This is a genomic window from Eubacterium sp. AF19-12LB (assembly GCF_003479125.1).
Classification (GTDB): domain Bacteria; phylum Bacillota; class Clostridia; order Lachnospirales; family Lachnospiraceae; genus Eubacterium_U; species Eubacterium_U album.
The window spans coordinates 1-57,671 of sequence record NZ_QUGP01000002.1; the positions used below are offsets into that span (position 1 = coordinate 1).

Sequence of the window (57,671 nt, forward strand, 5' to 3'; positions counted from 1 at the left end):
ACACAAATAGAGAGGGTATAGAACTGGCGAATGTATAATCACTGAGAAGAAGCGAAGCGGATTCGAAGTGTTATACACGGCGAAGCCATGTGCATAACACAAATAGAGAGGGTATAGAACTGGCGAATGTATAATCACTGAGAAGAAGCGAAATTTTAAACCTGAGGTTCAAATATGGAAAAATGGATTGTATTTGCAAAAAAAGCAGATTTTAATCAAATTGCAAAAAAATATAATATTAGTCCAATGTTGGCAAGAATTATAAGAAATAAGGATATAATAGAAGACAAAGATATTAAAGAGTATTTATATGGCGATATAAATGAACTCAATTCTCCATGGCTGCTAAAAGATATGGAAAAGGCTGTTGAAATAATAAAAATTAAGATAAGCCAGCAAAATAAAATAAGAATAATATGCGATTATGACATTGATGGTATTTGCTCAGGATATATTTTGCTTGATTCATTAGAAAAACTGGGGGCAAATGTCGATATTGTTGTACCACATAGAATTGAAGACGGATATGGAATTAACAAAGATTTAATAAAAAAAGCGTATGATGATGGAGTAGATACAATTTTAACTTGTGATAATGGAATTGCAGCATATGAGCAGGTTGAATATGCAAAATCACTTGGAATGACCATAGTTATAACAGACCATCATGAAGTACCGTTTGAAGAGAAAGACGGCACTAAGGAATATATTGTTCCAAATGCAGACGCAGTTGTTAATCCAAAACAGGCAGATTGTGAATATCCATTTAAAGAAATTTGTGGAGCGACAGTGGCTTATAAGCTGATTACAGCAATTATAAATTCAATGGGCAGGGAAATGAGTTCAACAAATTATTTGCTTGAATATGTTGCAATAGCAACTATTGGAGATGTGGTGGAATTACAGAATGAAAATAGAATAATTGTAAAATATGGTCTGGATTTACTTAGAAAATCAAAAAATATAGGATTAAATGCACTTATAGATGCTTGCAAATTAAATAAAAATATAATTGATTCGTACCATATAGGATTTGTAATCGGACCGTGTTTAAATGCAAGTGGACGACTTGATACAGCACGAAAGGCAGTTGCTTTGTTAAGAGAAAAAAATCAGGATAAAGCAAAAGACATAGCCACAGAATTGGTTGAATTAAATGACGAAAGAAAAAATTTAACTGAAGAGGGAACAAAGAAAGCTATAGAACAGGCTGAAAATTATAAAGAAGATAAAGTACTTGTTATTTATTTGAAAGACTGTCATGAAAGTATAGCAGGAATAATAGCAGGAAGAATTAGGGAAAAATATAATAAGCCATGTTTCGTGCTTACTAAAACGGCGACTGAGGTTAAAGGCTCAGGTCGTTCGATAGAAGAATATGATATGTATAAGGAACTAAGTAGGATAAAGGAATTGTTTACGAAATTTGGTGGTCATAAATTGGCTGCCGGACTTTCTTTACCACTGGAAAATGTTGATATATTAAGAGAAAAGTTAAATCAACTTACAACTCTTACGGATGACGACTTGTGTTCAAAAGTATGGATTGATATGCAACTACCAATTCCTTATATAACTAAAGAATTTGTAAACGAATTAGAAAAGTTAAAGCCTTTTGGAAAAGGAAACGAAAAGCCGTGTTTTGCTGAAAAAAATCTTAAAGTGAAAAATTTGAAAATCTTAGGCAAAGAAGGGAATGTTATAAAACTAAGTTTAAGGGATGAAAATAATTATGAAATCCCGGGAATAATATTCTCAAGAACAAGTGAATTTATGGAATTTGTAACAAATAAATTTGGAAATGAAGAGGTTAAAAAGGCTTTGCGTGGAATGGATAATAATATAACAATAATGGCTGTATTTTATCCAAACATAAATGAATACAATGGAAATACACAATTACAACTTGTTATAAACAGATTTAGTTAAAAATATAAGTTTTTAATTGTTATAATTGAGAAAAATGTCAAAATAAGGCATAATATAGGGAATGAGAGTATTGAAAAAAATGAAAAATAGAAATAAAATTAGTTATCATAATATTGGAGGATAAATATGCGTAAAGTAGAAGATTACATAAGAAGTATACCGGATTTTCCTGAACCGGGAATTATTTTTAGAGATATTACTACAGTAATGCAGGATTCTGATGGATTTAAGCTTGCAATAGATTCAATGGAAGATACAATTAAGGATTTAGATTTTGATGTGATTGCGGGATTAGAGTCAAGAGGATTTATGTTTGGAACACCTATAGCATATAATATGGGAAAACCATTTGTGCCAATTAGAAAAAAGGGAAAACTTCCATGTGAAACAATTAGTGAAGAGTATAGTCTTGAATATGGAACAGCTGAAATAGAAATTCATACTGACGCAATTAAAAAAGGACAGAAGGTCGTTATTGTTGATGATCTTATTGCAACAGGAGGAACTGTAGAAGCTGCAATAAAGTTAATTGAAAGATTAGGTGGAGAAGTTGTAGCGTGTGTATTCCTTACAGAATTAGTGGATCTTAAAGGTAGAGACGTGTTAGAAGGATATAGAGTAGAATCTATAGTTAAATTTGATGGAAAATAAATAGATATTTACGAAAGATGATCAAGTTGTCACACAATTATGATTATTACATCCTTTGCTATAGTAAAATTTGTATGAAGAAAGGGAAAATATATGAGCGACGACATAAAGATGAATGAATTAAAAATTGAAAATCATGGTGTGATTCCCAAAGAAGAAGAACATACAACGCCTGAGGAACTTTACGAAAGACTAGTTGAAAAAATAAAAAAATATCATCCTTCAGCAGGTGATTTGAAAATAATTGAAAAAGCATATAATATGGCAAGAGAAGCTCATAAAGAGCAGAAAAGAAAATCAGGTGAACCTTATATTATTCACCCTCTTTGTACTGCAATTATATTAGCAGATTTAGAGCTTGATAAAGAATCAATAGTTGCAGGTTTGTTACACGATGTTATGGAAGATACAAGTGTTACAAAAGAGCAGATTACTAAGGAATTTAGTGAAGAAGTAGCAGATCTTGTTGATGGTGTTACAAAGATTACAAAATTAGACTATGATGTTGATAAGGTTGAAGAACAGGCAGAAAATTTACGTAAGATGTTTCTTGCTATGGCAAAAGATATCAGGGTAATTTTGATAAAATTAGCAGACAGACTTCATAATATGAGAACATTACAGTATATGAAGCCTGAAAAACAAAAAGAAAAATCAAGAGAAACTATGGATATTTATTCTCCAATAGCGGATAGACTTGGTATTTCTAAAATTAAAATTGAACTTGATGACCTGGCTTTAAGATATTTGGAACCGGAAAAATATCGTGAGATAGTTGATGGCGTACATGAAAGACTTGAGCATAGAGAAGATTTTATGAATGATTTGATTGCCCAGGTCAAAACATATATTGAAAAAGCAGGAATTAAGGCAACAATCGGTGGAAGGGTAAAGCATTATTTTAGTATTTATAAAAAGATGGTAAACCAGCAAAAAACACTTGATCAGATTTACGATGTATTTGCGGTACGAATTATTGTTGACACAGTAATGGAATGTTATGGTGCATTAGGTGTAATTCATGAAAAGTATACTCCTGTACCGGGAAGATTTAAGGATTATATTGCCATGCCAAAGCCGAATATGTATCAGTCATTACATACAACGCTTATCGGACCAAATGGACAGCCTTTTGAAATACAGATTCGTACTTATGACATGCATAGAACTGCTGAATATGGTATCGCAGCACACTGGAAATATAAAGAAAATATTACAGGTGAATATAATGAAGAACAGAAAATCAGCTGGTTAAGACAGATCCTTGAATGGCAGAGAGATTTGTCTGATAACAGAGAATTCTTAAGCCTCTTAAAAGATGATTTAAATATGTTTTCTGACAGCGTTTACTGTTTTACACCTAACGGCGATGTTAAAAATCTTCCGGCAGGCTCAACACCTATAGACTTTGCTTACAGCATTCATAGTGCAGTAGGTAATAAGATGGTAGGGGCAAGAGCAAATGGAAAAATGGTAAACATTGATTATAAGATTCAAAATGGTGACCGTGTAGAAATTGTTACATCTAATAACTCAACAGGCCCAAGTATGGATTGGTTGAAAATTGTAAAAAGTACACAGGCTAAGAACAAAATTAATCAATGGTTTAAGCAACAGAATAAAGAAGAAAATATTATTAAAGGTAAAGATTTAATAGATAAATACTGTAAAGCAAAAGCAATTGTTTTATCAGATATTATGAAACCTGAATTTACTGATAAGGTTCGTTTGAAATACGGATTTAAGGACTGGGATTCAGTAGTTGCATCTGTAGGTCATGGTGGATTAAAAGAAGGACAGATTGTAAATAAACTTCTTGATGAATATAACAAAGTTCATAAGACGATTGTAAGCGATAAAGATGTATTAGATTCAGTTGATGACAATAAGAACAATGGAATCAGAAAAACTACTTCAAAGAGTGGAGTTATTGTTGAAGGAATGAATGATGTGGCTGCAAGATTTTCTAAATGTTGTAGTCCGGTTCCGGGTGACGAAATTGTTGGATTTGTTACGAGAGGTCGAGGATTATCGATACATAGAACAGATTGTACGAACATCATTAATTTGCCTGATATAGAAAGAGGCAGATTGATTGAAGCAAGCTGGGCTGAAGATGAAACAAAACAGACAGGAAAATATAATTCTGAAATTACTATTTATGCTAATAACAGAATTGGTATTTTAGCAGATTTATCAAAAGTATTTACTGAAAGAAAAATTGATGTTTTAAGCATAAACAGTAGAACAAGCAAGTCAGGAGTTGCTACAATATCAATGACTTTCCAGATTCAGGGAACAGATGAATTAAGAGAACTTATTGCAAAAATAAGAACAATTGACAGCATCATTGATATTGAAAGAACTACAGGCTGATGTAATAAAAATGGGAGAAGTTAAATGGCAGAGTTAGAAATAAAATGTTTGACAGTTAGCAGTTGCTATACAAATTGTTATGTATGCTGCAACAAGGATACAAAAGAAGGATTCATTGTGGACCCGGGTGATGATTTTGTTAAAATAACAAATTATATTAATTCAATGGATATGAAAGTGGTTGCAATCATCCTTACACATGGTCATTTTGACCATATCGGAGCAGTAGACAAGCTTAAAGAAAGATATGATTTAACAGTATATGCTTCTGAGGCAGAAAAGGACACAATAACAGATACTACAAAAAATCTTACAAGTTATTTCGGAGAACCATTTACAGTTACTCCAGATGTTTATTTAAAAGATGGACAGGAAATTGAAATAGCAGGAATTTTGATGAATATGATATTAACACCCGGTCATACAGAGGGAAGCTGCTGTTATTATTTGCCAAATCATGGCTTGTTATTTAGCGGAGATACATTATTTCAGGCAAGCCGTGGAAGAACGGATTTTCCGGGTGGAAGTGATAGCCAGATTATTAATTCCATTAAAACAAAATTATTAGTACTTCCTGACGAAACTGTTGTTTTACCGGGACATATGGATAGTACAAAAATTGAATTTGAAAAAGGATTTTACAGATGATAGATATACAGATTATGCCTGAACAGTTTGCATATGATGTGCAGTCATTAGTTAAAGCCTTTTATTCAGAACATGATTTTAAAGTAAACCAGGTTGTAGATAATTCTTATAGGATTGTTAAGGTTTATTTTGAAAATGAAATAAGATTTGAACTATATGATAATGATAAAAAGCTTTTTGAAGGATATGAAAAATGCGACTTTTCAAATAGAAAAGAGACAAAGAATATTCTTAAAAAGCTTTTATATCGTGGAATGCAAATTGATACAGGAAAAGAATTGCCGTGGGGAGATTTGACGGGAATCAGACCTGCAAAAATACCGGCACTTCTTTATGAAGAAGGAAAAAAAGAAGAAGAAATCAGAAGATATATGAAAGAAACGTATATGATTTCTGATGAAAAATTAGATTTGGCAATGTATATTGCAAAAAGAGAACATGAAATTTTAAAGGATATAAATTATAAACAGGGTTATAGCCTTTATATTGGTATTCCATTTTGCCCAACAAGATGTCTTTATTGCTCGTTTACATCATATCCTGTTTCATTTTACAAAGATAAAACAGATACATATGTTGATGCATTGATAAAAGAAATAGAATATGTAGGAAGCAGATTAAAAGACAGGGAACTTAATAGTGTTTATATTGGTGGGGGAACACCAACAACACTAGAGCCTTATCAGCTTGATAAATTAGTTACAGCATTAAAAGATAATTTTGATTTTTCAACTGTTAAGGAGTTTACGGTTGAAGCGGGACGACCTGATAGTATTACATCAGATAAACTAGATATGTTAAAAAAACATAATGTATCAAGAATATCAATTAACCCACAAACAATGAATCAGGAAACTTTAGATATAATTGGAAGAAGACATACTGTAGAGCAGGTTATTAAAGCCTTTAATCTTGCAAGAGAAAAAGGCTTTGATAATATAAATATGGACTTTATAATAGGACTTCCTAATGAGACGGTAGATATGGTTAGACATTCAATGGAGGAGACGAAAAAACTTAATCCGGAAAGTCTTACAGTACATTCATTAGCAGTAAAAAGAGCAGCCAGACTTAATACTGAAAAAGAAAAATATCAGGATTATACTTATGAAAATAATTCTAAATTAATGAATATTACAATGGATTACTCAAAAGAAATGAATATGAAACCGTATTATTTATATAGACAAAAGAATATGGCTGGAAATCAGGAAAATGTCGGATATTCAGTTTATGGCAAAGAATGCCTGTATAATATTTTGATGATGGGAGACAGACAGGATGTTTTTGCACTTGGAGCGGGCGGCACAACGAAAATTATGTCAGAAGACAGATTAAGTGCAAAAAGAATAGATAATGTAAAGAATGTAGACCAATATATTGATAGAATTGATGAAATGATTGCTAGAAAAAAAGAATACTTTGACAAATTATAAATAAAAGGTTGAGTATTTCACAAAAAGAGTGTAAAATTTTATAGTTAAATCAGTGTTAAATAGAGGAGAAATAAGATGGCCTTAAGTAAAAAACCGGTTACCGGAATGAAAGAAATTCTTCCGGAGGAAATGAAGATAAGAAACTACGTAATGGACGTAATTAAAGAAACATATAGTGCTTTTGGATTTACTCAGATAGAAACACCTTGTGTTGAAAATATTGCTAACTTAAGTAACAAGCAGGGTGGAGAAAATGAAAAGCTGATTTTTAAGATTTTAAAAAGAGGAGAAAAATTAAATCTTGAAACAGCACAGACAGAAATGGATGTTGTTGATAATGGTTTGAGATATGATTTGACAGTACCTCTTGTTAGATTTTATTCAAATAATGCAAATAATCTTCCTTCACCATTTAAGGCACTCCAGATGGGCAATGTATGGAGAGCTGACAGACCACAGAGAGGAAGATATCGTCAGTTTATGCAGTGCGATATTGATATATTAGGTGAACCAAGTAATCTTGCAGAAATCGAACTTATTCTTGCAACAACAACAACGCTTGGCAAACTTGGATTCAAGAATTTCCAGATTCGTATTAACGAAAGAAGAATCTTAAAGGCAATGGCTGCATATAGTGGATTCCCGGAAGAAAGTTATGATAGTGTATTTATCATTCTTGATAAGATGGATAAGATTGGACTTGAAGGTGTAAAAGAAGAACTTATTAAGTATGATTTTGATGAAGAATCAGTAGAAAAATACACAAATTTATTCAAAGAAATTGAAAACAAAGAAAATCCGGTTACTTATTTAGCAGAAAAATTAGACGGATTTATGGACGATGACGTAAAGCAGTGGATGGAAGAAATTATTGATAGTGTAAGAGCTACTAAAGCTTCAGAATTTGAAATAGTATTTGATCCAACATTGGTTAGAGGAATGTCATATTATACAGGAACAATATTTGAAATTGCAATCCCTGAATTTGGCGGAAGCTGCGGTGGCGGTGGACGTTACGATAAGATGGTTGGTAATTTTACAGGAAGAGATGTTCCTGCGTGTGGATTTTCTATTGGATTTGAAAGAATCGTTTTATTGTTAATGGAACAGGGATTTAAAGTTCCAACAGAGAATAAGAAGGTAGCTTATTTAATAGAAAAAGGTGTTAATGGTGAAAGATTATGTGAAGTAATCGCTAAAGCACAGGAAGAAAGAAAAACAGGAAATCAGGTTCTTGTTGCAAGAATGAATAAGAACAAAAAATTCCAGAAGAGTCAGTTAGAAGAACAGGGATATAATGAATTTAAAGAATTTTATAAAAATCCTTTAGCATAAAGAAAAATAGGAGGAGAGTCATGGCAGAATCAATGCAGGGACTTCATAGAAGTCACAGATGTACAGAAGTATCAAACAAAAATATTGGTGAAACAGTTACAGTTATGGGCTGGGTTCAGAAGAAAAGAAATTTAGGAAGTCTTATTTTCGTAGATTTAAGAGACCGTTCAGGTCTTCTTCAGCTTGTATTTGATGATAATGACAAAGAAGTATTTGAAAAAGCAGGAAAATTAAGAAACGAATTCGTAATTGCTGCTGTAGGAACTGTAAATAAGAGAGCAGGTTCAGTTAATGAATCTATGGAAACAGGTGATATTGAAATAAATGTTACAAGTTTAAGAATTTTATCTGAATCAGAGACACCCCCAATTCCGGTAGATGATGATGCAAATACAAAAGATGAATTAAGACTTAAATATAGATATCTTGATTTAAGAAAACCTCATTTACAGAAAAATCTTAAGTTAAGATCAGATGTAACAACATTTGTTAGAAAGTTTATGGCAAATGAAGGATTTCTTGAAATTGAGACACCTATTCTTAACAGAAGTACACCAGAAGGTGCGAGAGATTACTTAGTGCCTAGCCGTGTTCATCCGGGAACATTTTATGCACTTCCTCAGTCACCACAGGTATTAAAACAGCTTCTTATGTGTTCAGGATGTGATAGATATTTTCAGGTAGCAAAATGCTTTAGAGATGAAGATTTAAGAGCAGACAGGCAGCCTGAATTTACACAGCTTGATATGGAATTATCATTTGTTGATGTAGATGATATTTTAGATGTTAATGAAAGAATGCTTCAGGCATTATGGAAAGAAGTATTAGGAGTAGATGTTACATTGCCACTTCCAAGAATGACATGGCAGGAAGCAATGGACAGATACGGTTCAGATAAGCCTGATACACGTTTTGGAATGGAACTTATCAATGTTACTGACGTTGTTAAGGATTGCGGATTTGGTGTATTTTCAGGAGCAGTAGCAAATGGTGGAACTGTTCGTGGTTTAAATGCTAAAGGACAGGGTGAAATGGCAAGAAAGAAAATTGATGCCCTTGTTGAATTTGTAAAGACTTATGGCGCAAAAGGTCTTGCCTATATTGCAATGCATGAAGATGGAACAATTAAATCTTCATTTGCTAAATTTATGACAGAAGAAGAAATGAATAATCTTATTGCCGCTATGGGTGGAGAACCTGGAGATTTATTGTTATTTGCTGCAGATAAGAATAAAGTTGTATGGGATTCTCTTGGAGCATTAAGACTTGAACTTGCAAAACAGATGGATATAATTCCTGAAGGAAAATGGAACTTCTTATGGATTACAGAATTTCCACAGTTTGAATGGTCAGATGAACAGGGAAGATTCCTTGCAATGCATCATCCATTTACAATGCCTATGGAAGAAGATATTCAGTATTTGATTTCTGATCCGGGACGTGTTCGTGCGAAAGCTTATGATATTGTATTAAATGGTACAGAATTAGGTGGCGGTAGTGTGAGAATTCATCAGGCAGATGTACAGGCTAAGATGTTTGAAGCACTTGGATTTACACCTGAACAGGCAAATGAAAAATTTGGTTTCTTATTGACTGCATTTAAATACGGTGTACCTCCACACGCAGGACTTGCTTATGGATTAGACAGACTTGTAATGCATATGGCAGGAGAAGATAATATTCGTGAAGTTATCGCTTTCCCTAAAGTAAAAGATGCATCATGTCTTATGACAGATGCACCAAATGTAGTTGATGATGTTCAGTTACAGGAACTTCAGATTAAATTAGATTTGAAAGAAAAAGAACAGTAAGAATTAATGTTATAGTGTTTAATTATACTGATGTCTTTTGAATATTAATTTGAATTTTTATAAGAAAGTATATTAGAATTCAATTATTCCTAAAATATACAGAATGATAATAACATTTATAATAAAACAAACAGGCACTCCAATAATGAATTTGGGGTGCTTTGTTTTATGCCTGAAAAACTGCATTCCAAGAAATGCACCCACCGAGCCACCAATAAATGCAGAAAAAATTAAAGTGTTTTCACTTATTCTAAATTTATGCTTTATAGCCTTCTGTTTATCAATTCCATAAAGAATAAATGCTGAAATATTTATTATCAATAAATACAAAATAAGTAATTCATATTTCATAGGTACCTCACTTTCTGTAAATAAAAATTAATAGTTGCAGCGAAGCTTTCTGACTTCGTCTTGGAGTTTTCCGGTATAATCAGCTAATTCATTGTATTGATTAGTGATGCTAGTCTGAATTTCTTTTAAATTTTCAATTTCTGAATTTTTATCATCTAATATTTGGTTGAAATAAGCCTGTAATTTTTCTAATTCCTTATCAGTGTGCTTTGTTAGATTAGATGATGAATCAGGATTAGAAGAATTATACTGTTTAGATAATAAATTTACAATAGAATAATCTGAATTTACACTGTATATATCAAAATCCTGTGAAGAATAGAATACAAATAAATATAATAAAGAATCGTATGAAAATACATTAAAACCGGAAATTATTTTGTCTGATTTTAACAACGTAAAATCTTTGGCAAATGTTGTGTATCTGCTAACCCTTATGGAAAAATGACTGTCTTTTAAATTATGACTGCAATAAAAAATGTTCAGGCAATTATAAAATTGAATAAATTTGAAATTTGTATTTTCAATATTAGAACTTGGAACATTTCCTTCAATGATATAATCTTCACGTATATTAAGGTTATCCATTGAAGAAATAACGGTCTGATGATTAAGGGATATGTAATGAATGAGTTTTAAATCAGAACAAATATCAAAATCAGACTCTACATCAGTAAAAATAATTCCGTGATTTCGGATTCTTCCTGAATTAATTGAGTACATAGTAACTTTTTCATTTTCTAAATAAAATATAACCGGTTGTCCGGATTCTAATTGTGTAATTTTATACATACAAATACTCCTTTTAATATCTTTTAAATCACTATTGTGGGAGATGAAATAACTATAAGAAAGAGCATTTGTCACCGCCGGTTCAAATTGACAGATATATTTTGCTTAGGACTAAAAGTCCTAATAGCAAAATATATTTGGAAATTTAGAACTGCTGCGAGTGACAAGCAGCGCGAGCGTTCTTTCGATAATTATTTCATCTCCCACAATTATGTAATAAAATATATTCTTGAAAATGAACATTATGAATATTTTGGCATAAAATAAAGTAAACAAAATATGGAGATACAATATGTCAGAGTACAAGGTGATGGATTGCGATGAGTGCTGTAACTGTTGTAAAAGAGAGTGTGATGTTTGCATCAGACCATCTTGCGGGGAGCCGGAAGAATTATCTGTGTTTGCTCCTGTAATATATGATGAAGTAGGAATTAACCTCTGTAGAACGATAACTATTCCGCAGAATATTTTGACTCAATATCCTACAACAAGTTATGTTCAATTATTAGTTGCAAATATAAAAATATACTCAGGAAAAGGATTTTTAACAGGAGAAGAAGAAAATGTTGAGTATACAGAAGAAGAACAGCAGGAGATGGGAAATCCACCTGTATTTTCAACTGTAACTACAATACCGGGAAGAGCAAATTGCTTAAGGGTAAAATTAACGGATTTAAGAGTTGTGTTTAATGTAAGATTATTTGACAGTTGCAAAAAATATCTTGCTACAGTACCACTAGAGGCTGTATATCTTCCAGCTGTAGGAACTACGAATTACGATCCTGATACAAATCCAAGGAGTGTAACAGTAGATATGTATGCACCGTATGGAGCATCCTCTGTTTATAATGAATATTTTATTAATTATGTAGGATTTAATATGTATTATAATACAGTGGAAAATGGAATTAATATGAATGCAGTTGCTAAAGTTATGGAGTTTGATCCGGCAACAGGTACAATGTCAGCAGGCATAACATTATATTTGAGAACTGTATACTATGAAGCATATAAATTTAATACAATTGGAAAAACTATACCACCTAAAATGAATACACATGAAGCTGAAAGTAATCCATGTCTAAAATTTGTAGAGGGTGATTTGCTACTTCAGAATGTTAAACCATTAGAATTAGAGCCACCTAAATGTGAAGGAAAAAAGAAGGCAGAATGTAAAGAAAGAAATGAAATAAATCAATGCATAAAAAAAATCCTAAATAATTGCTACAGCGAAAGCGAGGATGAAGAAGCAGGTCAGTAGCGTTCAATGGATTGTTTATTAAAATACCCATAGTTGAAAACTAATGGAACTGCTAAGACAAACCAAAATTTGATGTTAGTAATGAAACTGTGGGTATTTTTGTAATTAAAAATAAATAAACAGGAAAGATAACTATTAACATTAAACTTTACATTTGTTAGTTAAAAAATAACAAATTTTTAAAAATAGTTTTAAATTTGGCTTTAATGTGATAAAGTGTTAGTAGTTTGACAAATTTAGGAGGTAAGATTATGTTTACATTTGAAGAAGTACAGAAAGTTGATCCGGAAGTTGCAGCAGCTATTGCTCAGGAAAATGACAGACAGCAGAGCCATTTGGAGCTTATTGCATCTGAAAATATTGTTAGTAAAGCAGTTATGGCAGCAATGGGTAGTCAGCTTACAAATAAATACGCAGAAGGATACCCGGGAAAAAGATATTATGGTGGATGCGAGTATGTTGATATCGTAGAAACACTTGCAATTGAAAGAGCAAAGAAGTTATTTGGATGTACATATGCTAATGTTCAGCCACATTCAGGAGCACAGGCTAACTTTGCAGTATTCTTTGCACTTGTAAAACCGGGCGATACAGTAATGGGAATGAGTCTTGATGCAGGCGGACATTTAACACATGGAAGTAAGGTTAATGTATCAGGAACATATTTTAATATTGTTCCTTACGGTGTAAATGACGAAGGCTACATAGATTATGATGAAGTATTAAAGATTGCTAAGGAAGCAAAGCCAAAGCTTATTGTTGCAGGTGCAAGTGCTTACCCAAGAGCAATTGATTTTAAGAAATTTAGAGAAATTGCAGATGAAGTAGGTGCATATTTAATGGTAGATATGGCACACATCGCAGGTCTAGTTGCAGGTGGACAACATATGAGCCCAATTCCATATGCTCATGTAACAACAACTACAACTCATAAGACACTTCGTGGACCAAGAGGTGGATTAATTTTATCAAGTGAAGAATTTGCTACAGAACATAAATTAAATAAGGCAATTTTCCCAGGAATTCAGGGTGGCCCTTTAATGCATGTAATAGCAGGTAAGGCAGTATGTTTCAAGGAAGCATTAGACCCATCATTTAAAGAATATGCTAAGAACATTGTTGATAATGCATCAGCTTTAGCTAATGGTTTAACAAGCAGAGGATTTGACCTTGTTTCAGGTGGTACAGATAATCATTTAATGCTTGTTGATTTAAGAAGCAAGAATATTACAGGTAAGGAATTTGAAATCGCATTAGATGCTGCAAACATTACATGTAACAAGAATGCAATTCCAAATGACCCACAGAAACCTGGCATTACAAGTGGTGTACGTATTGGAACACCTGCAATTACAACAAGAGGCTTAGATACTTCAGATATGGATTTAGTTGCACAAGCTATGACATTAATTGCAGATGATGCTAATGCAAATCAGGAAAAAGCAAAAGAAATTGTTAAAGGACTTACAGATAAGTATCCTTTATATAAATAATTTTTGCTTATAAATATTTAAGATTTATTAATAAATGTATTTTTATAATAAGTCTATGGTAGAATGATGCCATAGACTTATTTTTTTAGGAAAATGTATGGAGGTAACAAAAAATGAGAGTGATTGATTTAATATCAAAGGCAAAAGAATATCTGGTTGCAGGGATTGTTATAGTTGCCATATTAGCAATTATTATAGCTGTTGGTTATTTTATAGTGTATAAGAAGATTTTAAATGGCAAAAAGCAAATAAATAAGAATAGTGTAATATGGTTAATTATATTTGGAGTTTATTTAGCTGTTGTGTTGATGGCAACTATGCTTGATAGAATTTCAACAATGGGATTCAGAAAAAATATAATTCCATTATTTTATTCTTATAAATCAGCATGGAATAATTTCTCGGCTATTGAATGGAGAAACATTATTCTAAACATTTGTATGTTTATTCCATTTGGTCTTTTGCTTCCGTTTGGAATTAAAAAGGCAAAATACTGGTGGGTTACATATGTCTGTGGGTTAATTTTTACAGTCTTAATTGAAAGTGTGCAGCTTATTACAGGAAGAGGCGTATTTGAATGTGACGATGTGTTCAACAATTTGTTAGGAGCAATGATTGGATATGGTTTTTATGTTTTAATAGCTTATATTTATGCATGCAATAAAGGAAATAAGAGTGGAATTAAAAAAGTAATATTTAGTTTTGCTCCTTTATTTGGCACGATTATAATGTTTGGTACAATATTTGGAATATATAATTCACAGGAATTTGGAAATTTGAACCTAAATTATATTACAAAAGCAAATGTAAAAAATGTATCGACAAATGAAAAGTTAAGCAATGAAAAAGCAACATATCCTGTTTATATGGTTGAAGGTACAAATAAAGAAAAATCGAAACAATTTGCCAAAGAATTTTTGGAAAATGTTGGAGACAAATTGGATGATTCTTTGACAGATTTGTATGACGAAACAGCTATTTATCATGGAGAAATAGGTAATGTATCTGTTGAATATATAGATGGTACATATACATATACGGATTTCAGTATATATTTTGATGATGAAGAAGAGGATGGAACGACAAAAACTGACTCGCAGGTAACGGAAGATAAACTTAGAGAAATGTTAAAAGATTATGGTGTTTATATTCCGGCAGGTTGTACATTTGAAAATAAAGGTGACGGAATATATTCTCTTAGTGCAGATAAAATTATTGAAGATGAAATTATGTATAATGGAACAATTGAAGCAACTTGCTATCAGGGAGATAAGATAGGAGATATAAATTATAATATAGTTAAATGTAAGAAGTTAAAAGATGTGAAATGTATTTCATTAAGGGATGCTTATGATATGATTAAAGAAGGAAAGTTTAATTATTATTCAAATGAAGAACTTGATGTTAAAGTAAAAAATGTGGGTGTAGATTATTTTACTGACACAAAAGGATATTATCAGCCGGTATATGTTTTTAATGTTGATATGAATGGTGAAGAAACCCAGATAGATATACCTGCACTTAAGAAGTAATGAATGTAATAAAACTTTATGAAGAGGTGACAAACATATGAAATCAAAATCAGAAAAGAGTATTGACCTATATTATATGTTGTTAAAGCGTGGATATCCGGAAGAATTTTGTGACCAAATCACAAAAAACTTAAACACTGATTGGACAGCACAGCGTATGATAGGTTATCTGTCGCATTATGATAAACTTCCGCTTGAGGAGATAGTAGATGAAATGTTGGCAATACTTAGCGATAGAAATAGAATTATGATGAAACATGATTTGGAAGAGTCTAATGCAAGATGGAATGATTACTTGAATAGATAGAGTCTTATTTGCTAATACTACAAACATGATGATCAGAAATTTTTTAAAGTGTGGAATAGCAGGTTGGTGTATGGAGGTCGTTTGGACGTCCATAATGGGAATAAAGAATCATGACAGAAAAATGATGGGAAAGACCTCAATATGGATGTTCCCAATATATGGACTAGGTGCAGTTATTAAACCGCTAAGTAGAAAAATTAGAAAATTTAATATGATATTTAGGGGATTTATTTATATGGCTGGAATTTACTTCGTGGAATTTATTTCGGGAACGATATTACAACGAAAGAACTGCTGCCCATGGAATTATAGCAAATGTAAATATAACATAAAGGGAGTTGTGCGCCTAGATTATGCACCTTTGTGGTTTATGGCAGGGCTTCTTTTAGAAAAAGTGGTAAATAAACAGGAAAAATAATAAAATCAAAAAATAAATGGGCAGATAGGATGAAACCTTGATGCCCATTTATTTACTAAAAAAATTAATATAAACAATTATTTCTTTTAATTTTATAAGACTTATTAAATAAAATTTATCAAAATAAATTTGTATAAAAAACTAATTTTTATATTATAAAAGATATTAAAATAATTTATTTCTTAAAGAAATCTATAATGTCATCCATTTTAGAAGTCATTGACATAAATAACATATCTACTAATGTAAGAGCTACCATTGATTCTACAACAACTACGGCTCTAGGAACAATTATTGGGTCGTGTCTTCCGTGAATGCTGATTTCTATTTCTTCGTTTGATTTATTAACTGTACTCTGAGTTTTAGCAATAGAAGGAGTAGGCTTGACTGCAGCTCTTAAAACAATATCTGAGCCATCGCTTATTCCACCAAGTATTCCTCCGGCATGATTTGTGGATTTGACAATTCTATCATTTTCTATTTTGAAGTTATCATTGTTTTCTGAACCGCAAGCAGAGGCAACGGCAAATCCATCTCCGATTTCAACACCTTTAACAGCTCCGATAGACATGACAGCCTTTGCTAAATTTGCATCAAGTTTTTCAAATACAGGTTCACCAACTCCGGCAGGCATATTTTTAACAACGCATTCAATAATGCCACCAACGGAATCAGTATCAGCAATTTTTTCTTTTAATAGTTCCTGAGCTTTAGCAGAAGCTTCTTTGTCAGGCATATATAAAGTGTCTTTTAAAATATTATCTTTATCAAGTTTGTTATAATCTATTTCTACATTACCAATTGATTTAGAGTAGGTAGTAATAGATATGCCAAGCTGGTTTAAAATTTTTGAAGCAATGGCACCTGCTGCAACTCGTCCGATAGTTTCGCGTCCTGAAGAGCGTCCGCCACCACGATAATCCCTAAAACCAAATTTTTCGTCAAATGTATAATCGGCATGTCCCGGACGATAATAATTTGCAATTTCGCTGTAATCTTTTGAACGTTGTTCTTTGTTACGCACAATCATTGAAATAGGTGTTCCTGTAGTTTTCCCTTCAAATACACCTGAAAGAATCTCTACAAGGTCGCCTTCATTTCGCTGAGTAGTGAAAGCAGACTGACCTGGTTTTCTTCTGTCTAAAAATATCTGAATATCTTCTTCGCATAAAGAAAGACCGGCAGGACAACCGTCAACTACAACACCTAAAGCTTTTCCGTGGGATTCTCCCCATGTGCTTATTTTTAATGTATTACCATATGTTGAACCAAACATAATGAGCCTCCTAATTGTAATCAGAAGTGTTTAACAAATAAATTTGTGTAAACTTTTGAGTAAAATTCATAATATATCTTCTGTAAATTTGCTTGTATTAGTATAACAAGATATTACAGATGAATCAAATATAAAGTTTGTTATTTTTGTTGACTGATTAAATATGCACATATATAATTAAAATGTAACAAAACAATATGTTGTATTATAATTATGGAGGAAATTATGAAAAAAATTTATAGTTTGATTTTAGGAATGCTATTTTTTATGGTATTTGGAAGTAATGTTGAGGCTTATGCAAATTGGGAAAGCTATTTTGGATGTAATAATGGATGGTATGAAGCAGCAAGTGGTTCTGAAATATATCAAAATGATGACAAATGGAAAGTGCATTTAGATGAAATAGGATATGGGGGATGTTGGGGAGCACAGATGATTAATAAAAATGTAAATGTTAAAAAGGGAAAAACGTATAAAATTAGATTTAATATAGAGTCGACTGATTGTGATAAGTTGATTTTTTTTAGAATCTCGAATTATGATAATATTGGGTATGGCGATTGGATTCAGTTAAAGAAAGGTAAAAAAGAAAAATATTGTTGTGTTTTTGAAGCAGCTTGTGATGCAAATTCCATCTGTTTTGGCTTAGGCGGAGATTTAGGTGATGGTAGATCTAAAAATATGATAGATGAAACAAATATAAATACAAAGTATGATGAATTAATATACGATGCTAATGCATTAAGTTCAACATCAATAGAATGTGAATCTTTTTTAATAGAAGAATATTTAACTAAATATGATGGAAGAACGTCTATTAATTCTATCAAAAAAAATAATAAAAATAAGATGACAGTAAAAATTAGAAAAATGGATGTTGCAATTAATTACGAAGTTCAAGTATCCGATAGTGCAAAATTTCCAAAGAAAAAAAGTAAAATATATAAAACGAAAAGTGAAAATTTAGAAGTAAAAGGTTTAAAAAAGAATAAAACTTATTATGTTAGAGCTAGAACAAATTGTAATATGGAATATAGTAAAGGGATAAAAACAATTTGGTCACCAATAATAAAACTTGATTCCAATAATAAAGAATTAAATAAAAAAGATATACTAGCACAAAATTATGAAAGAATAAAAAATTACATAAAAAAATATGGATATGTAAACAAAAATGGAAACAAAATTATAAAACGAGATTTAAAAATAAAAAATGGAAAGTGCTCATTGTATTTAGAAGATGTAGGGGATTGTGCAATTAGTTTTATTTTAATGGATAAAAGCAAACATAAAAAAATGGAGAATATTGTGCAATTAGATTTAAATTATAAAAAATTAGACAATGTTAAGGCAGTGGTTGTATATAAAGATTCAGAAGACTTAAATTATTTTACTGCAAGTTCAACTATTAATGCATATATGTATAAAAAGAAAAAAGTGTATTCAATTAAATTTAAAGATAGGTTTGGATTGCCTTATGGCGATGCTGAACAATTGGCAAGACAATGTATTGAAGCAGGAGTTGAAGGACTAGATTTATTAGCTTTATATACAGGAAAAAATAATTTATATGAGTTAGGATTTGAAAATTACCAAAATAATTTTAATTAAATAAATATTAAAATTCGGTTTACGTGAAATTATTAAAAAGTAGATAGTTATTATGCAACACAAATATTCGATGATGCTAAATATTATCTGCTTTTTTATTTCAATAATCTATATAGATTATAACCTCCTTGAATTAACTACCAAAATCCATTATTATATAAAGGATTGGACTAATGAAATTTGGTAATAATTTAGAGAGGTATAAATCGAATGAAACAGATAAAATTAGGAAAGACAAATATATCAGTACCGGCAATCGTTTTAGGTTGTATGAGATTAGGAGCACTTGATTTAAAAACAGCAGAAAAATTTATCAATACAGCTTTGGAACTTGGTATTAATCATATTGACCATGCAGATATTTATGGTGGCGGTAGTTGTGAAGAGTTATTCGGAAAGGCAGCAAAACTTAACATTTCAACAAATAGAGAAAAATTCTTTATTCAGTCCAAATGTGGTATTGTTCCGGGTGTTATGTATGATTTTTCAAAGGAACACATCATTAATTCAGTAGACGGAATACTTAAGAGACTTGGAACAGATTATTTGGATGCATTATTACTTCACAGACCGGATGCATTAATGGAACCTGAGGTTGTAGCTGATGCATTTGATACATTAGAAAAGAGTGGAAAGGTAAGAAATTTTGGCGTTTCAAATATGAATCCTATGCAGATTCAGTTGCTTCAAAAATATGTTAAGCAACCGATTTGTGCAAATCAGCTTCAATTAAGTATTACAAATTCAAATATGATTAGTCAGGGTCTTGAAGTAAACATGTCATCTGATGGGGCTGTAAATAGAGATGGAGCAGTTCTTGATTTTTGCAGATTAAACGATATAACAATTCAGACTTGGTCTCCGTTCCAGTATGGATTTTTTGAAGGTGTGTTTATTGGAAATGATAAATTCCCTGAACTTAACAAAGTTATTGATGAATTGGCACAAAAATATAATGTGACTCCTACAACAATTGTGACAGCGTGGATATTAAGACATCCGGCTAATATGCAGATGATTGCAGGAACAACAAATCTCGAAAGATTAAAACAGATTGCACAAGCATCTGATATTGAAATTTCAAGAGAAGAATGGTATAAATTATATTTGTCTGCCGGACACATATTACCATAAAGAAGGAAAGAAAATTTTATGTATAAAATATTGAAAACTGATGGTTTGGCTAAGCGTGGAGAATTCGAAACAGTTCACGGTACAATCCAGACACCGGTATTTATGAATGTAGGAACTGCTGCAGCAATTAAGGGAGCAGTAGGAACAGAAGATTTACAACAGATAAAGACTCAGGTCGAATTGTCAAATACATATCATTTGCATGTACGACCGGGAGACCACATTGTAAAACAACTTGGAGGTCTTCATAAGTTTATGAATTGGGATAAGCCTATTCTTACGGATTCAGGTGGATTTCAGGTATTTTCGCTTGCAGGACTTAGAAAGATAAAAGAAGAGGGCGTATATTTTCAGTCTCATGTAGATGGAAGAAAGATTTTTATGGGACCTGAAGAAAGTATGCAGATTCAGTCAAATTTAGCTTCAACAATTGCTATGGCGTTTGATGAATGTCCTTCAAGTGTTGCATCAAGAGAATATATTCAGGCATCTGTAAATAGAACAACAAGATGGCTTGAGAGATGTAAGAATGAAATGAACAGATTAAATAGTCTTGAAGATACAATTAATAAAAATCAGATGCTGTTTGGTATTAATCAGGGTGGAATATATGATGATATTCGTATTGAACATGCAAAAGCGATAACTGAAATGGATTTAGACGGATATGCAGTAGGTGGACTTGCAGTAGGTGAAAGTCATGAAGAAATGTATAGAATCCTTGAATCAGTGGTACCTTATTTACCACAGAATAAACCAACTTATCTTATGGGAGTTGGAACACCTGCTAATATTTTAGAAGCAGTTGATAGAGGTGTTGATTTCTTCGACTGTGTATATCCTACAAGAAATGGACGCCATGGACATTTGTATACTAATAAGGGCAAGATTAACTTATTTAATGCAAAATATGAGACAGATGACAGACCAATTGAAGAAGGATGTCAGTGTCCTGCATGTAAACATCATAGCCGTGCATACATCAGACATTTGCTCAAAGCAAAAGAAATGCTAGGAATGAGATTATGTGTGTTGCATAATTTGTATTTTTATAATACAATGATGGAAGAAATTCGAGCTGCCATAGAAGCAGGAAATTATAGTGAATATAAAGCAAAGAAATTAGAAGGCTTTAAAGAAAACGACAAGCGTTAGGAGGATTAAAATGACAGATATGTTATTAGCTTCATCATCAACAGGTGGTGCAATGGGAACAGTTATGATGATTGTTTGGTGTGTGGTAATCTTTGGATTTATGTATTTTGCAATGATTCGTCCACAGAAAAAACAGGAAAAGAGACAGGATGAAATTAGAGAAAGTGTAGCTGTTGGAGACAGTATTCTTACAACAAGTGGATTTTACGGAATGGTTATTGATGTTCAGGACGATATGGTTATCGTAGAATTTGGTAATAACAAAAACTGCAGAATCCCAATGCAGAAAACTGCAATTGTTGATGTTGAAAAAGCAGACGCAGAATAATTAAGATTAAGATTTAGAGAGAAGTTCGAAAAGAATTTCTCTCTTTTGTTATACACAATGAGCCAAGCACTTTCTGCTTTTTGCTTGCAAAAAAAGCAGAAAGTGTTTGGCGAATGTATAATCACCGAAAAGAAGCAAAGCGGATTTGAGGTGGTTATAAATGGCGGAGCCATGTGTATAACAAAACTCAAGCATCAGAAAGTGTTTGGCAAATGTATAATCACCGAAAGGAAGCAAAGCGGATTTGCGGTAGTTATAAATGGCGAAGCCATGTGTATAACAAAAAAATAAGCAGAAAATAAAATAACATAATTAATATATATCAAGAAAATAGATATATATGTATGGTTGAAAAAATGTCGTATTTGCGATAAAATGTAAAAGTTAACGTGGATCTTTATACATATTAAAAACGTTACAAGATACTAAGAAAAAGAGAGGACAGAGCAATGGATTTTAATATTGCAGTTATTCCAGGTGATGGAATTGGACCCGAAATTGTAGCAGAAGCACAGAAGGTTCTCGACACTGTCGGTAAGAAATTTGGTCATTCTTTCAGTTATACTGAAGTTGATATGGGTGGAGTTTCAATCGACAAACACGGAGTGCCACTTACAGATGAAGCATTGGCAACAGCGAAAGCTAGTGATGCAGTACTTCTTGGAGCTGTCGGAGGTGTCGTGGGAAAGGATAGTTGGTATGATTTACCACCACATCTTAGACCAGAGGCAGGGTTGCTTGCAATTAGAAAAGGCTTAGGTCTATTTGCAAATTTAAGACCTGCTTATTTATATAAAGAATTAAAGGGTGCATGTCCATTAAAAGAATCTGTAGCAGATGCCGGATTTGACATGATAATTGTTAGAGAATTAACAGGTGGTCTTTATTTTGGTGAAAGAAAGACAGAAGAAGTTAATGGCGTAATGACAGCCATTGATACTTTAAAATATGACGAAAACGAAATTAGAAGAATCGCTATTAAAGCATTTGAAATTGCAATGAAGAGACGCAAGAGCGTTATTAGCGTTGATAAGTCAAATGTTTTAGATTCATCAAGACTTTGGGATAAGGTAGTTACAGAAGTAGCAAAGGATTATCCGGAAGTAACATTAACACATATGCTTGTTGATAACTGTGCAATGCAGTTAGTTAAAGATCCTGCACAGTTTGATGTAGTTGTTACTGAGAATATGTTTGGTGATATTTTATCAGATGAGGCAAGTATGGTAACAGGTTCAATTGGAATGCTTTCATCAGCAAGTCTTGCAGAAGGCAAATTTGGATTATATGAACCAAGTCATGGAGCTGCACCTGATATTGCAGGACAGAACAAGGCTAACCCAATTGCAACAATTCTTTCAGCTGCTATGATGCTTAGATATTCATTTGATTTAGATGAAGAAGCTAAGGCAGTTGAAGATGCAGTACAGAAAGTATTAGAAGATGGAATTCGTACAATTGATATTATGTCTGATGGGATGCAGATGGTTGGATGTAAAGAAATGGGCGATTGCATCTGTGAAAGAATATAGAATATATAGGAGGCAGTTATGAAGAGTGATGCAGTAACAAAAGGATTACAGCAGGCTCCACACAGATCATTATTCAATGCTCTGGGGCTTACTGAAGAAGAAATGAACAGACCATTAGTTGGTATCGTATGTTCATACAATGAAATTGTACCAGGTCATATGAATCTGGATAAAATAGCAAATGCAGTTAAAATGGGTGTCGCTATGGCGGGTGGTACACCTATTATGTTCCCGGCTATCGCAGTATGTGATGGTATTGCAATGGGACATATAGGAATGAAATATTCTCTTGTAACAAGAGATTTGATTGCTGATTCAACAGAAGCGATGGCATTAGCTCATCAGTTTGATGCATTAGTTATGATTCCTAACTGTGATAAGAATGTTCCCGGATTATTAATGGCTGCAGCAAGAATTAATGTTCCAACAGTATTTGTATCAGGTGGACCAATGCTTGCAGGTCATGTTAAGGGACAGAAGAGAAGCTTATCATCTATGTTTGAGGCAGTAGGTGCTCAGGCAGCAGGAAATATTACATTAGATGAATTAAAGGAATTTGAACAGAATGTATGTCCTACATGTGGTTCATGTTCTGGTATGTATACAGCAAATTCAATGAACTGTTTAACTGAAGCATTAGGTATGGGACTTAAAGGAAACGGAACAATCCCGGCTGTATATTCAGAAAGAATTAAACTTGCAAAACATGCCGGTATGAAGGTTATGGAATTGCTTGAAAAAGATATTAAACCAAGAGATATTATGACAAAGGATGCAATCTTAAACGCATTAACAGTAGATATGGCACTTGGATGCTCAACAAACAGTATGCTTCATTTGCCTGCAATCGCTCATGAAATTGGATTTGATTTTGATATTTCATTTGCTAATCCAATAAGTGAAAGAACACCTAACTTATGTCATTTAGCACCGGCAGGTCCTACATATATGGAAGATTTGAATGAAGCCGGTGGTGTATATGCAGTTATGAATGAGTTAGCAGAAGCAGGACTTCTTAACTTAGATTGCATGACAGTTACAGGAAAGACAGTTGGAGAAAATATTAAGGGGGCGGTTAACAAGAACCCTGAAGTTATCAGACCATTAGATAATCCATACAGTAAGACAGGTGGTCTTGCAGTATTAAAGGGAAATCTTGCACCGGATGGTGGTGTTGTAAAACGTTCAGCAGTTGTTGATGAAATGATGGTTCATGAAGGACCTGCAAGAGTATTTGACTGTGAAGAAGATGCAATCGCAGCTATTAAAGGTGGAAAGATTGTTCCTGGTGATGTTGTTGTTATTAGATATGAAGGACCAAAGGGTGGCCCTGGTATGAGAGAAATGTTAAATCCAACATCTGCCATTGCAGGTATGGGATTAGGTTCATCTGTTGCATTGATTACAGACGGACGTTTCTCAGGTGCTTCAAGAGGTGCATCTATCGGACACGTTTCACCGGAAGCAGCCGTAGGTGGTCCTATAGCATTAGTTGAAGAAGGAGATATTATAAAGATTAATATTCCTGAAATGACATTAAACATTGACGTTTCTGATGAAGAAATGGCAGCAAGAAAAGCAAAATGGCAGCCAAGAGAACCTAAGGTTACAACAGGATATCTTGCTAGATATGCATCTATGGTAACTTCAGGAAACAGAGGCGCAATTTTAGAAATAAAGAAATAAAAAGAGAGGGTAAAAATATGCAATTAACAGGTTCAGAAATAGTTGTTGAATGTTTGAAAGAACAGGGTGTTGATACAGTTTTTGGTTATCCTGGTGGAACAATTCTTAATATTTATGATGCTCTTTATAAACATTCAGATGAAATTACACATATATTAACATCCCATGAACAGGGAGCTGCACATGCGGCAGACGGTTATGCAAGATCAACAGGTAAGGTTGGTGTTTGTATGGCAACATCAGGCCCTGGAGCAACAAACCTTGTTACAGGGATTGCTACAGCATATATGGATTCAATTCCGATTGTTGCAATAACAGCAAATGTTGCTAAATCAGGACTTGGAAAAGATTCTTTCCAGGAAATTGATATTGTAGGTGCAACAATGCCATTTACAAAGCATAATTTTATAGTAAAGGAAATTGAAGATTTAGCAGATACAATTAGAAGAGCATTTACAATTGCTAAATCAGGAAGACCGGGTCCGGTATTAGTTGATATTACAAAGGATGTAACAGCTAATAAAACTGAATATACAAAGCAGACACCTAAGGCAATTGAACCATATACAGATACAATCAAAGAAGAAGATGTTGATCAGGTTGTAGAATTAATAAAAGGTTCAAATAAACCATTTATTATTGCCGGTGGTGGATTAGTAGCTTCCGGAGCACAGGATGAATTTAGAAAATTTGCAGACATAATTGATACACCTGTTTGTGACACTTTAATGGGTAAAGGTGCAATTGAAGGAACAAATGCACGTTATACAGGTATGATTGGTATGCATGGAACAAAGGCATCTAACTTTGGTGTAACACGATGCGATTTATTAATTGTTATTGGTGCAAGATTTAGTGATAGAGTTGTTGGTAATCCAAATAGCTTTGCACCGGATGCAAAAATTATACATATTGACATTGATCCAACTGAAATTAATAAGAATGTTAAGACAGATGCAAGCATTATAGGTGATGCAAATGAAATACTTAAGAGATTAAACACAAAGTTAGAAAAGCAGAATCATAAAGAATGGATGGATGAAGTTGGAGAATTAAAGAACAAATATCCATTAGCATTAGACAAAACAACATTAAATGGTCCGTCAATTATTGATGCATTATATGAAATAACAAATGGTGATGCAATTGTAACAACTGATGTTGGACAGCATCAGATGTGGGCTGCACAGTTCTATAAATATAAAGAAACAAGACAGTTAATTACATCAGGTGGTCTTGGTACAATGGGATATGGTGTTGGCGCCTGCATAGGTGCTAAGATGGCAAATAAAGACAGAATCTGTGTTAATATTGCAGGTGATGGATGTTTCAGAATGAATATGAATGAAATTGCTACAGCAACACGTTATAATATTCCAATTATTCAGATTGTAATTAATAACCATGTATTAGGTATGGTTAGACAGTGGCAGACATTATTCTATGGTAAACGTTATTCAAATACGGTATTAGATGATCAGGTTGATTTTGTTAAGATTTCAGAAGGAATGGGTGCAAAAGCATACAAATGTACAACAATTGATGAATTTAAAAATGCTTTAAAAGAATCAATTGAATTAAATATTCCTTGTGTAATAGATTGTCAGATTGACAGCGATGATAAGGTATTCCCAATGGTACCGGCTAATACATCAATTAGCGAAGCTTTTTCTGAAGAAGATTTAGCTGCAAAGGGATATGACTGCTAAGAGACAGTATATATAAAAATTAGGAGGAAATAGAAAGAAATGGCAAGAGTATACAATTTTTCAGCAGGACCTGCTGTATTACCAGAAGAAGTATTAAAAGAAGCAGCAGATGAAATGTTAGATTATAAGGGATGTGGAATGAGCGTAATGGAAATGAGCCATCGTTCAAAAATGTTCCAGCAGATTATTGATGAGGCAGAACAGGATATAAGAGATTTAATGGGTATTCCTGATAATTATAAAGTATTATTCCTTCAGGGTGGTGCATCACAGCAGTTTGCTGCAGTACCAATGAACTTAAAGAAGAATGGCAAGGCTGCTTACATCGTAACAGGACAGTGGGCTAAGAAAGCTGCTGCAGAAGCAGAAAAGTATCTTGAAGTACAAAGAGTTGCTTCATCAGCAGATAAAACATTCTCATATATTCCTGATTGTAGCGATTTAGATATTGACGATGATGTTGATTATGTATACATTTGTGAAAACAATACTATTTATGGTACAAAGTATCATGAATTACCAAATACAAAAGGACATACATTAGTAGCTGATGTATCTTCATGTTTCTTATCAGAACCTGTTGATGTATCAAAGTATGGTGTAATTTATGGTGGTGTTCAGAAGAACGTTGGACCGGCAGGTGTTGTTATTGCGATTATTAGAGAAGATTTAATTCCTGAGGAAGTTGATAGCACAGTTCCAACAATGCTTCAGTGGAAAACACAGGCAGATGCAGGATCACTTTACAATACACCTCCATGCTATGGAATTTATATTTGTGGAAAAGTATTTAAATGGATTAAGAAGATGGGTGGCCTTGATGCAATGAAGAAACGTAACGAAGAAAAGGCTAAGATTCTTTATGATTTCCTTGATAATAGCAAATTATTTAAGGGTACAGTTGTTCCAAAAGACCGTTCACTTATGAATGTACCTTTTGTAACAGGTGATGCTGATTTAGATGCTAAATTTGTAGCAGAAGCTAAAGCTGCCGGACTTGAAAATCTTAAAGGACATAGAACAGTTGGTGGTATGAGAGCAAGTATTTACAATGCTATGCCAATTGAAGGTGTTAAGGCATTAGTTGAATTTATGGAAAAATTTGAAAAAGAAAACGCATAATAAGGAGAAGGAAAAATGGTTAAGGTTAATTGTTTAAATCCTATTTCAAAAGTAGGAACAAGCAAATTTACAGATAATTACGAATTTACAGATAATTTTGAAGAAGCAAATGCAGTATTAGTAAGAAGTGCAGCAATGCATGATATGGAATTATCTGATAATCTTTTAGCAGTTGCAAGAGCAGGTGCAGGGGTTAACAATATTCCTTTAGACAAGTGTGCAGAAAAGGGTGTTGTTGTATTTAATACTCCGGGTGCTAATGCAAATGGTGTTAAGGAATTAGTATTATGCGGAATGCTTCTTGCATCAAGAGATATTATTGGCGGAAACAAATGGGTTGAAGACAATAAGGAAGACGAAAACATCAACAAGACAATGGAAAAAGCTAAAAAGAATTTTGCCGGCAATGAAATTATGGGCAAAAAGCTTGGAGTTATCGGACTTGGTGCAATTGGAAGTTTAATTGCAAATGCAGCTACTGAACTTGGAATGGAAGTATATGGTTATGATCCATTTATCTCAGTTGACGGAGCTTGGAGACTATCAAGTGAAGTTAAGCATGTAAAGACAAGAGAAGAGATTTACAAAGAATGTGATTTCATCACTGTTCATACACCGTTATTAGATGATACAAGAGAAATGATCAATAAAGATACAATCGCAATGATGAAAGACGGAGTTGTAATTCTTAATTTTGCAAGAGATTTACTTGTATGTGATGATGACATGATTGCAGCATTAGAATCAGGTAAAGTAAAGAGATATGTAACAGACTTCCCTAATGCTAAGATAGCTAAGGCAAAGAATGTTATTGCTACACCACATCTTGGCGCTTCAACTGAAGAGTCAGAAGATAATTGTGCTGTAATGGCAGTTAAAGAATTAAAAGATTTCATTGAAAACGGAAATATTATTAATTCTGTAAATTATCCAAAATGTGATTTAGGTGTATGTGACAAGGTTGCAAGAATTACAATTTGTCATAAAAATATTCCAAACATGATTGGTCAGCTTTCATCTGCAGTTGCTGCTGAAGGTATGAATATTTCAGATATGGTTGATAAATCAAGAGGAGATTATGCTTATACAATTATGGATTTAGATAGCAAAGCTACTGATAATTTAGTTGGAAAAATTGAAAAAATTGAAGGCGTAATTAAAGTACGTATCGTAAAATAATCAATTTTTAGCAAATACACATGTGATTAAAGGATTGAGTATGCCATTTAATGTATGCAATCCATAAGGCATATCACATTACATTATAAAAAGTCTTGGATAATAAACAGTCTAAGACTTTTTATTGTTTATAGTTATAATTAATTGGAAGGAGGAAACATATGTTAATGTTAGCTAGTGCTACTCAAAAAGAAGTAGAAAGTGTATCAGACAATATTGAACAATTATCAAAGGACGTGAGCAAATTATCACAGATAGGTAGTGATTTAATAGATAAAGCAGTAGCCTTTGGTATAGATATAATTATTGCAGTAATTATATTTGTAATTGGAAAATTTATAATTAAATTTATTCTTAAGTTTGTAGATAGAATATTTGCTAAATCATCAGCAGATGAAGGTGTAGCAAAATTTATTCACTCAGTATTAAAAGTTACTTTATATATTATACTTGCGATTACAATTTGTGGACAGGTAGGTATAGAAACAACATCATTTGCAGCAATTGTTGCTTCCGGAGGTTTAGCAATAGGTCTTGCATTTGAAGGAAGTTTATCAAATTTTGCAGGTGGAGTTATGATTTTAATTATGAAGCCGTTTACTGTAGGAGATTATATAGAATCAAATGGAGTAGAAGGAACAGTTTATAAAATTGATATTTTCTATACTTCTTTAAAAACAGTAGACAATAAATCTGTAAAATTACCAAACGGAACATTGTCAAATAGCATTTTAACGAATTATTCCATGAATGAAAAAAGAAGAGTGGATGTTGAGGTTGGTATAGGATACGATGATAATATAGAGCTTGCACGTAAAGAACTTGAAAAGGTTATGAACAGTTATTCTAACATAATGCGTGATGAATCAAATGTAGTTGTTGTTAAAAATCTAGCTGACAGTGCAATTATAATGGAAGTCAGAGTATGGGTTCCTACAGAATATTACTGGGATTGTAAATTCTATTTGAATGAACAGATAAGAGTAGCGTTTGATAAAGCAGGTATATCAATTCCATTTAATCAGCTTGATGTAAATGTACACAATGTAGATTAAGCTATTTTGATAAATAGTAGAGCCTATATTTTTATGAAAAAACTTAGTTACAAACTTATGTATCATATAATTGCTAAAAAAACTGAGGTTAATCCAATGGGATGGATTCAAACCTCAGTTTTTTATTAAAATAAATTCTTTTATTTGCTTAAATATTCTTTGTTAATAGCGATTACTTTATCCATAGCTTCTTTACCTGGAGCACCAATTGTTAAACGCTTATCAACACATGTCTTAAGACTGATTGCATCATATATATCTTCTTCAAATACTGGACTGATAGCCTTAAATTCATCTAATGTCATATCGTCAAGAGAAATACCTTTACCTTCACAGAATAAAACAAGCTGTCCAACAATACCGTGAGCATCTCTAAATGGAACTCCGTGATTTACTAAATAATCAGCAGCGTCTGTAGCGTTAGTAAATCCGTTTTTAGCGCTGCTTTCCATAACATCCTTATTGAATGTCATAGTATCAATCATTCCTGTAAATAATGCAATACAACCCTTTGTAGTGTCGATTGCGTCAAATGCAAATTCCTTATCTTCCTGCATATCTTTATTGTAAGCAAGAGGAATTCCTTTCATTGTAGTAAGAATAGAAGTGAGAGCACCATAAACACGTCCTGTCTTTCCTCTGATTAATTCAGCAATATCAGGATTCTTCTTCTGAGGCATAATACTTGAGCCTGTACTATAAGAATCGTCAATATTTACAAATCTGTATTCGTTAGAATTCCATATGATAATCTCTTCACAAAATCTGCTTAAATGCATCATAATTGTAGATAATGCAGACATCAATTCAATTACATAATCTCTGTCAGAAACGGAATCCATACTATTTAATGTCGGACCATCAAAATTAAGCAAAGAAGCAGTATATTCACGATCAAGAGGATATGTTGTTCCAGCTAATGCACCTGCACCTAAAGGACAATAATTCATACGGTCATAAATATCTGTTAATCTGCTACGATCTCTTTTAAACATTTCAAAATATGCTCCAAAGTGATGAGCTAATGTTACAGGCTGAGCTTTCTGTAAATGAGTAAATCCAGGCATAAAAGTCTCAGTATTTTCTTCCATAACTTTCATTATAGACAAAAGTAAAGTTTTTAATAATGAGTCAAGTTCAACTACTTCATCACGGACATATAATTTCATATCTAAAGCAACCTGGTCATTACGGCTTCTTCCTGTGTGCAATTTTTTACCAGGGTCACCAATTCTTTCAATAAGATGAGCCTCAACAAAGCTGTGAATATCTTCATGCTCAGGGGTAAACTCTAAATGTCCGTTTTCAATATCAGTCAAAATGCTATTTAATCCGTTAATAATTGCAACTTTATCTGATTCTTCAATAATACCCTGCTTTGCAAGCATAGTAACATGGGCAATGCTACCCTGAATATCCTGTTTATAAAATTTCTGGTCAAATGATAATGACGCATTAAAATTATGTACTAATTTATTTGTTTCTTTTGTGAAACGGCCTCCCCATAATTTCATATGTAATTCCTCATTTCTTTTTTTTGTATTTACATCTTACAAATATATTACAATAAACAAATTGATGAAAATCTTTTTGGTATAAACAAATTTCTGAATCGTTTTTGTTATATATTGCGCTAAGACATCTTTAAAATTATAGCATTATAACAGTAGTTTTTCAAATATATATTTGTAGAGTAGATATTTTGAAGCTATGCATATAATAATGTATTTTAATTAAAATTTATATTTTGAAAGTTATTACATAATTTTATAAATGGATTAAATTTAATAAAGCAAAAATATAACAACATATAACAACATATAAAAGTAAAATATAACAACAAATAAAACAAAATCGATACAATATAATAAGGATTTTTTTATGTGCACATATTTACATAATCATATAGAAATTATTATTTGAAAATATTCTGCAATATAATATAATGGTTCGTGGATTAAAAAATTAAATTAATGTTAGGATTAAAGCAGCTTCGTGTATTATGCATATAAAGTCCTGGCATTGAGATAAAAGGAAGAAAAATGAAATTATATTTAGCGCCATTAGAAGGAATAACAGGATACATATATAGAAATGCCTTAGCGGCAGTATTTGAACAACCGGATAAATTTTTTGCACCGTTTATAGGTACAAGTCAGAATAAAAAATTTTCTAATAAAGAAGTAAGAGATATAAATCCGCAAAATAATAAAATAAATGTTTTGATTCCTCAGCTTATGACAAAACAGACTGATCAGGCACTTAGTGCAATGAGTAAATTAAAAGATTACGGATATACAGAGGTTAATATAAATGCAGGCTGTCCGTCAGGAACAGTAGTATCAAAAGGACGTGGCTCAGGCCTTTTGAAAAATCTTGAAGATTTAGATATTTTGCTTGATAAAATGGTAAATGAGTCAGGGATGGAAATATCAATAAAGACGCGAATCGGAATGTATGAGCCGGAAGAATTTTACGAAATACTCGAAATATATAATAAATATAATTTAAAGGAATTAATTATACATCCAAGAGTGAGAGAAGATTTTTATAATAACACTCCTAATTTAGAAGTTTTTGAGTATGCTTATGAAAACAGCAAAAATAAACTTTGTTACAATGGTGATGTAAATAGCGTAGATGATTATAATAAAATTATAAAACGATTTCCAAACATAGATAGTGTAATGATTGGTCGTGGAGCAATTACTAATCCAAATATTTTTTCTGAAATACGAGGTGGTGAGAGAGTCACTAAAGAAAAATTGTATAGATTTAATGAAATTATATATAATGATTATAAAGAAGTAATGAGCGGTGATAGAAATCTTTTATTTAAGATGAAAGAAGCATGGAGATATATGTCACCACTATTTGAGAATTATGAAAAGAATTGGAAACGAATCAAGAAAGCAAATGATTTAAAACATTTTAATAGTGCTATTGAGGAAATGTTTAACTGTGATATTATAAATTAGATAGTATCGAATAGTTATAAAAATGGACACTTGAATTGATACACCATCAATTTTTTATCTGACTTTTGATGGCAGTACAAAATAAGTGCCCATTTTTTATTAGAGAAGAAGTGAACTGTAAACTATTTAACAATTATACATATTCTCAAATAATATTATTTAGTTATGATTTCAAGAATCTTGTTGCTTCTTTCAATAAAAGCTGTCATTGATTCCGGATTAAGAGGTGTATGACTAATCATTGCGAGGTCGTATAACTGCTTGCAAATTAAATCAGTATTTTCTCCCTCAGGATTATCAATGATATATTTAACAAGGTTGTTGTTTGAATTAAGAACCAGAGTTTCACCTGCACCACCAAACATTGAAGGATCCATTCCTGCCATTCCGTACATCTTCATCATGTCCTGCATACGACGGCTTTCTTCTGATAAAGTAATCATAGAAGAAATAGAAGAATCTTTCATCTTTTCAACCTTAACATCAAGAGTATCTCTGTTTAAAGATTTTTTAAATGTTTCAGTTAGTTTGTCAGTCATTTCTTTTAATTCATCTTCATTAACTTCTTCTTTGAAAGTATTTGTTAATTCAGCATCAATACGAACAAACTTTACATTTTCATTTTTTTGCTCTAATTGTGTTATAAATGGTTGGTCGATAGCATCCTTTAAAATAACAACATCTATATTCTCATTTCTGTACATATTAATGTACTGACTTTGCTGAACTGGGTCAGTTGTATAGAAGATTGTATTCTCATGAGCTTCTTTATTTTCCTCTAAGCATTCTTTAAATGTAAGGAATTTATCGTCAATATTTTTAAATAAAACGTAGTCAGACATTTTCTCACAGAATTTTTCATCTTTAAGGCATCCATATTTAATGAATGGTGAAATGTCATCCCAGTATTTTTCGTAATTTTCTTTATCTGTTTTGCACATTCCTGAAAGCTTATCAGCAACCTTCTTAGTAATATAATCAGAAATTTTCTTAACGAATCCATCATTCTGAAGAGCACTTCTTGATACGTTAAGTGGAAGGTCAGGACAATCAATTACACCCTTTAATACCATTAAAAATTCAGGAATAACTTCTTTTATATTATCTGCAATGAATACCTGATTGTTATATAATTTGATTACACCTTCAACGGATTCGAATTCAGTGTTAATCTTAGGAAAATAAAGAATACCCTTTAAGTTAAATGGATAATCCATATTTAAATGAATCCAGAATAAAGGTTCCTTATAATCCATAAATACTTCATGATAGAACTGTCTGTATTCTTCTTCAGTGCACTCATTTGGATGCTTTGTCCAAAGTGGAACAGGATTACTAATGCTCTTTGGTCTTTTAAGGATTTTAGCTTTAGTAGTAGCAGGAGAAACCTCTACAACCTCTTTAGTTCCATCTTCATTTTCTTTTTCTTCAGTTTTAGCTTCTTCAACAATAGTTTCAATTACTGTATCTTTGTCAGTTACTTCTGATTCAGGAATTGTATCATATTCCGGTTCAGCGTTTGGGTTAGAAAGGAATATTTCAACAGGCATAAAAGAGCAGTACTTGTGAATGATTTCACGTGCTTTGAACTCATTTGCAAATTCTAAGCTATCATCATTTAAATATAAAGTAATTTTTGTACCTCTGTCAGTCTTGTCACAGTCATCCATAGAAAATTCAAGTCCGTTTTCACATTCCCATTTTACTGCCTTAGAACCTTCTTTATAAGAAAGAGATTCAATAGTAACTCTATCTGCAACCATAAAAGCAGAATAGAAACCTAAACCAAAATGACCGATAATCTGATCTTCATTAGTTTTGTCTTTATACTGTTCAAGGAAAGCTTCGGCACCTGAAAAAGCAATCTGATTGATATATTCATCAATTTCTTCAGCTGTCATACCGATACCATTATCAATAAATGTTAATGTTTTGTCATTTGCATTAGCTATAACCTGAACTTTAAGTTCGCTTTCTTCATCATCTTTAAATTCGTACTCTCCGATAAGAGATAATTTTTTTAATTTTGTAATTGCATCGCAACCATTAGAAATAAGTTCTCTGAAAAATATATCGTGATCAGAGTATAACCATTTCTTTATAATTGGGAAAATATTTTCACTGTTAATAGATAAACTACCTTTTGTAGCTGCCATATATATCACTCCTTTATATAAATCTATTAGTGTTTGCAAATACTATTTCTTTTTATTTTATCAATTTTCACAATTCCGAAGTATTTGCATTCACCATAATTTTTACGCTTGATATATATTTTAGACAGGTCAAATGTAAAAGTCAAGAGAAAATTAGCACTCGATAAAAAAGAGTGCTAACAAATGTGCAAGAAGATGTGTTTATGAGTTTTAAAATTGTATTGAATTTATAATTTATTCGATTTCAAGTTCGAAATGCTGATTTAGTAAAGTAGTAATTTGTTTATCCCAGAATTTATCAATGGACTTGTCCATTGTAAATATACTTAAGGAGGTACCTGTAATAACATTTAACTTGTTGTTTTCATAATTAATATGTATGTACATTCCTAAAACCTGCGAAGCTTCAATGTTAGTATCAACAGAAGTTAACATTTTTTCAATATAAGAATTAGGAAGTTTTAATGTGATTTTAAATTTTAATGGAGCGTTTTTCCCTTTGATAATTTCAAAACATATATGTCTGATACTTCCCCATGAGATGAAATCGTCTTCAGGTTCTTCAAGTTCATTTTTTTTAATAAAATCTTTGTTAATACGCCCGTCAACAGAGAAAGTGTTGATTGTTGTTAATTCTAATTCGCTTACCAACATATAGTCAAATGTATCTTTTATAAAAATTGCGTTCATAAATTCGTTTTTACTAATCACATTAATTGCTATCATGGAATGTCTCCTTAAAAAATTCATAATAAATAATTTGCAATAATAACTATAACAAATTAGAAAAAGTCAGGCAATTAAAAAGTGGTAAAAATTAGTGTGAAAAATGATTTAAATTATCAAAGAATAAATTAAAATAAGTAAAGTAACAAAATTGACTTTTAAGGTTACAAATGATATAAAAGAATATAATTGTATTGGGTTTTATTTTTTCTGTAGAATGAATATAAATATAAAATAAAATGATATATTTTAAATAACGGGATGAGATGGATAAACAAAGATACAAAATAATTACATGAAAGGAACGGAAAAATGGGTTTTATTAAAGGAGCAATTGATGCAGTAGGTGGAACATTTGCAGATCAGTGGTTAGATTATTTTACACCACCGACAAATTTAGGAGCAGGAGCAGTTATATATAAGGCTGTTCTATCAGAAACGAACAGAGGAAGAGGATCAAATACAAAAGGTTCAGTAGGAATCATTTCTAATGGCTCAAAGGTAATAGTGCCTGAAGGAACTGCACTTATAACATTACAGGATGGTGCAATTACAGCTTGTATATGTGAGCCGGGAGAATATCTTTTTAAGTCTGATGATGTTAACGCAAAGTCATTTTTCGCAGGGGATTCTATAATTGAATCAGTAGTAAAACAGTCCTGGGAAAGATTTAAATTTGGTGGTGAACCATCAGCACAGCAGTTGGCTGTTTATGTTAATATGAAAGAAATTCCAAATAACAGATTTGGAACACAGTCAGAAATATATTGGGATGATGCATATTTGGGAACTCAGGTAGGAGCAATGACCAGAGGAACATATACAATGAAGATTGTAGACCCAATATTATTTGTAAAGAACTTTGTGCCTGCTACATATTTATTGCCTAATAACGAAGTATTTGACTTTGCAGATATGGATAATCCTGCAGGAGAACAGTTATTTAATGAAGTTGTTGGAAGTCTTTCAGCAGCATTTTCCAAATATACAAATGACCCGGAGCGAGGTAACAGAATAACTAAGATTCAGTCTGACCAGCTTGGCTTTGCAAAATCATTGTCTGAGGTAGTAGAAGAAGCATATCAGTGGAAAAGTGACAGAGGATTGGAAATTGTTAAGGTCGCAATTCAGACAATTGAATATGACGAAGATACTAAAGCGTTAATTAGCGACGTGAAAAAAGCTGACGCATTATCAGGAAACAGAGGAGCGTCATTTATGAATCAGGCTGTAGCAAGAGGATTTCAGGCAGCAGGTGAAAATCCAAATGGTGGAGCATCCGGTATGGCATTTATGGGAATGGGAATGAATGCAGTTGGCGGAATGATGAATAATCAGTTTGGACAGCAGAATATGAATATGGGACAGAATGCAGGTCAGCCAGCACAGGAAGATCCATATGAAAAATTAAAAAAAACAAAAGAACTTTTAGATGCAGGAATTATTTCGCAGGAGGAATTTGATGCATTAAAAGCAAAACTTTTAGGACTTTAATTTATATGAATTTGTGAAAGATGGAGGGTCTTATGTCGGAAAACGGACAGATAAAATGTGAAAAATGTGGCTCAACTGACATATCGCAAAATCCTAAAACAGGAAAATTAAGATGTAATTATTGTAGATATGAATTTGAACCTGAAAAATCAGAAGAAATCGTTACGGATGCAGGAAAACTAGAGGGAGAACATGTAAACAAAGGAGCAGAGGATATTACTGCAGGTGAAGATATAGTTACCTTAAAGTGTTCAAGTTGTGGAGCAGAAGTTGTTATAGATACAAGAGAAACAACACAGGCAAGATGTCATTGGTGTCGTAATACACTTTCAGTTAACAGCAAAGTGGCAAATGGAGCAGTACCGGATGTTGTTTTACCTTTTAGAATAACAAAAGACGAGGCAAAATCATCTATAGAAAACTTTGTCGGTAAAAGAAAGTTTTTTGCAAATAAGCAGTTTAAAAACGAATTTTCAATAGAAAATGTTATGGGTGTATATTTCCCTTATATGATTGTTGATGCAAATGAACATGTTGAACTTTCAGGAGAAGCTGAAAAAGAAGTAAAACAGTACAAAAAGGATTCTAAAGATTCCGTTACATATTATGATGCTCAGGGATATGACATAGAAAGAGAATTTGATATAGCAATAAATGGACTTACAATTGAAGCAAGCAGAGAACGAATAGACAACGCTTCGTCTATACAGACTAACAATATTGTTAATTCAATTATGCCATTTGATACAGAAAATTGTGTTAAATTTGATTCTAATTATCTAAGAGGGTATACATCTGAAAAGAGAGATATGAACGTGAAAGATATAGAACCACTGGCTACAAAACAGATTCATGATATATCACGAATTGCAGCTAAGACAACAACGAAGAAATACAACAGAGGCGTACGCTGGGATGTAGAAAATTATGAAAATAATGGTATAAACTGGAATGCTTCATATTTGCCGGTATGGTTATATAGTTATCTCGAAAAGAAAAATGAAAAAGAAAGGTTACATTATGTAGCTGTAAACGGTAGAACCGGAGAAACCATGGGAAGTGTACCGATTGATATTTCTAGGTTATTGTTAGTATCATTTATCGTTGAAATAATTAGTTTTGTAATATTTGCACTATGGAATATGAATGCAGATGATAGTGACTTTAGTTGGATTGTTTTATTAGCAGGTATAGCATTTTACATTATTAACTTTATGCGTTATAGAAATAGTGATGCAAGACATAATCATGAAACCGAAACGAACTATAAGATTAGTAATTTGATTCAAAAGGACAATAAACAGTCAAGAGTTAAAAAAGGTCTTACGGAATCTGATATTTCAGGAAGAAATGACAGTCGTTTAGAGGGCGTAACAAATTATGGAGACGTATTAGGTGATATAACCGATATGGGTAAAGAGTTAATAAAAAAATTATAAATGAAACTTATAAAGGCTATTAGATAATAGTAAATCTAATAGCCTTTTAATCAGCTCCTGACGGGATTCGAACCCGTGGCCTACGCATTACGAGTGCGTCGCTCTACCAACTGAGCCACAGAAGCGTGTCACACCTATATATAATACAAAATGATAAAATTGTTGTCAATTAATTATTAGATTAAATCTTAAATACGTGAACTAATTATTTACATTTCATTGTAAAGTGGTTATAATAACCGTATTGTCGGAAAGAAGAACTTTTTGACATCTTAAAAGTTAATTGTTAATATTTTTGTTGGCATTAATATTTAATCAGATTTAATGATTGTTAGGAGAGTCAATGACAAAAAAATATAAACCATACAGAACAGCGAATAACAGGGACATTTATAAAAAGTATGATAATAAACGTAACAGACTTGAAAATCCACAGAAATATGACAATGTCAAATTGTTTGGATTCCGCTCAGGAAAGTCTTATAAGATGATTCCGGCATTGTTATATTATGTATTAGTTATTTCATATGTGTTATTTAGTTTATATGGAGAATTTACATCACTTAAATTTGAACCACTAGATGTTGTTTTAGAGATATTTAAATATGTATTTATTCTCGTTGCAGTATTAAGTCCGGCATTATTTTTGTCAGATTTTAAATATATAGATAACATTCCGGTATTTAGAAAACATAATCCTGTTTCAGGGTTTATAGGTATTTTAGTTGTTATACTTTTATGCTATGGAATTATGCAGGTAGAAATATATTGTATGAGCGATACATATAAAACATCAGTACAAAAATATGATGAAGAATACCGGAAAAAGTTAGAAGAAAGACAAAAACAGTTAGAAGATGAATCGCTTCTTAACGAAGAAACATTGACTGTGGAAGAAACAACTGTTTCCATAGAAAAATAATCTGATATTAGGAAAAATGAGCAAAATTCATTTGCTATAAAAAAGTTTCCCATAATCGGCATCTGACTTAATTGAGAAACAAGACATATAATTGTAGGAGAAATGACAATATGAAAAAAAGAAGTAGTATAGTACTTGTTTGCGTAATAGTAATAGTAATTGCGTTAGCAGGAATAGTTGGATTTAATTCTTTAAAAGAAAGTGAAAGCAATAACAAGAAAGTTACAACGACTGAAGTTATCACAAAAAATACTGATAAAGAGAAAGAAACAACTACTGAACAGGAAACAGCAAAGATTAATAACAATGGTAATGGAAATAATTCAGCTGAAGATATATTCTTTGATGGAGATAAAGATGGTTCATCAAATGATACAAAAAATGATTCTTCAGATGATGTATTAAATGATAATAGTAACAAGAGTAATTCTACAGATGTAGATTCTAACAGTGATGATGATTGGTCAGATTTATACTAAATAAAAAATACATCTGATTGTTCATAATATATGGGTGGATTAATCACCAAAAATAAAAAAATGGAGAGGTCATATGGAAAAGAAATTGAAGGTTGGCGTTTTAGGCGCAACAGGAATGGTAGGACAGAGATTTATCACATTACTTGCAGATCATCCTTGGTATGAAGTTACAACATTAGCTGCAAGCCCACGTTCAGCAGGAAAGACTTATGAAGAAGCTGTAGGCGATAGATGGAAAATGACAACACCTATGCCTGAAAAAGTTAAGAACATGATTGTACACAATGTAAATGAAGTAGAAGCAGTAGCTTCAACAGTTGACTTTGTATTTAGTGCAGTTGATATGTCAAAGGATGAAATTAAGGCTATAGAGGAAGCTTACGCTAAAACAGAAACACCTGTAGTTTCAAATAATAGTGCACATAGATGGACACCTGATGTACCAATGGTTGTTCCTGAAATTAATCCTGAACATTATGAAGTTATTAAATATCAGAAAGAAAGACTTGGTACAAAGAGAGGGTTTGTTGCAGTTAAACCTAACTGCTCAATACAGAGTTATGCACCTGTTCTTACAGCTTGGAAAGAATTTGAACCTACAGAAGTAGTAGCTACAACATATCAGGCAATTTCGGGCGCAGGAAAAACATTTAAGGATTGGCCTGAAATGGTAGGAAATATCATTCCATTTATTGGTGGTGAAGAAGAAAAATCAGAACAGGAACCACTTAGACTTTGGGGAAAAGTTGAAGATGGTGTTATTAAAAAGGCAACAACTCCTGTAATAACAACTCAGTGTATCAGAGTACCGGTTCTTGATGGACATACAGCAGCAGTATTTGTTAAATTTGCTAAGAAACCTACAAAGGAACAGTTAATTGAAAAATTAAGAAACTTTAGTGGACTTCCACAGGAACTTGAACTTCCAAGTGCTCCAAAGCAGTTTATTCAGTACTTAGAAGAAGATAACAGACCACAGGTCTCATTAGATGTAAACTTTGAAAATGGTATGGGAATCTCAGTAGGTAGATTAAGAGAAGATACAGTATATGATTATAAATTTGTAGGATTATCTCACAATACTTTAAGAGGCGCAGCAGGCGGAGCAGTTCTTTCAGCAGAACTTCTTACAGCACAGGGATATATTACAGCAAAATAAGTAATCAAATAATTAATTTGAATTTTAAAGCAGATGGTGTCAATGATGCCATCTGCTTTTATATGCACCTAATGAATCTACAAAGGATACTCGACAGATTTGACGTATTAGTGATAAAATATAATTTAATATTCAATAGGATGGAGAAAAAAGATGAAGAATACAGGATTTTATTATGTTAAAGAAGTGGCGAAAGAAAAAAGCTTTTCTAAAGCGTCAAAGAAACTTGGAATTTCGCAACCGGCTTTAAGTTCATATATCAATAAATTAGAAAAAAAGTGGGGAATACTTTTATTTGACAGAAGTATATCACCTATTGAACTTACAGAATTTGGCAAATCATATTTAGAGTATGCGGGTTCAGTTATAGAAGCTAAAGAACGTTTTGAAAAAGAAATATCGGATTTAAATGAACTTAAAACCGGAACGATTGTATTAGGCAGTACTGCATGTTTTTCGTTGAGTTATTTGCCATATGCGTTAACAGAATATAGTAAAAAATATCCCGGAATTAACTTTCAGATAATAGAAGGAAAAACTCCGGATATTCAAAGAAAATGTTTAGACGGTACGGTTGATATTTTCCTTTCTGACAGTGATATAGATGATAGTTTATTTGAAAAAGAAGATATATTTGAAGAAAGAATTGTTATAGCGGTACCAAGGGAAAATGTCATAAATGAAAAGTTGAAAGATTATCAGGTTAGTCCTGAGACTATAATTGCAGGAAAACTGAATGATGAAGCTATAAAAGAAGTTGATATGTCTGAATTTAAAGATGAAAGATTTATATTATTAAATGAAGACCAAAGAGTTAGAAAGATTGTAAACAAATTGTTTGACGAATATTCAATTAGCCCGGAGGAAATAATGGAAATTCAGCAGTCAACAACAGGATTTGCAATGGCAGTGGCTGGAATGGGTGTGACTTTTGTTGCTGAAAGTGCAATTAAATTTAATAATTATGCAAATCATCCTATATATTACAAAGTGGGAACAAAAAAAAGTACAAGCAGAAAAATGTGTGTAGCATTTAAAAAAGGAAAATATATTTCAAAGGCAGGAAGATTGTTTATTAATGAAATGAAAACAATATTTGAATAAAAAATGAACAAAATATAATTTTTGTTTACAAAATAGCTACACAATGTGGAAAGCGTGTTCCATAATTAGCAAAAAAATAGGAATATATACATTTTGTATATAAAAATTGAAGGAGTGATATCATGAAAAAATCATTGAAGAGGGGTCTTTCATTTGACTTTCATTAACATTTCTCGTAACAAGTACACTTAATGTAGGATATCTTGAAATATCTCATCAAACAATAGTTATACTTACAACAACACCTGCAGTTACAATTTTTTTTGAAAGATTTTGTAAAACTATAGACTATTTTGTATTTTTATGAGAAAATAAACAAAGGTGTGGGCAGACTAAACGCTCACAAATAATACATAGTATAAGATGGGTAGCAGTACTTGTTTTATGCTAAAAATATGGGGATAGTTCCCTAGGTTATATTTCGAAAGGAGTATTTATTCAAATGATTTATTCAAAAGAAGTTGAAATGATGTGCCCTGTAGCTAAGGGTGCAAAGCATGAACCAGCTCCAATTCCAGAAGAAGGAAAATGGGTTCATTCAAAAAAAATCGAAGATATTTCAGGCTTTACACATGGTGTAGGCTGGTGTGCACCTCAGCAGGGAGCATGTAAGCTTACTTTAAATGTTAAAGAAGGTATCATTGAAGAAGCATTAGTAGAAACAATCGGATGTTCAGGTATGACACATTCAGCAGCTATGGCAGCTGAAATTCTTCAGGGAAAGACAATTCTTGAAGCTTTAAACACTGACTTAGTTTGTGATGCTATCAATACAGCAATGAGAGAATTATTCTTACAGATTGTATATGGTAGAACACAGAGTGCTTTCTCAGATGATGGTCTTGTAGTTGGTGCCGGACTTGAAGATTTAGGTAAAGGTCTTCGTTCACAGGTTGGTACAATGTACGCAACAAAGGCTAAAGGTGTTAGATACCTTGAAATGGCTGAAGGTTATGTAACAGGTATCGCTCTTGATGCTGATAATGAAGTTATTGGTTACCAGTTTGTAAATCTTGGAAAGATGACAGACTTTATTAAAAAAGGTGATGATCCTACAACAGCTTGGGAAAAATCAAAGGGTCAGTATGGACGTGTTGATGACGCTGTTAAGATTATCGATCCAAGAAAGGAATAGGAGGTAACAACAATGGCATTATTTGAATCATATGAAAGAAGAATTGATCAGATTAATTCTGTTTTAAATAGTTATGGAATCGCTTCTATCGAAGAAGCTGAAAAGATTACAAAGGACGCTGGATTAGATGTTTACGAACAGGTTAAAAAGATTCAGCCAATTTGTTTTGAAAATGCATGCTGGGCTTACACAGTAGGTGCAGCTATTGCTATTAAGAAAGGATGTAGAAGAGCTGCTGATGCTGCTGCAGCAATCGGTGAAGGTCTTCAGGCTTTCTGTATTCCTGGTTCTGTTGCCGACCACAGAAAAGTAGGTCTTGGACATGGTAACTTAGGAAAGATGTTACTTGAAGAAGAAACAGAATGTTTCGCATTCCTTGCAGGTCACGAATCATTCGCAGCTGCTGAAGGTGCTATCGGTATCGCTGAAAAAGCTAACAAGGTTCGTAAGAAACCTTTAAGAGTTATCTTAAATGGTCTTGGAAAAGATGCAGCTCAGATTATCTCAAGAATTAACGGTTTCACATTCGTTGAAACAAAATACGATTATAAAGAAGCTAAGTTAAACATTGTTTACGAAAAAGCTTACTCAGATGGACTTCGTGCAACTGTTAAATGTTACGGTGCTGACGATGTACAGGAAGGTGTTGCAATTATGCATCACGAAAACGTTGGTGTATCTATTACAGGTAACTCAACAAACCCAACTAGATTCCAGCATCCTGTTGCAGGTACATATAAGAAAGAATGTATCGAACAGGGTAAGAAGTATTTCTCAGTAGCATCAGGTGGTGGTACAGGACGTACACTTCATCCAGATAACATGGCTGCTGGTCCAGCTTCATATGGTATGACAGATACATTAGGACGTATGCATTCAGACGCTCAGTTCGCGGGTTCTTCATCAGTTCCAGCTCACGTTGAAATGATGGGTCTTATCGGAATGGGTAATAACCCAATGGTAGGTGCTACAGTAGCTGTAGCAGTTTCTGTTGAGGAAGCAGCTAACGCTGGCAAGTTCTAATCAAACAATTAAATAAAACACTTGAAAGTGCCGTAATCAAAGGGATTGCGGTACTTTTTTAATAATGGACTTTAAATTCCTATTTATATAACACAACAGAATCATTTTCTTTTATTAATGTATTCCCATCGGGTATTAAATTATCTTCGCCTCGTTTAATTAAAGCAATAAGAACATTTTCTGGTAAATTTAATTCCTGAATTGTTTTGTTACACCATTTATTTGTGCTTTGTATCTTGATTTCTTTTAGATTCTCCTGCCCTGATGGTTCGTATGAAGGAACACTAAGTATTAATGTATCTTTCGCTAAAATCATAGTATCACCTTTAGGAATTATAGTTGTTCCATTGCGTTTAATCATAAGAGCTAAAGAATTAGTGGGCATACTTACATCACTAATTAATTTATTTTCCCAATTATGACCTTTAGGTATGTACATTCTCATTAAGGTAATAGAAGAATCCTCCTTATAATCATTAAATGTTTTTCGAACATCTTCGTTATTATCTATCATATTTAATTTATTTGCTATCTTAGGAATAAGAGTTCCTTGAATTGAAACTGAAAATAAAGCAACCATAAAAACAATATGAAATATATCTAAAGAGATATCAGGGTTCCCGGCAACAACCATAATCGAAAAAACAATAGAAGCAGCACCGCGAAGTCCCGACCATGATGTTAATAGGCATTGCTTAATACTACATTTGAATGGTATCAGCAATGCAAATACAGCTATTGGTCTTGCAATTAAAGTGAGTATAGCAACAATGCAAAGTGAAGGCATAGCTATATCAGGAAGTTTGTGTGGAAATGCAAGTAATCCAAGTAAAAAGAAAATTAAAATTTGAGCCAGACCGGTAATTCCATCAAAAAATGGAATAAGTATATCTTTATTTTTAATTTTTGTGTTACCAAGTATTATACCTAATAAATATACGCTTAATAATGCGTTTCCATTTATATAGAGAGAAATACCAAATGAAGCTAATATTAAAGCAATCATAAATATTGTGTCTAATCCATTACTTATTATTGTTGTCTTTTTTATTATAAATAATCCAATAAATGCGAAACTTACACCTATTAATAAGCCAAAGAATATCTGTGAAAAAATCATTAAAGGTATTGTAGATAATGATTTAGAATTAACCAAAGATATTCCTATGATTGTAAGCATATATGATACAGGGTCGTTGCTTCCGCTTTCGATTTCAAGGAGAGATGCAGTTCCATTTTTTAAATTTAACTTTTTCTTTCTTAATATAGAAAAAACACTTGCTGCATCAGTTGAGGAAAGAACTGAACCAATCAGGAAACTTTCTACAAAAGTAAAATTAAGAACAAAATAGCAGAATAAACCTGTGATTGTGGCGGTGATTATAACTCCAATAGTTGATAATAAAATGGCTTTTAAAGCTACAGTTTTAGCGGTAGCCCATTTTGTATTGAAACCTCCATAAAACATAATGAAACATAGGGCAAGCATGCAGATTTTTTCGGCAAATTCATAGTTAGAGAAGGCTATTTTAAATATTCCATCGCTTCCAAAAATCATACCTATGCCCATAAAAAGAATAAGCGTAGGCATACCAAATTTGCCTGAAAATTTATCGGCTATTATACATAAAAACAAAATTAGTGATACACAAGTTAAAGTTATCGCCATATAAATCTCCTTTCGCTGAAGTGATAAGTTTTATATTAGGGAAAATGTAAATAGACAACTAAAAAAATACAGATTAATTTTATAAATCTTATCATATATATTATTTTTACGAAATAAATATTCATGTTTACTTTTATTAATTAAGCAAAATATATAAAAATCAGGTCAAAAATTGAAAAAAACAAGAATTTACTAAATAAATTAAAATATTACTTTAGTGATTATTGCTAAATATACAAATAATAAAACTGTTTTTATTCTATTAATGTACGAAATTTCCAGTTAATGAAATTTAAAAAAATTTTTGTAAGAAAATTGTGGTACAACGTGCTATAATATACAAAGACTGAGATTCAGTTATGAAAAACAAGAGAAGGAGGAATTTTCAATGAAAAGAAAATCAACATTCAAGTCTTTGTTAGCATTGGCTTTAGCAGTTGTTTTAGTATTCTCAACAAATGTTACACCTGCAAGCGCTGCTAAGAAGAAAGCAAAGGCGACAAATGCAGTTAAAAGCGTTAAAGTCGTTTCACCTGCAGGTACAAAGAAAATTGCGACAGTTGCAAGGGGTAAGTCAATTAAACTTACTGTAACAGTTAAAGCAAAGAAGAAAGCATTCAAGAAAGTGACTTATAAGTCAAGCAATGCAAAAGTTGCTACAGTATCTAAGAAAGGTATTGTAAAGGGTAAAAAGGTTGGTACAACAACAATTAAGGTTGTATCAGTAAAGAACAAAAAGAAAACAGCAAGCATTAAAGTTAAGGTTGTAAAGAATGCAGTTAAGAAAGTAACACTTAACAAGAAGAATCTTGACCTTGCAGTTGGTGCTTCAGAAAAGTTAAGCGCTAAGGTAAATGCTCCTAAGAAATCATACAAGGCAGTAAAGTGGACATCATCAAATGAAAAAGTAGTTAAGGTTTCAAATAAGGGTGTTGTTAGTGCAGTAGGCGAAGGAACAGCTAAGGTTACTGTTACAGCTCTTGATGGTAGCAAGAAGAAAGCTACATGTACAGTTGCTGTATGGAATGGAATTAAAGATGTACAGTTAAACAATCCAAGAAATAACTATTATGTAGACTCATATAAGGTTGTATTAGATACACCAATTGCACTTACAAAAGATAGCTTTGTAGTTAAGAGCAAAGTTCGTGCAGAAGGTACATACAACAGAGAACTTGAAGTTGAAAAAGTATTTACAAACGACAATTTAAACTACACTATATTTACAAAGAATTCAGTTGAAATGGGAGAATTTGTACAGGTTTCAGTACCATCATTAAAGGGGAAAAACGCTGTTGAGTTACAGGCTCTTGCAGACGGATATGAATATAGACAACTTGTTTCAGGTGTTGTAGGAGACGAAATTAATACAGGTGTTGGTTTCAAAAATCTTGTTGGATATGAAACAGTTTCAGTTGCATCAGGAAATCTTCCAGCAGGCTTAGCAATTGAAAAGTACACAAACAACATTAAGGGTAAGGTTGCAGCTGTAGCAGAAAATCAGGTTGTAAACTTTACAGGTACAGACGAACTTGGTAGAACAGCAAGTTCAAAAGTAAATTTCCTTATTGGTGACAAGAATAAGGTTGTTGCTGAAAACAAGACTATTGGTGATCAGGCTAATGCATTAATTTATCCGCATGAATATATTGGATCATACATTAATGTTGAAGGTGGAAGCGGAGAATACCGTGCTACTCTTTTAGACACATACAATGATTTATTTTATTTGGATAGTGAAAATACAGATGAAAACGGAAACAAATATACAACAACATCAAGTAGAGTATATGTTAATGGTAGATCAGGAAAAGTTGAAGCAGGAACATATACTCTTAGAGTACAGTTTACAGATATAGAAAATCCTACACTTACAGCTATAGGAACACTTACAGTTGTAGTTACTCCGGCAGTTTCTGTTACTACAGTTCTTTATAATTATGACAGTAGCACAGATGAATTAATGTTTTACAATCATGATTTAAATGAAACTTTCAGTGCAGTATCTGCTGATGAAACAACTGATTATGAAAAGAAGATTCTTACATCAAAGGTATGTCTCCCGGCAGGTAACTATTCTGTATATATTGAAAGTTATGGAGAACAGATTACTCTTGCTAAGTATGTAAGCTTAGGCGCTGATACAGTATTATCATATACAGCTCCAACAAGAGCAACGATTAATGGTACACTTACAGACAGAAATGGTGCTAAGCTTAATAAGAGAGCTTATGTAAGAATTTACAAAGCAGATAAAACAGATGAACCTATTGGATATGATTACGTAAGTTCATATGATGATGGAAAATATGAATTCAAGTGCGTACCTAATGGAACATATGTAATTAAGGCATTTGATAATGAATCTGATAAAGAATTAGCAACATCAGCAACTATTACAGTTACAGGTGCAAACATTGTTGTTGATTTTCCAAATTTACCAATTGATAATGAGCCATCATATAATTAATATTAATTTGTAAATAGATGTTAAAGTAAAATATAAAAATAATTTTAACGGCATAGACGTATAAACGGCTATGCCGTTTTTTTAAACACATTTGTATAGATATATAAATTTTATATGTTTATAAAATCGTTTTTATAGCAACTTGAAATGTTAAAAATTCAGATAAAGTATATGGAGAATTTCAAAAAAAAAGTTATGTTTGTTTAAAAAACTTGGTTAAATATATACAAATCTAACAAAGATTAAAAAACAGTTGAGTAAAAATGTTTTTGATTATAATGTTAAGATATATTGAAAGGGACGGAGAGAAACAAGGAGGCAAACAGACATGATAAGGGGAAAGTCTAACCAAAAATTAAAGAAAAGAATATCAGCGATAATTATGTCATTGCTGCTAATTTTTTCTGTAATCCCACAAACACAAGTTGTTTATGTTGCATAGAATGGAACTGCTAATGCAGAAGTTTAAAATGAAAACAACAGTTTGAGTGTGGCATGGAGTGAATCAGGAAACATAAGGCCTTAAAATAAGGCAACCATAAGAAAAAACTCCGGCAGACAAGGCTGATAAAAAATAATCTTTTAAATTTTGAGAATATATAATAATCAACTGTCTTTTGGAGTTTTTTACTTAAATTTAATTTAACTATATTTCTTTAACCAATAACTGATTTGAAGAATATATGCTAACATTTGTGGACCAGCCATAAGCTGACCGTACCATGGCTTGCCATAATCTTTAGATGAGTTGATGTAATTAATTACCTTATTTTTATCTACAATAAAATTAAGTGCATAGTTATTATCAAATTCTTCTAGAAGAAGTTTACCAATCATTTTCTCGTATTCAGGATTGTAAGTTTTGGGATATGGAGATTTTTTTCTGTTTATGATTTCAGGTGGAAGATAATCTTTTCCGCATTCTTTTAATAAATGTTTAACACTTCCGTCTTTACATTTGTATTCCCATGGAATACTGAAAACATAGGATACTAATCTATAGTCGGCAAAAGGAACTCTTGCATCAAGCCCTGTGAAAACACTACAACGTTCCATTCTGTTAACTAAAGTCATCATGAACCAGTTTATAGTCAGATATCCAATTTCAAAACGACGTTTATCTTTCTCGTTGCTGCAATCACTTTCAGGGCATTTGCTTAGAGAAGTTTTATAAGCGTCGTCAACGTATTCTTTTAAATTAAGAGATTGAATGAAACTGTCATTAAAAAGAGATGTTCTTACGGACAAATCTTTAGACCACGGGAAAGAATTTGAGTTTAACATTTCATCGCGATGAAACCATGGGTAACCACCAAATACTTCATCAGCACATTCTCCTGTTAAAGCTATGTTATTTGTTTCTGATATTTCATTGCAAAAGTACATTAAAGAAGATTCAATATCTGCCATACATGGAGCATCCCTCATATCAACAGTTTCTTTTAAATATTTAATTTGCCCTGAACTGTCACAGGTTAGATATTTATGATTAGAATTTAAGTATTTTCTCATTATTTCTACGTAAGGTCTGTCTAATGAGTTTTGAAAAGAGTTCCCATTAAAGAAAATTTCATTGCCTTCAAATTCAAATGCGTATGTTTTCAATTCTCTGTTTTCTTTATCCATCATAGATTTAGCAATAGAAGTTACAAGACTTGAATCAATTCCGCCGGATAAAAGAGAACAAATAGTTGTATCTTTAGTTAATTGCTTTTTAATACTGTCTTTTATCAGATAATTAACTTTGTCAACTGTATCTAAATAAGGATCAGCGTGATGATTATAGGTTAATTCCCAATAGCAATGAGTTTGGTAACTGATAATGTCCTGTGAGTTAAAAGTTACTTTTATATAATTGCCGGGAAGTACTTCAAATATGTTCTTAAATAAACTTTTTCCGGGAGTTCGTGCAGGACCAAGTCCGATGATTTCACACCAGCTTTCATTTGTTAGTTCGGGTTTTATGCCGTAAGCAAATATACTTTTTTGTTGAGAAGCAAATATAAAATGATTATTTGTACAATGATAAAATAATGGCTTTATACCAATAGGGTCTCTTACTATTATTAATGAGTTGTTTTCGTAAATTGCAAATGAAAAACCACCATTTATTTCTTTGAAAATATCTTCGCCAAAAACTAAATATAAATATAGAATAAGTTCTTCGTTGCACAATTCATAAGCGGAAATATCATAGGATGATAATTTATATTTTAATTCATTTGAATTATAAATATTTCCTGTAAAAACGATAGAAGCTGTTCGATTCTTATAGGTAACTGATATCGAATCTCTATGTGTGACTGAAAAATTGCTGGCTGTAAATCCGATGTGATGTTTCATGTAAATTATACTGTTTTCGTGGCAATTTGTAATTAATGAATCTTGCATATTAGTTAATTTGCTTTCGTAAATTGCATACAAAGTATGGTTTCTCTCAACGTCAAATTCTGTTTGAAAGTAACCGGCAATACCGCTCATAAAAACCTCCTTAAAATCATATAAAAAAGGTCCATAGGACCTTTAGGTTATTGTTACATGTGGACTTTGTATCACAGGCTGAATTTGTCGGCCCTGCAAAGCTTTAACTATTGTATCCTGAAGTAAATCAACATGTGCAGTCATGGAATTTGGTTTTGAAATATAATCATCCATTCCGAAAGGAACAAAATAGATATTTTTAGTATTTAATAAAATGCCTATATTTTTTAAATTCATTCCAAGTGCATCGTTTGTACTTAAACATATAACCAAAGGTTTGTTATTTCTTAAATGTGCTTTACATGCCATTAAAACAGGTGTATCAGAAATACCATTGGCAAGTTTTGAAAGAGTATTACCTGTACATGGTGCAATAACTAAAACGTCAAACATTGATTTAGGACCAATTGGTTCGGCATCTGTTATAGTTGTGATTGGTTCTTTATTGCTAAGTTCTTTTGCTAAATTTAAAAATTCTTTATGGTTTCCAAATCTACTGTCAGTTTTAGAAGCGTTATCTGAAAAAATGGTATAAAGATTTGTATTTGCTTCAGATAGACGTTTTAATTCGTTAAAAACTTTTTTGTAGGTACAGTAAGAACCGGTTATTCCAATTCCAATATTTTTATTATCTAAACTGTGATTCATTTTCTGCAGCCCCTTCTATAATTGATGATATGTTCTTTGCTATTAATTCACCGGAACTTTTAGAGGCATATTTGCCGGGAAGTCCGGGACAAATGTGATATGTCAGGGAGAGAGAATTTAAAATATCTTTGTCGAATCCGTAAGGTGATGATGCTATATCAAATATAGTACAACTTTTCTGAAGTGTTTTAAGATTACTTATGGAGAGTATATTTTTAGGAATACAGTTAATAATTATGTCTATTTTTGATAAATTATTATTCTTTTTATTTATATCTAAAAAAGTAAAGTTTTTATTTAAACCATCGTTTATTTTTGACTCATTATTTTCATAAAAGAAAATATTAGAACCTACGTTGTTGAATAAATTACATATTTCGCTTCCACATTTTCCATAACCAAGAACTAAAATATTAGATGCTTTTAAAGAAAAATTAGTGTTGCTGATTATATATCCTAAAAGTCCTTCTGCAGTATAAAATGCATTATTTCTGTAAAAGTCAGGAATATTTAAGATATCGATTGCTTTAATTCCTGAATTCATACAATGTGATACGACTGAACCTTTAAATCCTCCACCAAATAAAATCTGTCCCGGTTTTAATAATGAAATAAAAGTTGTAATTGGAAAACTTGTATAAAAATCACAATTTACATTTTCTCCATCTTTGGAAAAAGGAATTGATGCGACAATATATTTATATTCTGTAAGGTTAAAATTTGTTACAAGTTTAGCAGAATAATTATGAAAAATTAAATAATCATACAAATATTTCTGCTTATTCCCATTTGAAATAATTGCAAATGAATCCATACAAATCACCTTTTTTATTATATATGTTATTCTTATGGAAGATTGATAATGTTATAAGAAAGGGCATTTGCCACCGTCGGTTCAAATTGAATTGACAGGTATATTTTGCTTAGAGCCGGAGGTCCTAAAAGCAAAATATAGTTGAAAATTTAGAACTGTTACGAGTGGCAAGCAGCGCGAGCGTTATTTCGTTAACATTATCAATCTTCCATAATATATAAACTAAAATAAAAGCTATTTTCTATACATTAATTATATGTATAAAAATTTACAAGGTGATTATTTTAATAAAGTTATTTCTTAATCATTTATGAATAGACAATAACAATATTGTCGTAATGAATGGGAAATGCTATAATTATCGATAGCATACGGAAGTCATAAATTACGTTTGTTATTTAAAAAAAGTAAGCAGATAAAAGAAGGTAAAATCTATTTTAATGCTGTAAATGAGACACAATTAAAAAGGAGATGGAGATGTTAAATAAGAAATTAAAAATGACAGCAACAGTTTTAAATATATTACAGGTAATTCCAATAGTAATATTAGAGATATTTTTATATATGATATTAACTTATAACAACAATGTAGCTTTAAATTATATTCCGGTAAGATTAATTGTTGCAGTAGAAATTGCGATAGCATTATGGATGTTAATTCCATTTTTCATTAAGAAAAACAAAGTTGGAGCAATAGTATCAATAGTTATGTCTGCAATTATGATTGTAATGAGCGTTGGAGCAGATATAGCAATTGGATTAAATCAAAAGACTATAAAAGGTATTTTTAAAGAATCAGAAAAAACAATAGATAAAATTGTAAACAACAGTAAGTTATCAACAGATGAATTTGGTGTATATATATTATCAGATGATGAGGCAAAGAATATTGAAGAGTTAAAAGATGATAAATTTGGATATATTCAGAAATTTGTAGGTGATGACAAAGACGAATTATTAAATAACATTAATGAAAAGATTAATCAGGATGGTAATTATCAGGAATACGATGATGTAATAACCATGACAGAAGCTTTATATAATAAAGAAACAAGAGCAGTTGTATTAAATCAGTCAATGATAGATGTTATAACATCTATGGGTGAAAAGAAAAATGATGAAGCTGATTATACTGATTTTGAATCGAAGGTAAAATGTATCTATACATATAAAGTTACTCATCAGGTTCAAAATGAAAATAAGAAGAAAGATATAACAAAGGAATGCTTTAATGTTTATATAAGCGGTATTGATACATTTGGCGCAGTAACAACAAAGAGCAGAAGTGATGTAAATATAATAATGTCAGTAAATCCACAGACCAGACAGATTTTATTACTTTCAACACCTAGAGATTATTATGTTCCTTTGTCTAATTCAAACGGAGTAAGAGACAAACTTACACATGCAGGTTTATATGGCGTAGATGTATCAATGGAAACATTAGAAATTCTTTATGATATTGATATTGATTACTATGTGAGAGTTAATTTTGACGGATTTAAAGATATTATTAATGCATTAGGTGGAATAGATGTTGATTCTGAATGTGCTTTCTCAGCAAAAGGATATAGCTATAGTCAGGGAATTAATTATAATATGAATGGCGATAAGGCATTAGTATTTGCAAGAGAAAGAAAATCATTTGCAAGAGGTGACGTACAGCGTGGAAAGAATCAGATGTCTGTAATTAAAGGTGTGATATCAAAATGTGCATCCCCAAGCATTTTGGATAATTATCAGAAAATACTTGAAAGCATAAGTGAAAGTTTTCAGACAAGCGTTAGCAAGAAAAACATTCAGAAATTTGTTAAATTCCAATTGGCAAATGGATACGAGTGGAATATTCAAAGCTATAATGTATCAGGTTCAGGACAGTCAAATTACACATATTCAGTTCCAAGTAATAGAGCTTATGTAATGGTTCCTAATGAAGAAACAGTAGCAAAGGCAAAAGAGTGGTTGAAGATTGTAACGGACGGTGGAGAACTAAAAGATGTAACTGAAGAAAATTAGTTTTAGGTACAAAAAGGATTGAAAATATGGAGAGAGATTATATTGGAAATTTAGGAGACAGAGATAATAAGCAGACAATAAAATTTATATCTACTAAGGCTAATACCCTTAAAGCCTTAAATGAAGTAATTAAATTAGGATATATTGAAGAAATGCTTATTATAACGGCTAAAGAATATCATCGTGATAAGAAAAAAACAGCTGATAAGATAATTGAAAAATTTAAAGGTGAAAAAATAGTTGTAAGAAGTTCATCTACAAATGAAGACTGTTTTGTAAAATCAAATGCAGGTCATTACACAAGTATTTTAGATGTAGATTCAACTAATGAAACAGCAATTATTAATGCAATAGATACTGTACTTAAATCATACACTTTAGATATTGATGATATTGAAGATGAACAGGTTTTAATTCAGCATCAGGCTGTAGATGTACTGTATAGTGGTGTTTTGTTTACTTATGATATTCAGGGGCAACGACCATATTATCTGATAAATTATGATGATAGCGGTTCTACGGATTCCGTAACAAGTGGAAAAGGCGGAAAGACTTTATGGATTGCAAGAAATACGGAACTTTCAGAGTTAAATACAGCATGGAAAAATCTTCTTGAATCAGTTCAGGAAATCGAAGATTTATTGAAAATACCATTAGATATTGAATTTGCAGTAAATAAGAAAAATGAAGTAATTATTTTTCAGGTTAGACCTTTGGTTGCAAATACAAAAAATAAGAATGCGATTAATGCCATTAATGATTTCTATAGTAAATTAAATGACGTAAAAAAGGATTATGATAGAATAGAATGCAGTCTTGACGGACAACCAATGATTCTATCCGATATGGCATTTTGGAATCCTTCAGAAATTATTGGAACAAGTCCTAGAAATCTTGATTATTCATTATATAGAGAAATTATTACATCAAGGGCATGGAATCAGGGCCTTGTGCCAATGGGATATAAGAAATTAGAGAAAGAACTGATGTACAAGATTGGTGTAAAACCATATATAAGTATACAATATTCGTTTTATTCATTAATACCTGCTGAGATTAGTGAAAAATTAGCTTTAAAACTTGTTGATTTTTACGTAAATAAATTGAAACAGGACACAACTGCTCATGACAAAATTGAATTTGAAATAGTTTACACAAGTTATGATTTTAATACAGAAAACAGAACAAAAGAATTACTTGAAAATGGATTTACAAGAGCAGAAAGAAATACAATTGTAGAGGCACTTCATAAACTTACTTTAAATACAATTGAAAAACACGGATTAATATCAATGAAAGATAATGCAGATATTAATCATTTGGAAAATGAAAGAAAAAGAATAGCATCTTTGGATTCAGAAACAAATAATATTCATAGAATATTAGAAGATATAACAGAACTTTTAGATGCCATAAAAAGTCTTGGTACACCACAGTTTACAAGACAGGCAAGAATGGCATTTATGGCAAAGTCATTCTGCAGTTCATTAGTAGAAGCAGGATGGTTTACAAATGATGAAATAGATGAGTTTATGAAATCAATTAATACTGTTTCATCAAAATTTGATTATGATTTCCACAAGTTTTCATTGGGGTTAATGTCTAGAAATGAATTTAATAAAATATATGGACATTTAAGAAGTGGCACTTATGATATTCGTACAGACAGTTATAATCAGATGGTTTTCAGACCGGTAACGGAGAAGAATAAAAACTACAAAGATAAGAATGTATCTAAAGGTTTAGATGAAAACAGGTTGAAAGAAGCACTTACTTCTATTGGATTTGATATTCATCCAAAGGAATTTAATAATTTCCTTGTTTCTGCAATTGAGGGAAGAGAATTTTTAAAATTCGAATTTACTAAATCTTTAAGTCTTGTAATTGATTTAATTCAGAATTTAGGTAAATTACTTGAAATTGACAGAAAAAGCCTGTCATATATTACAGTAGAGGATTTAAAGCATTGTAAGAAATTAAAAGTAGCTGAAATTAAAAAATATTTAACGGATACAATAGTAAATAATAGAAAAGAATATTATGATAAGTTAAACATCATTTTACCTGATGTCATTTTATCTAAGTTAGGTGTTTCGTTTATTCCTGTAAATGAGGCAAGACCAAATTTTATTACATCACAAAAAGTTGAGGGAGAAGTAGTAAATCTTGAAAGGGAAACAGATGAAGACCTTATGGATAAAATTGTAATGATTCCAAAGGCTGATCCCGGATATGAATGGATTTTTACAAAAGGAATAAAGGGATTTATAACAAAATATGGTGGAATGGCAAGCCATATGGCTATAAGATGTGCTGAGTTTGAAATCCCGGCAGCAATCGGATGTGGTGAAAAAATATATAATTATGCGGCATCTATGAACTACATGGAATTAGACTGTGCTAATGGCAGTATTAAAGAAGGGATGCAGTGTGAGGATTTGCGAGCACTGATTACTCAAAGAGAAGGCGTAAATCAATATGGAGATTCAACTGATGTATTAGAATCTGCATATATAAGATTTTACGAATTGCTTGGATTTATTCCACAGCCGGCTTCAAATCATGTTAAAAATGTAGGTAAATTATTTGAAAGACAATGTGATTTACTTATTGTTGTAGGTGGAGGAGCTCTTCCATGTAAATTTTATGACAGGCCTCATAACGAAGAATTACAGCCGCATAGAGACGCAATGGAAGAAAAATTAATAAGACATTGTATTGAGCAGGAAATTCCAATTATCGCAACTTGTAGAGGAATGCAGTATATGAATGCTTTGTTTGGCGGAAAGTTACTTTATCATCCTGATTTGCCGGTAGAAAGACCAAGAGGA

General features: G+C 31.9%; 44 protein-coding genes and 1 tRNA gene (1 of these 45 running past the window's edge). 34 read left to right on the plus strand and 11 right to left on the minus strand.

From position 1 onward, the window contains the following. Window positions 1–174 precede the first annotated feature (174 nt). The 7 genes from recJ to aspS all read left to right on the plus strand — a co-directional run bounded on the left by recJ (window position 175) and on the right by aspS (window position 10,186). Entirely contained in the window at window positions 175–1,929 is a 1,755-nt protein-coding gene (recJ, locus tag DWX29_RS01680) for a single-stranded-DNA-specific exonuclease RecJ (protein WP_118565032.1), read from the plus strand. A gap of 126 nt (window positions 1,930–2,055) precedes the next feature. After that, window positions 2,056–2,580, plus strand: a complete 525-nt coding sequence (locus tag DWX29_RS01685) for an adenine phosphoribosyltransferase (RefSeq protein WP_022088158.1) — start codon at window positions 2,056–2,058, stop codon at window positions 2,578–2,580. Window positions 2,581–2,691: 111 nt separating this feature from the next. After that, window positions 2,692–4,956, plus strand: a complete 2,265-nt coding sequence (locus DWX29_RS01690) for a bifunctional (p)ppGpp synthetase/guanosine-3',5'-bis(diphosphate) 3'-pyrophosphohydrolase (protein ID WP_118565159.1) — start codon at window positions 2,692–2,694, stop codon at window positions 4,954–4,956. Window positions 4,957–4,980: 24 nt separating this feature from the next. Next, entirely contained in the window at window positions 4,981–5,604 is a 624-nt protein-coding gene (locus DWX29_RS01695) for an MBL fold metallo-hydrolase (RefSeq protein ID WP_022088156.1), read from the plus strand. Beyond that, on the plus strand, window positions 5,601–7,040 hold the full coding sequence (gene hemZ / locus DWX29_RS01700) for a coproporphyrinogen dehydrogenase HemZ (RefSeq protein WP_118565033.1): 1,440 nt from the start codon (window positions 5,601–5,603) through the stop codon (window positions 7,038–7,040). The genes DWX29_RS01695 and hemZ overlap by 4 nt, the downstream gene beginning before the upstream one ends. Before the next feature lie 75 nt (window positions 7,041–7,115). Continuing rightward, complete coding sequence (gene hisS / locus DWX29_RS01705; protein WP_022088154.1) at window positions 7,116–8,375, plus strand: histidine--tRNA ligase; 1,260 nt, start codon at window positions 7,116–7,118, stop codon at window positions 8,373–8,375. Window positions 8,376–8,395: 20 nt separating this feature from the next. Continuing rightward, window positions 8,396–10,186, plus strand: a complete 1,791-nt coding sequence (aspS, locus tag DWX29_RS01710) for an aspartate--tRNA ligase (protein WP_022088153.1) — start codon at window positions 8,396–8,398, stop codon at window positions 10,184–10,186. Window positions 10,187–10,258: 72 nt separating this feature from the next. On the opposite strand, the gene DWX29_RS01715 is transcribed toward aspS, so the two are convergent. Together DWX29_RS01715 and DWX29_RS01720 are read right to left on the minus strand one after the other, a co-directional pair. Continuing rightward, window positions 10,259–10,537, minus strand: a complete 279-nt coding sequence (locus DWX29_RS01715) for a DUF1294 domain-containing protein (RefSeq protein WP_117909233.1) — start codon at window positions 10,535–10,537, stop codon at window positions 10,259–10,261. A gap of 27 nt (window positions 10,538–10,564) precedes the next feature. Next, window positions 10,565–11,329, minus strand: a complete 765-nt coding sequence (locus DWX29_RS01720) for a hypothetical protein (RefSeq protein ID WP_118565034.1) — start codon at window positions 11,327–11,329, stop codon at window positions 10,565–10,567. A gap of 292 nt (window positions 11,330–11,621) precedes the next feature. Between DWX29_RS01720 and DWX29_RS01725 the strand changes: the two genes are divergently transcribed. From DWX29_RS01725 to DWX29_RS01745, 5 genes are all read left to right on the plus strand, one after another. Next, window positions 11,622–12,590, plus strand: coding sequence for a hypothetical protein (locus tag DWX29_RS01725; protein ID WP_118565035.1), 969 nt, complete (start codon window positions 11,622–11,624; stop codon window positions 12,588–12,590). 251 nt (window positions 12,591–12,841) lie between these two features. Next, window positions 12,842–14,083 (plus strand): serine hydroxymethyltransferase, encoded by a 1,242-nt coding sequence (gene glyA, locus DWX29_RS01730; protein ID WP_022088148.1) that lies wholly within the window; start codon window positions 12,842–12,844, stop codon window positions 14,081–14,083. Between the two features lie 113 nt (window positions 14,084–14,196). After that, on the plus strand, window positions 14,197–15,615 hold the full coding sequence (locus tag DWX29_RS01735; RefSeq protein ID WP_118565036.1) for a VanZ family protein: 1,419 nt from the start codon (window positions 14,197–14,199) through the stop codon (window positions 15,613–15,615). Between the two features lie 37 nt (window positions 15,616–15,652). Next, window positions 15,653–15,922 carry a hypothetical protein gene (locus tag DWX29_RS01740; RefSeq protein ID WP_199522672.1) on the plus strand — a complete coding sequence of 90 codons (270 nt, stop codon included), beginning with the start codon at window positions 15,653–15,655 and terminating at the stop codon, window positions 15,920–15,922. A 28-nt stretch (window positions 15,923–15,950) separates the two neighbouring features. Next, complete coding sequence (locus DWX29_RS01745) at window positions 15,951–16,340, plus strand: hypothetical protein (protein WP_347496331.1); 390 nt, start codon at window positions 15,951–15,953, stop codon at window positions 16,338–16,340. 175 nt (window positions 16,341–16,515) lie between these two features. Here the strand turns inward: DWX29_RS01745 and aroC are convergent, their stop codons facing one another. Then, complete coding sequence (aroC, locus tag DWX29_RS01750) at window positions 16,516–17,616, minus strand: chorismate synthase (protein WP_118565037.1); 1,101 nt, start codon at window positions 17,614–17,616, stop codon at window positions 16,516–16,518. A 225-nt stretch (window positions 17,617–17,841) separates the two neighbouring features. On the opposite strand from aroC, the gene DWX29_RS01755 reads away from it, so the two are divergent. The 10 genes from DWX29_RS01755 to DWX29_RS01805 all read left to right on the plus strand — a co-directional run bounded on the left by DWX29_RS01755 (window position 17,842) and on the right by DWX29_RS01805 (window position 30,127). Then, the gene (locus DWX29_RS01755) at window positions 17,842–19,227 is read left to right on the plus strand and encodes a hypothetical protein (RefSeq protein ID WP_118565038.1); all 1,386 of its coding nucleotides are present in this window, start codon (window positions 17,842–17,844) and stop codon (window positions 19,225–19,227) included. Between the two features lie 210 nt (window positions 19,228–19,437). Further along, window positions 19,438–20,361, plus strand: a complete 924-nt coding sequence (locus DWX29_RS01760) for an aldo/keto reductase (RefSeq protein WP_022088601.1) — start codon at window positions 19,438–19,440, stop codon at window positions 20,359–20,361. Between the two features lie 18 nt (window positions 20,362–20,379). Next, window positions 20,380–21,516, plus strand: a complete 1,137-nt coding sequence (tgt, locus tag DWX29_RS01765) for a tRNA guanosine(34) transglycosylase Tgt (RefSeq protein WP_022088602.1) — start codon at window positions 20,380–20,382, stop codon at window positions 21,514–21,516. 19 nt (window positions 21,517–21,535) lie between these two features. Beyond that, on the plus strand, window positions 21,536–21,844 hold the full coding sequence (gene yajC / locus DWX29_RS01770; protein WP_346432181.1) for a preprotein translocase subunit YajC: 309 nt from the start codon (window positions 21,536–21,538) through the stop codon (window positions 21,842–21,844). A 449-nt stretch (window positions 21,845–22,293) separates the two neighbouring features. Next, window positions 22,294–23,376, plus strand: a complete 1,083-nt coding sequence (leuB, locus tag DWX29_RS01780) for a 3-isopropylmalate dehydrogenase (RefSeq protein WP_022087950.1) — start codon at window positions 22,294–22,296, stop codon at window positions 23,374–23,376. Window positions 23,377–23,394: 18 nt separating this feature from the next. After that, window positions 23,395–25,062 carry a dihydroxy-acid dehydratase gene (gene ilvD, locus DWX29_RS01785; RefSeq protein WP_117909252.1) on the plus strand — a complete coding sequence of 556 codons (1,668 nt, stop codon included), beginning with the start codon at window positions 23,395–23,397 and terminating at the stop codon, window positions 25,060–25,062. 17 nt (window positions 25,063–25,079) lie between these two features. After that, complete coding sequence (ilvB, locus tag DWX29_RS01790) at window positions 25,080–26,771, plus strand: biosynthetic-type acetolactate synthase large subunit (protein ID WP_022087948.1); 1,692 nt, start codon at window positions 25,080–25,082, stop codon at window positions 26,769–26,771. 39 nt (window positions 26,772–26,810) lie between these two features. Next, the gene (serC, locus tag DWX29_RS01795) at window positions 26,811–27,893 is read left to right on the plus strand and encodes a 3-phosphoserine/phosphohydroxythreonine transaminase (protein WP_022087947.1); all 1,083 of its coding nucleotides are present in this window, start codon (window positions 26,811–26,813) and stop codon (window positions 27,891–27,893) included. A gap of 15 nt (window positions 27,894–27,908) precedes the next feature. Further along, on the plus strand, window positions 27,909–29,072 hold the full coding sequence (locus tag DWX29_RS01800) for a phosphoglycerate dehydrogenase (protein WP_117909256.1): 1,164 nt from the start codon (window positions 27,909–27,911) through the stop codon (window positions 29,070–29,072). 161 nt (window positions 29,073–29,233) lie between these two features. After that, window positions 29,234–30,127, plus strand: coding sequence for a mechanosensitive ion channel domain-containing protein (locus tag DWX29_RS01805; RefSeq protein WP_118565040.1), 894 nt, complete (start codon window positions 29,234–29,236; stop codon window positions 30,125–30,127). A gap of 140 nt (window positions 30,128–30,267) precedes the next feature. Here DWX29_RS01805 and argH read toward each other — a convergent pair whose 3' ends face one another. Continuing rightward, window positions 30,268–31,641, minus strand: coding sequence for an argininosuccinate lyase (gene argH / locus DWX29_RS01810; protein WP_118565041.1), 1,374 nt, complete (start codon window positions 31,639–31,641; stop codon window positions 30,268–30,270). A gap of 528 nt (window positions 31,642–32,169) precedes the next feature. Between argH and DWX29_RS01815 the strand changes: the two genes are divergently transcribed. Continuing rightward, entirely contained in the window at window positions 32,170–33,105 is a 936-nt protein-coding gene (locus tag DWX29_RS01815) for a tRNA-dihydrouridine synthase family protein (protein ID WP_118565042.1), read from the plus strand. A gap of 155 nt (window positions 33,106–33,260) precedes the next feature. On the opposite strand, the gene htpG is transcribed toward DWX29_RS01815, so the two are convergent. Both htpG and DWX29_RS01825 read right to left on the minus strand, forming a co-directional pair. Next, entirely contained in the window at window positions 33,261–35,261 is a 2,001-nt protein-coding gene (gene htpG, locus DWX29_RS01820; protein WP_118565043.1) for a molecular chaperone HtpG, read from the minus strand. 234 nt (window positions 35,262–35,495) lie between these two features. Then, window positions 35,496–35,987, minus strand: a complete 492-nt coding sequence (locus DWX29_RS01825; protein ID WP_022087941.1) for a DUF5721 family protein — start codon at window positions 35,985–35,987, stop codon at window positions 35,496–35,498. A gap of 312 nt (window positions 35,988–36,299) precedes the next feature. Between DWX29_RS01825 and DWX29_RS01830 the strand changes: the two genes are divergently transcribed. Both DWX29_RS01830 and DWX29_RS01835 read left to right on the plus strand, forming a co-directional pair. Then, a complete protein-coding gene (locus tag DWX29_RS01830; protein WP_117909268.1) occupies window positions 36,300–37,481 on the plus strand; it encodes an SPFH domain-containing protein in 1,182 nt (393 codons plus the stop codon). Between the two features lie 32 nt (window positions 37,482–37,513). Continuing rightward, window positions 37,514–38,920 carry a TFIIB-type zinc ribbon-containing protein gene (locus tag DWX29_RS01835; RefSeq protein ID WP_118565044.1) on the plus strand — a complete coding sequence of 469 codons (1,407 nt, stop codon included), beginning with the start codon at window positions 37,514–37,516 and terminating at the stop codon, window positions 38,918–38,920. Between the two features lie 52 nt (window positions 38,921–38,972). Here DWX29_RS01835 and DWX29_RS01840 read toward each other — a convergent pair. Further along, window positions 38,973–39,045, minus strand: a tRNA-Thr gene (locus tag DWX29_RS01840). A 218-nt stretch (window positions 39,046–39,263) separates the two neighbouring features. On the opposite strand from DWX29_RS01840, the gene DWX29_RS01845 reads away from it, so the two are divergent. The 6 genes from DWX29_RS01845 (at window position 39,264) to DWX29_RS01870 (ending at window position 44,742) form a co-directional block, all read left to right on the plus strand. Further along, on the plus strand, window positions 39,264–39,842 hold the full coding sequence (locus DWX29_RS01845; protein WP_022087938.1) for a hypothetical protein: 579 nt from the start codon (window positions 39,264–39,266) through the stop codon (window positions 39,840–39,842). A gap of 110 nt (window positions 39,843–39,952) precedes the next feature. Then, window positions 39,953–40,321, plus strand: a complete 369-nt coding sequence (locus tag DWX29_RS01850) for a hypothetical protein (protein ID WP_118565045.1) — start codon at window positions 39,953–39,955, stop codon at window positions 40,319–40,321. Window positions 40,322–40,394: 73 nt separating this feature from the next. After that, on the plus strand, window positions 40,395–41,480 hold the full coding sequence (gene asd / locus DWX29_RS01855; protein ID WP_118565046.1) for an aspartate-semialdehyde dehydrogenase: 1,086 nt from the start codon (window positions 40,395–40,397) through the stop codon (window positions 41,478–41,480). 153 nt (window positions 41,481–41,633) lie between these two features. Beyond that, window positions 41,634–42,584: a LysR family transcriptional regulator gene (locus DWX29_RS01860; protein ID WP_118565047.1), complete on the plus strand. Its 951-nt coding sequence runs from the start codon at window positions 41,634–41,636 to the stop codon at window positions 42,582–42,584. Between the two features lie 442 nt (window positions 42,585–43,026). After that, window positions 43,027–43,719, plus strand: a complete 693-nt coding sequence (locus DWX29_RS01865) for an iron-sulfur cluster assembly scaffold protein (protein WP_117909272.1) — start codon at window positions 43,027–43,029, stop codon at window positions 43,717–43,719. 12 nt (window positions 43,720–43,731) lie between these two features. Then, complete coding sequence (locus DWX29_RS01870; RefSeq protein WP_117909274.1) at window positions 43,732–44,742, plus strand: GGGtGRT protein; 1,011 nt, start codon at window positions 43,732–43,734, stop codon at window positions 44,740–44,742. Window positions 44,743–44,821: 79 nt separating this feature from the next. Here DWX29_RS01870 and DWX29_RS01875 read toward each other — a convergent pair whose 3' ends face one another. After that, on the minus strand, window positions 44,822–46,411 hold the full coding sequence (locus DWX29_RS01875; protein WP_118565048.1) for a potassium/proton antiporter: 1,590 nt from the start codon (window positions 46,409–46,411) through the stop codon (window positions 44,822–44,824). A gap of 388 nt (window positions 46,412–46,799) precedes the next feature. Between DWX29_RS01875 and DWX29_RS01880 the strand changes: the two genes are divergently transcribed. Beyond that, window positions 46,800–48,881 (plus strand): Ig-like domain-containing protein, encoded by a 2,082-nt coding sequence (locus DWX29_RS01880; protein ID WP_118565049.1) that lies wholly within the window; start codon window positions 46,800–46,802, stop codon window positions 48,879–48,881. Between the two features lie 642 nt (window positions 48,882–49,523). Here the strand turns inward: DWX29_RS01880 and asnB are convergent. Genes asnB through DWX29_RS01895 form a run of 3 tightly spaced genes read right to left on the minus strand, consistent with a single transcriptional unit; the run spans window position 49,524 to window position 52,824 of the window. Beyond that, a complete protein-coding gene (gene asnB, locus DWX29_RS01885) occupies window positions 49,524–51,362 on the minus strand; it encodes an asparagine synthase (glutamine-hydrolyzing) (RefSeq protein ID WP_118565050.1) in 1,839 nt (612 codons plus the stop codon). A 42-nt stretch (window positions 51,363–51,404) separates the two neighbouring features. Beyond that, on the minus strand, window positions 51,405–52,010 hold the full coding sequence (locus tag DWX29_RS01890; RefSeq protein WP_022089513.1) for a dipicolinate synthase subunit B: 606 nt from the start codon (window positions 52,008–52,010) through the stop codon (window positions 51,405–51,407). Continuing rightward, window positions 51,991–52,824 carry a dipicolinate synthase subunit DpsA gene (locus DWX29_RS01895; RefSeq protein ID WP_118565051.1) on the minus strand — a complete coding sequence of 278 codons (834 nt, stop codon included), beginning with the start codon at window positions 52,822–52,824 and terminating at the stop codon, window positions 51,991–51,993. Before DWX29_RS01895 ends, DWX29_RS01890 begins: the two co-directional genes overlap by 20 nt. Window positions 52,825–53,301: 477 nt before the next feature. Between DWX29_RS01895 and DWX29_RS01900 the strand changes: the two genes are divergently transcribed. Continuing rightward, window positions 53,302–54,840 (plus strand): LCP family protein, encoded by a 1,539-nt coding sequence (locus DWX29_RS01900; protein ID WP_158574479.1) that lies wholly within the window; start codon window positions 53,302–53,304, stop codon window positions 54,838–54,840. 26 nt (window positions 54,841–54,866) lie between these two features. Beyond that, a protein-coding gene (locus tag DWX29_RS01905) for a gamma-glutamyl-gamma-aminobutyrate hydrolase family protein (RefSeq protein ID WP_118565053.1) crosses the window boundary here: on the plus strand, window positions 54,867–57,671 show its 5' portion. 267 nt of this gene lie beyond the right edge of the window; only the first 2,805 of its 3,072 coding nucleotides appear in the window; its start codon is at window positions 54,867–54,869; its stop codon lies off the right edge, out of view.

Excerpts from the sequence above, each read along its gene's own strand:
- recJ (WP_118565032.1), top strand. The coding sequence starts at position 175 with ATGGAAAAATGGATTGTATTTGCAAAAAAAGCAGATTTTAATCAAATT.
- DWX29_RS01685 (WP_022088158.1), top strand. The coding sequence starts at position 2,056 with ATGCGTAAAGTAGAAGATTACATAAGAAGTATACCGGATTTTCCTGAA.
- DWX29_RS01690 (WP_118565159.1), top strand. The coding sequence starts at position 2,692 with ATGAATGAATTAAAAATTGAAAATCATGGTGTGATTCCCAAAGAAGAA.
- DWX29_RS01695 (WP_022088156.1), top strand. The coding sequence starts at position 4,981 with ATGGCAGAGTTAGAAATAAAATGTTTGACAGTTAGCAGTTGCTATACA.
- hemZ (WP_118565033.1), top strand. The coding sequence starts at position 5,601 with ATGATAGATATACAGATTATGCCTGAACAGTTTGCATATGATGTGCAG.
- hisS (WP_022088154.1), top strand. The coding sequence starts at position 7,116 with ATGGCCTTAAGTAAAAAACCGGTTACCGGAATGAAAGAAATTCTTCCG.
- aspS (WP_022088153.1), top strand. The coding sequence starts at position 8,396 with ATGGCAGAATCAATGCAGGGACTTCATAGAAGTCACAGATGTACAGAA.
- DWX29_RS01715 (WP_117909233.1), bottom strand. The coding sequence starts at position 10,537 with ATGAAATATGAATTACTTATTTTGTATTTATTGATAATAAATATTTCA.
- DWX29_RS01720 (WP_118565034.1), bottom strand. The coding sequence starts at position 11,329 with ATGTATAAAATTACACAATTAGAATCCGGACAACCGGTTATATTTTAT.
- DWX29_RS01725 (WP_118565035.1), top strand. The coding sequence starts at position 11,622 with ATGTCAGAGTACAAGGTGATGGATTGCGATGAGTGCTGTAACTGTTGT.
- glyA (WP_022088148.1), top strand. The coding sequence starts at position 12,842 with ATGTTTACATTTGAAGAAGTACAGAAAGTTGATCCGGAAGTTGCAGCA.
- DWX29_RS01735 (WP_118565036.1), top strand. The coding sequence starts at position 14,197 with ATGAGAGTGATTGATTTAATATCAAAGGCAAAAGAATATCTGGTTGCA.
- DWX29_RS01740 (WP_199522672.1), top strand. The coding sequence starts at position 15,653 with ATGAAATCAAAATCAGAAAAGAGTATTGACCTATATTATATGTTGTTA.
- DWX29_RS01745 (WP_347496331.1), top strand. The coding sequence starts at position 15,951 with ATGATCAGAAATTTTTTAAAGTGTGGAATAGCAGGTTGGTGTATGGAG.
- aroC (WP_118565037.1), bottom strand. The coding sequence starts at position 17,616 with ATGTTTGGTTCAACATATGGTAATACATTAAAAATAAGCACATGGGGA.
- DWX29_RS01755 (WP_118565038.1), top strand. The coding sequence starts at position 17,842 with ATGAAAAAAATTTATAGTTTGATTTTAGGAATGCTATTTTTTATGGTA.
- DWX29_RS01760 (WP_022088601.1), top strand. The coding sequence starts at position 19,438 with ATGAAACAGATAAAATTAGGAAAGACAAATATATCAGTACCGGCAATC.
- tgt (WP_022088602.1), top strand. The coding sequence starts at position 20,380 with ATGTATAAAATATTGAAAACTGATGGTTTGGCTAAGCGTGGAGAATTC.
- yajC (WP_346432181.1), top strand. The coding sequence starts at position 21,536 with ATGTTATTAGCTTCATCATCAACAGGTGGTGCAATGGGAACAGTTATG.
- leuB (WP_022087950.1), top strand. The coding sequence starts at position 22,294 with ATGGATTTTAATATTGCAGTTATTCCAGGTGATGGAATTGGACCCGAA.
- ilvD (WP_117909252.1), top strand. The coding sequence starts at position 23,395 with ATGAAGAGTGATGCAGTAACAAAAGGATTACAGCAGGCTCCACACAGA.
- ilvB (WP_022087948.1), top strand. The coding sequence starts at position 25,080 with ATGCAATTAACAGGTTCAGAAATAGTTGTTGAATGTTTGAAAGAACAG.
- serC (WP_022087947.1), top strand. The coding sequence starts at position 26,811 with ATGGCAAGAGTATACAATTTTTCAGCAGGACCTGCTGTATTACCAGAA.
- DWX29_RS01800 (WP_117909256.1), top strand. The coding sequence starts at position 27,909 with ATGGTTAAGGTTAATTGTTTAAATCCTATTTCAAAAGTAGGAACAAGC.
- DWX29_RS01805 (WP_118565040.1), top strand. The coding sequence starts at position 29,234 with ATGTTAATGTTAGCTAGTGCTACTCAAAAAGAAGTAGAAAGTGTATCA.
- argH (WP_118565041.1), bottom strand. The coding sequence starts at position 31,641 with ATGAAATTATGGGGAGGCCGTTTCACAAAAGAAACAAATAAATTAGTA.
- DWX29_RS01815 (WP_118565042.1), top strand. The coding sequence starts at position 32,170 with ATGAAATTATATTTAGCGCCATTAGAAGGAATAACAGGATACATATAT.
- htpG (WP_118565043.1), bottom strand. The coding sequence starts at position 35,261 with ATGGCAGCTACAAAAGGTAGTTTATCTATTAACAGTGAAAATATTTTC.
- DWX29_RS01825 (WP_022087941.1), bottom strand. The coding sequence starts at position 35,987 with ATGATAGCAATTAATGTGATTAGTAAAAACGAATTTATGAACGCAATT.
- DWX29_RS01830 (WP_117909268.1), top strand. The coding sequence starts at position 36,300 with ATGGGTTTTATTAAAGGAGCAATTGATGCAGTAGGTGGAACATTTGCA.
- DWX29_RS01835 (WP_118565044.1), top strand. The coding sequence starts at position 37,514 with ATGTCGGAAAACGGACAGATAAAATGTGAAAAATGTGGCTCAACTGAC.
- DWX29_RS01845 (WP_022087938.1), top strand. The coding sequence starts at position 39,264 with ATGACAAAAAAATATAAACCATACAGAACAGCGAATAACAGGGACATT.
- DWX29_RS01850 (WP_118565045.1), top strand. The coding sequence starts at position 39,953 with ATGAAAAAAAGAAGTAGTATAGTACTTGTTTGCGTAATAGTAATAGTA.
- asd (WP_118565046.1), top strand. The coding sequence starts at position 40,395 with ATGGAAAAGAAATTGAAGGTTGGCGTTTTAGGCGCAACAGGAATGGTA.
- DWX29_RS01860 (WP_118565047.1), top strand. The coding sequence starts at position 41,634 with ATGAAGAATACAGGATTTTATTATGTTAAAGAAGTGGCGAAAGAAAAA.
- DWX29_RS01865 (WP_117909272.1), top strand. The coding sequence starts at position 43,027 with ATGATTTATTCAAAAGAAGTTGAAATGATGTGCCCTGTAGCTAAGGGT.
- DWX29_RS01870 (WP_117909274.1), top strand. The coding sequence starts at position 43,732 with ATGGCATTATTTGAATCATATGAAAGAAGAATTGATCAGATTAATTCT.
- DWX29_RS01875 (WP_118565048.1), bottom strand. The coding sequence starts at position 46,411 with ATGGCGATAACTTTAACTTGTGTATCACTAATTTTGTTTTTATGTATA.
- DWX29_RS01880 (WP_118565049.1), top strand. The coding sequence starts at position 46,800 with ATGAAAAGAAAATCAACATTCAAGTCTTTGTTAGCATTGGCTTTAGCA.
- asnB (WP_118565050.1), bottom strand. The coding sequence starts at position 51,362 with ATGAGCGGTATTGCCGGTTACTTTCAAACAGAATTTGACGTTGAGAGA.
- DWX29_RS01890 (WP_022089513.1), bottom strand. The coding sequence starts at position 52,010 with ATGAATCACAGTTTAGATAATAAAAATATTGGAATTGGAATAACCGGT.
- DWX29_RS01895 (WP_118565051.1), bottom strand. The coding sequence starts at position 52,824 with ATGGATTCATTTGCAATTATTTCAAATGGGAATAAGCAGAAATATTTG.
- DWX29_RS01900 (WP_158574479.1), top strand. The coding sequence starts at position 53,302 with ATGTTAAATAAGAAATTAAAAATGACAGCAACAGTTTTAAATATATTA.